The sequence below is a fragment of the Campylobacter lari subsp. lari genome (assembly GCF_013372185.1).
GTDB classification, from domain to species: domain Bacteria; phylum Campylobacterota; class Campylobacteria; order Campylobacterales; family Campylobacteraceae; genus Campylobacter_D; species Campylobacter_D lari.
Genome location: NZ_CP053830.1, coordinates 805,494 through 863,164 on the forward strand (window position 1 = coordinate 805,494; position 57,671 = coordinate 863,164).

Annotated in this window: 53 protein-coding genes, 1 tRNA gene and 1 pseudogene (2 of these 55 cut by a window edge); 25 read left to right on the plus strand and 30 right to left on the minus strand. The window is 29.3% G+C overall.

Annotated features, from left to right (window positions below; translation table 11 throughout):
* Positions 1-126, minus strand: the beginning of a protein-coding gene (pstC, locus tag CLLT_RS04320; RefSeq protein WP_039668424.1) for a phosphate ABC transporter permease subunit PstC. The gene continues 789 nt to the left of window position 1, outside the view; the window shows 126 of its 915 coding nt (coding positions 1-126); it begins with the start codon at positions 124-126; the stop codon falls past the left edge of the window.
* A gap of 14 nt (positions 127-140) precedes the next feature.
* The gene (locus CLLT_RS04325; RefSeq protein ID WP_074692116.1) at positions 141-1,124 is read right to left on the minus strand and encodes a substrate-binding domain-containing protein; all 984 of its coding nucleotides are present in this window, start codon (positions 1,122-1,124) and stop codon (positions 141-143) included.
* An 84-nt stretch (positions 1,125-1,208) separates the two neighbouring features.
* Between CLLT_RS04325 and CLLT_RS04330 the strand changes: the two genes are divergently transcribed.
* From CLLT_RS04330 to CLLT_RS04365, 8 genes are all read left to right on the plus strand, one after another.
* Positions 1,209-1,868, plus strand: coding sequence for a response regulator transcription factor (locus CLLT_RS04330; RefSeq protein ID WP_012661512.1), 660 nt, complete (start codon positions 1,209-1,211; stop codon positions 1,866-1,868).
* Entirely contained in the window at positions 1,862-3,151 is a 1,290-nt protein-coding gene (locus CLLT_RS04335) for a sensor histidine kinase (protein ID WP_234944977.1), read from the plus strand. The genes CLLT_RS04330 and CLLT_RS04335 overlap by 7 nt, the downstream gene beginning before the upstream one ends.
* Before the next feature lie 78 nt (positions 3,152-3,229).
* On the plus strand, positions 3,230-3,724 hold the full coding sequence (gene ftnA, locus CLLT_RS04340; protein WP_012661514.1) for a non-heme ferritin: 495 nt from the start codon (positions 3,230-3,232) through the stop codon (positions 3,722-3,724).
* A gap of 108 nt (positions 3,725-3,832) precedes the next feature.
* Entirely contained in the window at positions 3,833-4,468 is a 636-nt protein-coding gene (locus CLLT_RS04345) for a S24 family peptidase (protein ID WP_012661515.1), read from the plus strand.
* Between the two features lie 182 nt (positions 4,469-4,650).
* Positions 4,651-6,588 (plus strand): multiheme c-type cytochrome, encoded by a 1,938-nt coding sequence (locus CLLT_RS04350; protein ID WP_081351998.1) that lies wholly within the window; start codon positions 4,651-4,653, stop codon positions 6,586-6,588.
* A gap of 95 nt (positions 6,589-6,683) precedes the next feature.
* Positions 6,684-8,702: a rhodanese-like domain-containing protein gene (locus CLLT_RS04355; RefSeq protein WP_172461676.1), complete on the plus strand. Its 2,019-nt coding sequence runs from the start codon at positions 6,684-6,686 to the stop codon at positions 8,700-8,702.
* Between the two features lie 56 nt (positions 8,703-8,758).
* Entirely contained in the window at positions 8,759-9,358 is a 600-nt protein-coding gene (locus tag CLLT_RS04360; RefSeq protein WP_074692122.1) for a SoxW family protein, read from the plus strand.
* Positions 9,359-9,367: 9 nt separating this feature from the next.
* Entirely contained in the window at positions 9,368-12,067 is a 2,700-nt protein-coding gene (locus CLLT_RS04365) for a cytochrome c biogenesis protein (protein WP_074692125.1), read from the plus strand.
* Position 12,068: 1 nt separating this feature from the next.
* Here the strand turns inward: CLLT_RS04365 and CLLT_RS04370 are convergent, their stop codons facing one another.
* The 10 genes from CLLT_RS04370 to CLLT_RS04415 form a co-directional block, all read right to left on the minus strand.
* Positions 12,069-12,293: a hypothetical protein gene (locus CLLT_RS04370; protein ID WP_012661520.1), complete on the minus strand. Its 225-nt coding sequence runs from the start codon at positions 12,291-12,293 to the stop codon at positions 12,069-12,071.
* Positions 12,286-13,245, minus strand: a complete 960-nt coding sequence (lpxD, locus tag CLLT_RS04375) for a UDP-3-O-(3-hydroxymyristoyl)glucosamine N-acyltransferase (protein ID WP_012661521.1) — start codon at positions 13,243-13,245, stop codon at positions 12,286-12,288. Before lpxD ends, CLLT_RS04370 begins: the two co-directional genes overlap by 8 nt.
* The gene (gene ilvN / locus CLLT_RS04380; RefSeq protein ID WP_012661522.1) at positions 13,242-13,709 is read right to left on the minus strand and encodes an acetolactate synthase small subunit; all 468 of its coding nucleotides are present in this window, start codon (positions 13,707-13,709) and stop codon (positions 13,242-13,244) included. Before ilvN ends, lpxD begins: the two co-directional genes overlap by 4 nt.
* Positions 13,706-15,415, minus strand: coding sequence for an acetolactate synthase large subunit (locus CLLT_RS04385; protein ID WP_012661523.1), 1,710 nt, complete (start codon positions 15,413-15,415; stop codon positions 13,706-13,708). The genes ilvN and CLLT_RS04385 overlap by 4 nt, the downstream gene beginning before the upstream one ends.
* Positions 15,416-15,498: 83 nt before the next feature.
* Positions 15,499-16,056, minus strand: coding sequence for a 2-oxoglutarate:acceptor oxidoreductase subunit OorC (locus CLLT_RS04390; protein WP_012661524.1), 558 nt, complete (start codon positions 16,054-16,056; stop codon positions 15,499-15,501).
* On the minus strand, positions 16,053-16,898 hold the full coding sequence (locus CLLT_RS04395; protein WP_012661525.1) for a 2-oxoglutarate ferredoxin oxidoreductase subunit beta: 846 nt from the start codon (positions 16,896-16,898) through the stop codon (positions 16,053-16,055). The genes CLLT_RS04390 and CLLT_RS04395 overlap by 4 nt, the downstream gene beginning before the upstream one ends.
* A gap of 1 nt (position 16,899) precedes the next feature.
* On the minus strand, positions 16,900-18,024 hold the full coding sequence (locus CLLT_RS04400) for a 2-oxoglutarate synthase subunit alpha (protein WP_070256892.1): 1,125 nt from the start codon (positions 18,022-18,024) through the stop codon (positions 16,900-16,902).
* 8 nt (positions 18,025-18,032) lie between these two features.
* Positions 18,033-18,347 carry a 2-oxoglutarate:acceptor oxidoreductase, delta subunit gene (locus CLLT_RS04405; protein WP_039668439.1) on the minus strand — a complete coding sequence of 105 codons (315 nt, stop codon included), beginning with the start codon at positions 18,345-18,347 and terminating at the stop codon, positions 18,033-18,035.
* Positions 18,348-18,517: 170 nt separating this feature from the next.
* Positions 18,518-19,414, minus strand: a complete 897-nt coding sequence (locus tag CLLT_RS04410) for a malate dehydrogenase (RefSeq protein ID WP_074692127.1) — start codon at positions 19,412-19,414, stop codon at positions 18,518-18,520.
* 18 nt (positions 19,415-19,432) lie between these two features.
* Positions 19,433-21,934, minus strand: coding sequence for a YhdP family protein (locus tag CLLT_RS04415; RefSeq protein ID WP_070262605.1), 2,502 nt, complete (start codon positions 21,932-21,934; stop codon positions 19,433-19,435).
* On the opposite strand from CLLT_RS04415, the gene mltG reads away from it, so the two are divergent.
* A complete protein-coding gene (mltG, locus tag CLLT_RS04420) occupies positions 21,921-22,874 on the plus strand; it encodes an endolytic transglycosylase MltG (protein ID WP_070256886.1) in 954 nt (317 codons plus the stop codon). The two genes, CLLT_RS04415 and mltG, sit on opposite strands and share 14 nt — an antisense overlap.
* Here the strand turns inward: mltG and CLLT_RS04425 are convergent, their stop codons facing one another.
* Both CLLT_RS04425 and flgL read right to left on the minus strand, forming a co-directional pair.
* Positions 22,875-25,619 (minus strand): DNA translocase FtsK, encoded by a 2,745-nt coding sequence (locus CLLT_RS04425; protein WP_070257145.1) that lies wholly within the window; start codon positions 25,617-25,619, stop codon positions 22,875-22,877.
* A 133-nt stretch (positions 25,620-25,752) separates the two neighbouring features.
* Positions 25,753-27,990: a flagellar hook-associated protein FlgL gene (gene flgL, locus CLLT_RS04430; protein WP_074692130.1), complete on the minus strand. Its 2,238-nt coding sequence runs from the start codon at positions 27,988-27,990 to the stop codon at positions 25,753-25,755.
* A 156-nt stretch (positions 27,991-28,146) separates the two neighbouring features.
* On the opposite strand from flgL, the gene CLLT_RS04435 reads away from it, so the two are divergent.
* Positions 28,147-28,233 (plus strand) — tRNA-Leu (locus CLLT_RS04435).
* 174 nt (positions 28,234-28,407) lie between these two features.
* Here CLLT_RS04435 and CLLT_RS04440 read toward each other — a convergent pair.
* The 4 genes and pseudogenes from CLLT_RS04440 to CLLT_RS08045 all read right to left on the minus strand — a co-directional run.
* A complete protein-coding gene (locus CLLT_RS04440) occupies positions 28,408-28,938 on the minus strand; it encodes a hypothetical protein (protein ID WP_234944978.1) in 531 nt (176 codons plus the stop codon).
* A 432-nt stretch (positions 28,939-29,370) separates the two neighbouring features.
* Positions 29,371-29,670 carry a conjugal transfer protein TraN gene (gene traN, locus CLLT_RS07920; protein WP_305954355.1) on the minus strand — a complete coding sequence of 100 codons (300 nt, stop codon included), beginning with the start codon at positions 29,668-29,670 and terminating at the stop codon, positions 29,371-29,373.
* A 116-nt stretch (positions 29,671-29,786) separates the two neighbouring features.
* Positions 29,787-30,038 (minus strand): hypothetical protein, encoded by a 252-nt coding sequence (locus CLLT_RS04450; protein WP_070256882.1) that lies wholly within the window; start codon positions 30,036-30,038, stop codon positions 29,787-29,789.
* Between the two features lie 239 nt (positions 30,039-30,277).
* Positions 30,278-30,421, minus strand: a pseudogene (locus CLLT_RS08045) (DUF5675 family protein); the annotation flags it as partial.
* A gap of 156 nt (positions 30,422-30,577) precedes the next feature.
* On the opposite strand from CLLT_RS08045, the gene CLLT_RS04455 reads away from it, so the two are divergent.
* Positions 30,578-31,498: a helix-turn-helix transcriptional regulator gene (locus CLLT_RS04455; RefSeq protein WP_070256880.1), complete on the plus strand. Its 921-nt coding sequence runs from the start codon at positions 30,578-30,580 to the stop codon at positions 31,496-31,498.
* A 4-nt stretch (positions 31,499-31,502) separates the two neighbouring features.
* Here CLLT_RS04455 and CLLT_RS04460 read toward each other — a convergent pair whose 3' ends face one another.
* The gene (locus CLLT_RS04460; RefSeq protein WP_070256878.1) at positions 31,503-32,897 is read right to left on the minus strand and encodes a PDDEXK-like family protein; all 1,395 of its coding nucleotides are present in this window, start codon (positions 32,895-32,897) and stop codon (positions 31,503-31,505) included.
* A gap of 105 nt (positions 32,898-33,002) precedes the next feature.
* Here CLLT_RS04460 and CLLT_RS04465 point away from each other — a divergent pair, with 105 nt between their 5' ends.
* The 5 genes from CLLT_RS04465 to CLLT_RS04485 all read left to right on the plus strand — a co-directional run bounded on the left by CLLT_RS04465 (position 33,003) and on the right by CLLT_RS04485 (position 37,625).
* On the plus strand, positions 33,003-33,551 hold the full coding sequence (locus CLLT_RS04465; protein WP_070256875.1) for a hypothetical protein: 549 nt from the start codon (positions 33,003-33,005) through the stop codon (positions 33,549-33,551).
* Positions 33,548-33,688 carry an agmatine deiminase family protein gene (locus CLLT_RS04470; protein ID WP_141080128.1) on the plus strand — a complete coding sequence of 47 codons (141 nt, stop codon included), beginning with the start codon at positions 33,548-33,550 and terminating at the stop codon, positions 33,686-33,688. Before CLLT_RS04465 ends, CLLT_RS04470 begins: the two co-directional genes overlap by 4 nt.
* On the plus strand, positions 33,681-33,836 hold the full coding sequence (locus tag CLLT_RS04475; RefSeq protein WP_159427734.1) for a hypothetical protein: 156 nt from the start codon (positions 33,681-33,683) through the stop codon (positions 33,834-33,836). The genes CLLT_RS04470 and CLLT_RS04475 overlap by 8 nt, the downstream gene beginning before the upstream one ends.
* Before the next feature lie 66 nt (positions 33,837-33,902).
* A complete protein-coding gene (locus CLLT_RS04480) occupies positions 33,903-35,825 on the plus strand; it encodes an AAA family ATPase (protein ID WP_074691893.1) in 1,923 nt (640 codons plus the stop codon).
* 138 nt (positions 35,826-35,963) lie between these two features.
* Complete coding sequence (locus CLLT_RS04485) at positions 35,964-37,625, plus strand: DUF262 domain-containing protein (RefSeq protein ID WP_074691890.1); 1,662 nt, start codon at positions 35,964-35,966, stop codon at positions 37,623-37,625.
* A 29-nt stretch (positions 37,626-37,654) separates the two neighbouring features.
* Here CLLT_RS04485 and dnaE read toward each other — a convergent pair whose 3' ends face one another.
* Positions 37,655-41,248, minus strand: coding sequence for a DNA polymerase III subunit alpha (gene dnaE / locus CLLT_RS04490; protein WP_074691887.1), 3,594 nt, complete (start codon positions 41,246-41,248; stop codon positions 37,655-37,657).
* 103 nt (positions 41,249-41,351) lie between these two features.
* Here dnaE and CLLT_RS04495 point away from each other — a divergent pair, with 103 nt between their 5' ends.
* Positions 41,352-41,591: a SelT/SelW/SelH family (seleno)protein gene (locus CLLT_RS04495; RefSeq protein ID WP_264274944.1), complete on the plus strand. Its 240-nt coding sequence runs from the start codon at positions 41,352-41,354 to the stop codon at positions 41,589-41,591.
* 23 nt (positions 41,592-41,614) lie between these two features.
* On the opposite strand, the gene CLLT_RS04500 is transcribed toward CLLT_RS04495, so the two are convergent.
* The 6 genes from CLLT_RS04500 to CLLT_RS04525 are packed head-to-tail and all read right to left on the minus strand — an operon-like array spanning position 41,615 to position 45,859.
* On the minus strand, positions 41,615-42,181 hold the full coding sequence (locus CLLT_RS04500) for a DJ-1 family glyoxalase III (protein WP_074691881.1): 567 nt from the start codon (positions 42,179-42,181) through the stop codon (positions 41,615-41,617).
* 11 nt (positions 42,182-42,192) lie between these two features.
* Positions 42,193-43,065, minus strand: coding sequence for an N-carbamoylputrescine amidohydrolase (locus CLLT_RS04505; RefSeq protein WP_074691878.1), 873 nt, complete (start codon positions 43,063-43,065; stop codon positions 42,193-42,195).
* On the minus strand, positions 43,034-43,948 hold the full coding sequence (locus CLLT_RS04510; RefSeq protein WP_070256849.1) for a cation diffusion facilitator family transporter: 915 nt from the start codon (positions 43,946-43,948) through the stop codon (positions 43,034-43,036). The genes CLLT_RS04505 and CLLT_RS04510 overlap by 32 nt, the downstream gene beginning before the upstream one ends.
* Complete coding sequence (locus tag CLLT_RS04515) at positions 43,945-44,922, minus strand: agmatine deiminase family protein (protein ID WP_070256847.1); 978 nt, start codon at positions 44,920-44,922, stop codon at positions 43,945-43,947. Before CLLT_RS04515 ends, CLLT_RS04510 begins: the two co-directional genes overlap by 4 nt.
* Positions 44,923-44,978: 56 nt before the next feature.
* A complete protein-coding gene (locus CLLT_RS04520) occupies positions 44,979-45,260 on the minus strand; it encodes a hypothetical protein (protein ID WP_012661606.1) in 282 nt (93 codons plus the stop codon).
* A complete protein-coding gene (locus CLLT_RS04525; protein ID WP_074691875.1) occupies positions 45,260-45,859 on the minus strand; it encodes an MBL fold metallo-hydrolase in 600 nt (199 codons plus the stop codon). The genes CLLT_RS04520 and CLLT_RS04525 overlap by 1 nt, the downstream gene beginning before the upstream one ends.
* Before the next feature lie 61 nt (positions 45,860-45,920).
* Here CLLT_RS04525 and CLLT_RS04530 point away from each other — a divergent pair, with 61 nt between their 5' ends.
* From CLLT_RS04530 to CLLT_RS04550, 5 genes are read left to right on the plus strand one after another with little or no spacing between them, the layout of a single operon-like run.
* On the plus strand, positions 45,921-46,661 hold the full coding sequence (locus CLLT_RS04530) for an NAD+ synthase (protein ID WP_074691873.1): 741 nt from the start codon (positions 45,921-45,923) through the stop codon (positions 46,659-46,661).
* Positions 46,648-47,586 (plus strand): tetraacyldisaccharide 4'-kinase, encoded by a 939-nt coding sequence (locus CLLT_RS04535; protein WP_070256841.1) that lies wholly within the window; start codon positions 46,648-46,650, stop codon positions 47,584-47,586. The genes CLLT_RS04530 and CLLT_RS04535 overlap by 14 nt, the downstream gene beginning before the upstream one ends.
* Positions 47,561-48,970, plus strand: coding sequence for a threonine synthase (gene thrC / locus CLLT_RS04540; RefSeq protein WP_070256839.1), 1,410 nt, complete (start codon positions 47,561-47,563; stop codon positions 48,968-48,970). The genes CLLT_RS04535 and thrC overlap by 26 nt, the downstream gene beginning before the upstream one ends.
* Complete coding sequence (gene kdsB / locus CLLT_RS04545; RefSeq protein WP_070256837.1) at positions 48,967-49,692, plus strand: 3-deoxy-manno-octulosonate cytidylyltransferase; 726 nt, start codon at positions 48,967-48,969, stop codon at positions 49,690-49,692. The genes thrC and kdsB overlap by 4 nt, the downstream gene beginning before the upstream one ends.
* Positions 49,689-50,453 (plus strand): transporter substrate-binding domain-containing protein, encoded by a 765-nt coding sequence (locus CLLT_RS04550; RefSeq protein WP_012661612.1) that lies wholly within the window; start codon positions 49,689-49,691, stop codon positions 50,451-50,453. The genes kdsB and CLLT_RS04550 overlap by 4 nt, the downstream gene beginning before the upstream one ends.
* Here CLLT_RS04550 and CLLT_RS04555 read toward each other — a convergent pair.
* Complete coding sequence (locus tag CLLT_RS04555; protein ID WP_081336355.1) at positions 50,450-51,166, minus strand: amino acid ABC transporter permease; 717 nt, start codon at positions 51,164-51,166, stop codon at positions 50,450-50,452. The genes CLLT_RS04550 and CLLT_RS04555 overlap by 4 nt on opposite strands.
* A 247-nt stretch (positions 51,167-51,413) precedes the next feature.
* Here CLLT_RS04555 and dsbD point away from each other — a divergent pair, with 247 nt between their 5' ends.
* Together dsbD and CLLT_RS04565 are read left to right on the plus strand one after the other, a co-directional pair.
* Positions 51,414-53,105 (plus strand): protein-disulfide reductase DsbD, encoded by a 1,692-nt coding sequence (dsbD, locus tag CLLT_RS04560; RefSeq protein WP_012661614.1) that lies wholly within the window; start codon positions 51,414-51,416, stop codon positions 53,103-53,105.
* A complete protein-coding gene (locus CLLT_RS04565; RefSeq protein ID WP_070256836.1) occupies positions 53,105-53,758 on the plus strand; it encodes an MOSC domain-containing protein in 654 nt (217 codons plus the stop codon). Before dsbD ends, CLLT_RS04565 begins: the two co-directional genes overlap by 1 nt.
* On the opposite strand, the gene CLLT_RS04570 is transcribed toward CLLT_RS04565, so the two are convergent.
* The gene (locus tag CLLT_RS04570) at positions 53,751-54,926 is read right to left on the minus strand and encodes an NAD(P)/FAD-dependent oxidoreductase (protein WP_070257143.1); all 1,176 of its coding nucleotides are present in this window, start codon (positions 54,924-54,926) and stop codon (positions 53,751-53,753) included. The genes CLLT_RS04565 and CLLT_RS04570 overlap by 8 nt on opposite strands.
* 102 nt (positions 54,927-55,028) lie before the next feature.
* Here CLLT_RS04570 and CLLT_RS04575 point away from each other — a divergent pair, with 102 nt between their 5' ends.
* The gene (locus CLLT_RS04575; protein WP_070256834.1) at positions 55,029-56,393 is read left to right on the plus strand and encodes a sodium-dependent transporter; all 1,365 of its coding nucleotides are present in this window, start codon (positions 55,029-55,031) and stop codon (positions 56,391-56,393) included.
* Here the strand turns inward: CLLT_RS04575 and CLLT_RS04580 are convergent.
* Positions 56,364-57,248 carry a 1-aminocyclopropane-1-carboxylate deaminase/D-cysteine desulfhydrase gene (locus tag CLLT_RS04580; protein WP_115614014.1) on the minus strand — a complete coding sequence of 295 codons (885 nt, stop codon included), beginning with the start codon at positions 57,246-57,248 and terminating at the stop codon, positions 56,364-56,366. The two genes, CLLT_RS04575 and CLLT_RS04580, sit on opposite strands and share 30 nt — an antisense overlap.
* Positions 57,235-57,671: the final stretch of an OmpA family protein gene (locus tag CLLT_RS04585; RefSeq protein WP_070256830.1), read on the minus strand. The gene runs 514 nt beyond the window's last position; the window shows 437 of its 951 coding nt (coding positions 515-951); its start codon lies beyond the right edge, outside the window — the gene reads right to left on this strand; its stop codon occupies positions 57,235-57,237. Before CLLT_RS04585 ends, CLLT_RS04580 begins: the two co-directional genes overlap by 14 nt.

Here is a 57,671-nt window from a genome sequence, read left to right on the forward strand (position 1 = left end):
TACGCTTTCTTTTTGAAAAAATTTTAAAGCCTCGATTAAAATTGTTAGCATAATAGCAAAGCTTACTACTACGCTAACAAAAGCACAAAGAAAAAGCGTTAATTTTATTATTTTTTCTTTTATCAATTTTTCATCCTAAATCAAAAAACTTTCCCTGCTTTAACAAGCTCATCAGTTAATAAACCTTTTTCTTCTATATGTTTTTGGGTTTGTTTTAAAGTTTTTTCATCTAAAGGAACTAATCCTATTTTTTCTAATTCTGCTCCGCTTTTAGCTAAATCATCACTCATATAAATTTTTGCAAATTCAAATACTTCTGGATTTTTCTTAGCATTCATGTATATAAACAAAGAACGAGCTAGTTTATATTTTCCCTCAGATATATTTTTTTCATCAGCTTTTACACCATCAATGTAGGCAGCATTAATCTTATCATCATTACTAGCTAAAAATCCGTATCCAAAAAGCCCAAAAGATTCTTTATCAACAGAAAGTTTTGAAACGATTAAATTATCATTTTCTCCGCTTGGTATAAATGCTCCATCTTGGCGTATAGTTTTATACACACCTTTATATTCAGGAATTTTTTTAGAAATATCTACCATTACAAGCTCTTCTATGCTATCTCTTGTTCCTGAACTCGATGGTGGTCCATAGATTGTAATTTTTCTATTTGGTAGATTTTTATTGATTTGTTGCCAATTTGTATAAGGATTTGGAATTAATTTTCCATCTTGTGGAATTTCTTTAGCCAAAGCCAAAAATAACTCTTGCATGCTTATATTTAACGGGGCATTGATTTTATTTTGTGCTAAAACTATACCATCATAACCTATCATAATCCCGACTATATCACTCACGCCTGATTTTTTACAAGTTTCAAATTCACTTGGCTTGATAGCTCTTGAAGCATTTGAAATATCAGTAATTCCCTCGCAAAAAACTTTAAAACCACCACCTGTGCCAAGACTTTCAACTATAGGTGTTTTTGTATTTTTTATAGAAGCATACTCTTCAGCAACAAAAGAAGTAAAAGGATACACCGTTGATGAACCTGCTATTTTTAATTCTGCTGCGTTTAAACTAACAAAGCAAGCCACACTTAAAGCCAAAAGTTTTTTCATTTTTTCTCCTTAGTTAAAAAGTAATGAAAATTTAAAAAAACTTGGAAACATTTTGGATACATATATTTTTTGATATAATTTTATATGCTAAATGTTATTTTGATAGAAGATGATAAAGACTTAAATGAATTAATCACACTAAGACTTAGCCAAGAAAATATAAAAATTTATAGTTATTTTGATTCTTTTGACTTAGAAAATTTTCTAGATACCAACGAAATAGATTTAATCATCATGGATAGAAATTTGCCAAGTGGCGATAGTGTTGAGATGATAAAACAATTAAGAAAAAAAGGCTATATGGAGCCTGTGATTTTTCTTAGTGCAAAGACTTTACAAAAAGATATTTTAGAAGGTTTTAAACAAGGCTGTGATGATTATATATGCAAACCTTTTGATTTTAATGAGCTTTTATTTAGAATTAAAGCTGTAACTAAAAGAAATAAAACTCCAAAAGAACAAATTTCTTATCAAGATTTTACCTTATACTTAGAAGAGAGAAAACTAACCTATAAAACAAATACTTTTGAAAATTTATCAACCTTAGATGTAGAACTACTCAAGTGTTTTTTTAATCACAAAAATCAACTTCTAAGTCGTCAATTTTTAAGTGAGCAAGTATGGAAAAATGACACAACAAGCGACAAGACAATCAATACGGCTATTTTAAGATTAAAACAAAAAATTCCACAAATTAAAGAAAATATCATTTCAGTGCGCTCGGTGGGTTATAAATTGTGCTAAAAATAAAAACATTTTTCCTTTTTATGCTTGGATTTTTTTGTATTGTTTTTTTTGTATTGTTTTATTTTTTCAATGAAAGCTATATCAATACTACAGTAAAAAACACTTATGAGCAAAAATTAAAAACACTCAATGATGTTTTACAATTTCAGTTATTAGATACACTAAATTCTAACAATATCAAGCAATTTGCTCAAAACACCAGAGCAGATTATATCATCAAACAAGATGATGAAATTTTTTCATCGTTAAAAGATTATTCTTATTTTTTAAATCATTTTAAGTCTAATTTTACCCATGATTTTTATAAGCAAAAAGAAATTTACTTTAAAGCTTATACTTATAAAAACTATCAATACATCATCATTGTATATCCTAAAATACACTCTTTGGTGCAAAATTTTTGGATTAAAAATATCATTATTTTTTCTTTCTTTTTGCTTATACTTGTTGTGTTTTATTTTATTGTATTTAATTTTTTTAAAATTTATTTTCAAGAATTATTATTGTTTGTTAAAAACATCAAATCAAATTCTAATTTCACCACAAGTTATAATTTTTTTTATGAATTAAAAAATTTAAATTTACGCTTATTAAAAATTAAAAAATTACTCATCAAGCAAGAATTAAAAAACAAAAAACAAGCTAAAAAAATTCAAACCAAAAATACTCAACTAAGCAATATAATCAGCGCTATATCGCATGAAATTAAAAACCCTATAAGCGTTATAGATTTGAGCTTACAATCTTTAAAAGAAACTAATGATGAAAATATGAAATTATTTTTACTTGAAAAAATTCACAAACAAAGCATAAAAATCAACCAACTAACACACAAACTCAATTTTGTTTTTAATCTTAATTTTAATTCTTTAAATTTAGAAAAATTTGACTTATATGCTTTGAGTGAAAATTTATTAGAAAGCTTTAGAGAAGATAGGTTGAAAATTCAAGGTCAAACAAGCTTTGTCAAGGCGGATAAATTTCTCATAGAACAAGTCATCATTAATCTAATAGACAATGCCTTAAAATACAGCAAAAAAGAAGTATTAATCATTGTAAAAAATCAAAATTTTACTATCATAGATCAAGGTATAGGCATAGAAGAAAAACACCTTAAATTTATAACAAAAAAATTCTACAAAGCAAACTCAACACAAAATAACTCTTTTGGACTAGGATTGTTTTTAGTTAAAAAAATACTTTCTTTACACAAAAGCTCTTTAAAAATCCAATCCACCCCACAAAAAGGTAGCACTTTTTCTTTTGGTATTAATTTATAATTTTTATGAATACACTTATTAATGTATTTTTAATATAGTTCTAACTAATATAACAAAAATATTCCATAAGGAGAGAAAATGCTTTCAAAAGAAGTAGTAGCTTTACTAAACGAGCAAATCAATAAAGAAATGTATGCAGCAAATTTGTATTTGAGTATGAGTTCATGGTGCTATGAGCATAGTTTTGATGGTGCGGGGGCGTTTTTGTTCGAGCATGCAAGAGAAGAAAGTGATCATGCTAGAAAACTCATCACTTATTTAAATGAAACTGATTCTAAAGTGGAATTAAAAGAAGTCAAAAAACCTGATAGTGATTTTAAATCATTGCTTGATGTATTTGAAAAAACTTTTGAGCATGAGCAAAGTATCACAGCTTCTATAAATAATCTTGTTGATTTTATGCTTTCAAGCAAAGATTATTCAACTTTTAATTTCTTGCAATGGTATGTAAGCGAACAACACGAAGAAGAAGCACTTTTTAGAGGTATAGTAGATAAAATCAAACTCATAAGCGATAATGGCAATGGCTTATACATGGTAGATCAATACATCAAAAGCTTAATTAATAAATAATTTTTTAGCCTCCACAAAAATTTGGAGGCTAAATATCTTTTAATTTAAAAGAATTCTTGCAAAATAAAAGTAAATTTGCTAAAATACTTTTTATTTAAAAGGATTTTTATGCAAATGAATGAAATTACCGATAAACTTAAATTTATACTCCAAAAAGAAGGCATAAAAAACGCTAAAGATTCTGATGTGGCTAAAATGCTAAATATCAATCCTGATACATTTTATAGTATGAAATTTAGAAATTCCATACCTTATAAACAAATACTTCATTTTTTAAATGAAAGAAATATCAATATCAATGCGTTTTTTTACGAAGATTCTCTTGAGAGCAATACTCCAGCGCTTGATCTAAATTATAATGTCTTAAAATATTATGATGTTAATGCTTCTATGGGTGGTGGTGCTTTAAATGATAATGTGAGTTTTTCAGAAGTGATAGTAGATGAAAAATTAAGTGATTTTTTTGGCTCTAAAGATTGTGATATCATCCCTTGTATAGGCGATAGTATGGAGCCTGAAATCAAAGATGAATCTTTGTGTTTGATAGATAAAAATAAAAGCTTTAAAGAAGGTGGGGTTTTTGCGGTAAATACTCGAGACGGTTTGTTTATCAAACAAATTTTTAAAAGCAATAAAGGCGGAGTTTATCTACACTCTTTTAATCTAAGTTATGCAGATGTTCATTATCAAAATGGTGATTTTTTAATCGTGGGTAAGGTAGTAGGAACTATAAGTAGAATTTAGTATTTAGTAAATAACTTCTTTTTCTATATAATAATTTTTATTATTTAAATTAACAAAAAATAAATATAAATATATTTTTAAGTTATTTTTTATTAAAAAATAGTCACAATTATACTTTAATAGTTAATAGATAATAAATAAGAGTATTTCTATCTTTTAACAAAACGCGCGAAAGGGAAGTTATGAAACACAAATTAGCTAAGGTTGCTACCTACGCCTGTTTAGCCTTAGGTATAAGTTTAAGTTCACAAGCTTTTGCTTCTTCAGAGCCTAGAACTCTTGATGGTTATGTAGCTCAAGAGGATGCATTTTTTGACTATCTTTACAAACATCACCCTATTTTTAAATATGAAAAAGAAGGGCGTTTGGTGGGTAAATTTACTCATAGCGATAGAACAGAAAACTGGGTTTTAAATCAAAATGGGGCCAAATTTGCCGCTGAGCATGATTTAAAACAAGCTTCTATTACTTATCGTTTGCCTTATGAGTCTTTTTTGGATTTTCCAAACAAATTCGTAGGCCCAAAAAAATGTGGTGAGTGTCACCCTGCTCAATATGCTTCTTGGGAGCGCTCTCGCCATGCAAAAACTGTGCGTTTTCCACATGAAATGGAAGAAGTTGGCGGAGCTGAAGGTTTGAAAAAACCTATGTATAATTCTCAAGCTACTATTTTGCCTGATGGAATTTATCCAAATGATGTTTATGCTCTCATTGGAACACCAAGGACAAAATATGGGTTTATAGATAAATGGCTTGTGCGTGGAACTTACCATGTTGAAGATGGAAATTTGAGTGATTTAAGTGGTAAATTAACCGCTGGAGGTAATCAATTCTCAAGACTTTGGAGTGAGTTTTTAACTCCTGAAATGGCACAAAAGATAGCTGCTTTTGCACCTGGTTTTCCTACTAAAATGGAAGATTTTGGAGGAAATGGTTCTCAAGTGTGGGGAACAAACTCTTATGCTGCAAGCTATAAAGAAAAAGCAGTTTTCCAACCTGCTACTGCATATTGTGAAACCTGTCATACTTTTAAATTTGATTTTAAGAGCAAGGAAGAATTTTACAAAGCACTAGGTAATCCAAAAGAACTTCAAAAACATACCATTTCAAAAGGTATTACTTGCGAAGAATGCCACGGGGCTGGAGCGCATCTTTATGGAGCAAGAGGTGCGGGTATGCCATCAAATTGTGAAAGATGTCATCAAAGATTTTCATATAATGAAACCGATGCTAAAATCAATCCTAGAAAACCTTTCAACGCATATTTTAAATCAAGTTGTCCTGCGTGTGGAACAGAAGGTGCTCAAATGTATTCTTCAGCTCACTATGATAAGGGTATGAGATGTAATACTTGTCATGATCCACATGAAGTAACTTTTAATGATTGGAAAAGTGGTTACACTAAAACAAAACTTAAAAAAACTTGCAAAGATTGTCATGAAACCCAAGCAAGCTTTTTCAAAAAAGGTGGAATTCACGCAAAAGATAACTGCACAGCTTGTCACATGCCAAATATGATGAGTTGTGAAAATTTTGGAGCAGTTCAAAACCCTGATAAAGGTGGATTTGATAATGTTAGAGCCTCTCATATATGGAATATCAAAGTAGACAAAACTGCAAAAACACTTAATCCGCCAGAAGGCAAAGAAAGATCGCCTAAAGTTGGTGGCTGGACTATAGCTAGAGATGATGAAGGTAGATTTTTCCTTGATTTAATGTGGAGTTGTGGTAGAACTAGTTTTAGCGATATTAATTTAATGGGGCCTGGTGCAAGTGGTTGTCATAGTCCTGTGCAATCAACCTTACCTGAAAAACTTCACTTTAGCAATCAAGAAATGATTTATGATAAGGTAATGGAGTGGCAAAACCCTGTTAAAGAAGGCTATGAGAAAATCAGAAAAGGCATAGCAAATATTGATAAAACTTTTGCTGAAAAAACCAAACTTTCAGTAGAGCAAAAATCAAAAGTGTTAAGCCTAACTAATCAAGCTCAAGCCATAGCTGATAGACTAGAAAAAGATGGTTCTTGGGGTGTTCATGGACCTGCTTATTCTAAGAAAATCATAGAAGAAGCTTTAATTTATATCCAAGAAGCACAAAATATCCTAAATGGTAAATAAAAACAAAGGAAGAATGAAAAATTCTTCCTTCAAATAAGGAGCTAGTCTTGAAAAATTTAATCACTCGACTTTTTATCATCCTTTTTACTCTTTTTATGCCATCAGGATTTATTTTTGCTGAGGCTAATGGGGAAATAGGATCAATAGAAGGTGTAAAAAGCATTAGCTTAGCACAAGCTCAAGAAATGCTAGATCAAAATAATACTTATTTTTTTGATGTCAACTCAGAGCAAGATAGACAAGCTAATGGTTATATACCTAATTCCATATCAACCTATGTGGAAAATTGGCAAAATTTATTGCCACAAGATAAAAATGCAAATTTAGTATTTTATGGTTTAAATCGTTTTAGATTTGAAGCTTCTCAAGCTGCTGCAGTTGCTATAGAACTCGGCTATAAGAACTCTGTTGTAATGCTTGATGGTATTGAATCATGGATAACTTCGGGTAGAAAAGTTGAAAAAATAGACACCGTTAAATGGGAAAAAGCTAAAGAAATTATCGAGTTTAAAGATACTATTCACTCAAGATTTAAATTTAGCAACACTCCATCTTGTCGTGATTGTCATGCTCAAAAAGGTAAAGGCATTAGAGCTGATATTGCAGCAAGTAAAAACTTAATCAATCAAAAGTGTGCAACTTGCCATGAAAAAGCAAGTAATGCTTTAGCAAAAAGTGCTCATGGGATACAAGAGTTCTTGCCTGCTCAAGATATGCAAAAGAAAAAAGAAAAACCATCATGTGCGACTTGTCACTCTATTCATGTTACCCCAAAACATTCAGGAATTTATTCACAAAAACAATTGGTCGATCAAAAATGCGCACAATGCCATAAACAAAAAAGTGCAACTTTCCATATGACTTTCCATGGTAAAGGTATGTTTTTAAGCACTCCAGGTGAAACTCCAAGTGTTGCTACTTGTTCTGATTGTCATGGTAAACACAATATTTTAAAATCAAGTGAAAGAAGTTCAACTCTCTCGCCAATTAACCGTGTTCAAACTTGTAAATCATGTCATCCAAATGCAAATGAAAATTTCGCAAATTGGATGGCACATGCTGATCATAGCGATGGCGAAAAATATCCTGGATTACATGGTGCTTATATATTTATGACTATTTTAGTAATTTCTGTATTTGTTTTCTTTGGAGCTCATACTATACTTTGGTGCTTGCGTTTGATTGCTATGCGTATAAAATATCCTAAAGAATGGAAAGAAGCAAGAAAAGCAGCACATGAAGATAAAGTAAGAATAAGAAGATTTAGCACTTTCCATAGAATTCAACATTTCTTTATGGCAGCTAGCTTTTTAGGTCTTGCATTCTCAGGCTTACCGCAAAAATTCTATGATTCAGCGTGGGCTAAACCTATGATTGATTTAATGGGTGGAGATATTATTAACGCAGCAACCATACATCATATTTCAGCCATAGTAATGTTTGCAGTATTTTTCTCTCACATTGGAGAAATCATCATCGTAAATTGGAAACGCCGTGATATAGCAAGGGATCCAATCACTGGTAAAATAAGCTTTATGAAAGTTTTAAAAGCTACTTTTGGACCTGATTCTTTAATGCCAAACTGGCAAGATTTTAAAGATATGAAAGATCATTTTAAATGGTTCTTTGGTTTTGGATCAAGACCGCAATTTGACCGCTGGACTTATTGGGAAAAATTTGACTATCTAGCAGTATTTTGGGGTATGTTTATCATTGGTATTTCAGGGCTTATTTTATGGTTTCCTGCTTTCTTTGGTAAATTTTTACCAGGCGAAGCAATCAACCTAGCAACCCTACTTCACTCTGATGAAGCCTTACTTGCTACAGGATTTATTTTTGCAATTCATTTCTTTAATACGCATTTTAGAGCAGATCGCTTCCCTATGGATATGGTGATTTTCTCAGGAAGCGTTAGTGAAGAAGAGATTAAACAAGAAAGAAGCGTATGGTATAAACGCTTGAAAGAAAGTGGAAAATTAAGCACTTTATATGAAAATAAAAGTAATTTCAAAGCATATCAATGGCTAGCTAAACTTGCAGGATTTGCAATGCTAATCACTGGCTTAGTATTTTTATTTTTAATGCTTTATACTTTCTTTAACACTATCTTATAACCTTATTCGCTATAATAGCGAATAAGGACTTTTCCTAACTTTTTCAAGGATTTTAAATGTTTAAAACAATACTCACACTTAGTTTTTTAAGTATTTTTTTTACAGCTTGTTCTAATGAAGAAAAACTTGATGCTAATTTAATCTCAAGCGGCACGCAATTTTCTAAAGAAAATTTACAAAAAGCAAATGATTTAGATAAAAAATCTTATGAAGAAATAGCTCATTTATTTAAAGACAATACAAATATAAAAAGTGATGATAAAAACATTTTAATTATTTTTAGCGCAAACCACTGCTTATATTGTGATAAATTAAAAGAAGAAATTAAAAATGATAAAAAAATACAAGATTTTATAAAAGAAAAATACAGCTCATATTATATAAATATAAGCTATAAAAAAATTCATACATTTTATAAAAACCACAAAAGCGACTTAAGTACAGCTGAACTTTCTAGTATTTATGATATAGTAGCCACCCCTACTATTGTAATTTTAAACAAAAACAGCCAAACTTTGTTAAATTATCCTGGTTTTATTAGCGCAAAAAGATTAGGCGCTACAATGGAGTTTTTAAACCAAAAAGAAAATCAAAATTTAGACGAGGCAGCCATAGCGCAAAAACTTATACATTTTTATAAAGAAAATAATATTTAAGGGTTAAAAATGCAGTATTTTTTTTCTTTTGCGATGAGTTTTTTGCTAATGAGTATATACACCATAGCTTGTGCTGTGGCAACCTTTATAGAAAATGATTTTGGTATTAGTGCAGCCAAAGCTTTAATTTATAATAATGCTTGGTTTGATATGTTGCATTTATTACTAGGTTTAAATTTAATCGGAGTGATATTTTACAACAAGCTTTTTCAAAAGAAAAAATACTCTATCTTACTTTTGCACTTATCCTTTATAGTGATTTTAATCGGTGCTGGACTTACTAGATATTTTGGTTTAGAAGGTGGAATACATATAAGAGAAAATGAAAGCTCTAGCACCATAGTCACTAGAGAAGAATTTATAAAAATTACTGATTTTGATACTAATGCTAGTTTTGAATTTCCTATTAGCTTTACCCCACTAACCCAAAAACATTTTGAAAAAACTATAGACTTAAATGGCGAAAAATTAACCATAAGCTCTATCAAATACACTTCACAAAAAGACTCTGTCACACCTGCTAGCTTAAAATTAAACATTAATTATCAAAAAGCAAATACACAAATAATCTTAAATCCAAATTTTACAAATAAACAAGTGGTGTATTTTAACTTACAGGGAAAAAATTTTACTATCAATTGGGGGCCAAGAGAAATTAAGCTTCCTTTTGCATTACACTTAAAAGATTTTATACTAGAGCGTTATTTAGGTTCTATGAGCCCATCTTCTTATACTTCAAAAATTCAAATCATAGATGAGCAAAATAATATTAACTTAGATTATGATATTTTTATGAATAATGTTCTTGATTATGGTGGATATAGATTTTTTCAAAGTTCTTATGATCAAGATGAACAAGGTACTATACTTTCAGTTAATAAAGATCCTGGTAAAATCCCTACATATATAGGTTATACTTTGTTGATTTTAGGATTTTTATGGGTTTTATTTGACAAAAACTCAAGATTTCATCGTTTAAGTGTTTATTTAAAAAAAAGCCAAAGCTTTGTGTTGTTCATTTTACTTTTTGCAAATTTACAAACTCCACTTTTTGCACAAGAAAATAAAAATGAAATTTTAAATTTAATCTCAAATTTGCAAAAAAATTCCTATGATCATTCTTTAAATTTTGCAAAACTACTCGTGCAAGATCATAATGGTAGAATCAAGCCTTTAGATACTTTGGCAATGGAATTTGTTTATAAAATCACTCAAAAAGAAAAATTTTTAAATCTTCACTATGATCAAATTTTTCTAGCAATGATGATTTATCCTAAAGAATTTAGAAAAATCAAAATGATAGCTACAAAAACAAGCAAGCTAAGAGAATTAATAGGCGCAGATATAAATGAAAAATACATAGCATTTGATGATGTGTTTGATAATGGGGTATATAAACTGAGTAATTATGTTGAGGAAGCTAACCGCAAAAAGCCCTCACTAAGAACTAGCTTTGATAAAGATTTACTAGCCTTAGATGAAAAAATAAATCACGCATATTATATTTATAGCGGTCAAGCTTTAACTATTTTTCCTGATATTAACGAACAAAGTTTAAAGTGGTATTCTCCAGTACAAATTTTACCCTTTGCAAAAGAAGATGTAGAGCGTTTACAAATGCTTTTAGTCAGCTATTTTTTACAAGTTCGCAATGGTGTTGAAAACAATCAATGGCAAGATGCAAATGAAATTTTACAATCTCTAAAAGATTTTCAAAATCACTATGGAAGTAATGTTTTACCGCCAAAGGAAAGATTAGACCTTGAAATACTGCTTAATCATTATAATATCTTTGATAATCTAACTTTTGTTTATATTAGCTTTGCGTTAGTGTTTTTCTTTTTAAGTTTTTATACTATATTAAAAAATATTTCTTTATCTACCTTTGTATATAGATTTTTTTACATCATTTTAAGTATGTGTGTAATCATACATGCATTAGCTTTAATCATTCGTTGGTATGTAGGCGAGCATGCTCCTTGGAGTAATGCTTATGAAAGTATGATTTATATAGCTTTTGCTTGTGCGATAAGCGCTGTGATATTTTTTAAAAAATCACTCTTAGCCTTATGCGGTGCGAGTTTTTTAGCAGGTATTTCACTTTTTGTAGCTCATCTTGGCTTTATGGATCCTCAAATTGGAAATTTAATACCTGTTTTAAAATCTTATTGGCTTAATATTCATGTATCGATTATAACAGCAAGCTATGGATTTTTAGCACTTTGTTTTATTGTAGGAATTTTGAGTTTAATTCTTTTTACCTTAAGAGGTAAGAATAAAAATATAGATTTAAACATCACCAAACTACACTGCGTTAATGAAATGTCTATGATAATAGGACTTGCAATGCTTACGATAGGAAATTTTTTAGGCGGAGTTTGGGCCAATGAAAGCTGGGGAAGATATTGGGGTTGGGATCCAAAAGAAACTTGGGCTTTGATTTCTATTGTAGTTTATACCATGGTATTACATTTAAGATTTATTTTCAAAACTTATTTTATTTTTGTTTTTGCAAGTGCTAGTGTTTTAGCTTTTTATAGTATATTAATGACTTATTTTGGAGTAAATTTTTACCTTTCTGGGCTTCATTCTTATGCAAATGGCGATGCTTTTCCTATACCAACTTTTGTGTATATTTTAATCGCGCTTAATTTTATTTTAATTATTAGTGCAGGAAGAAAACGGGATTTAAATACGCCTAGTTTTTAAACTAGGCTTTGCTTTTTTCTATTTCTTGAAGTGCTAGGATAAGATCTTTTAAATTTTCATAAGGAATATGAACTTTCCAATCTATTCCATTTTCCTTTTTTAAAGCCACACCTATACTTAAGATATCATTACTTCCTACACCATAAGGATTAGAAAGATTACAAAGGCTTATTTCTCCACTTTTACTACCATGTAATTCTATAGTTTTAAATATTTTTTTACTCATGTTTATCCCTAAATGCTGTGATAATTTTTGCTTGAAATTTTAACCAATCTTTTTGAAGCATGATAGGAAAACCACCATAAACCCTAGCACCTTCTAAATTTTTAGTGACCCCACCTCTTGCGGCTATGGTAGCAAAATCCCCTATTTCCAAATGCCCGCTTGTAGCACTTTGTCCACCCATAGTGACATTTTTACCTAAAATGCTTGAGCCTGAAATTCCACTTTGAGCTACTATAAGGCAGTTCTCCCCTATTTCACAATTATGTCCTACTTGAACCAAATTATCAATCTTTGTGCCTTGCTTTATGATAGTACTTTCAAAAACTGCTCTATCTATAGTAGTACAAGCTCCAACTTCTACAAAATCTTCTAAAATAACATTTCCATTGTGATAAATCTTATAATGCTCGCCATTTTTTGTATGTGCATAACCAAAACCATCACTACCTATAACACAATTTGCCAGCAAATGACATTTTTTACCTATTTTAGTGTCATTATAAATCACAGCATTTGGATGAATTATAGTATATTCACCTATACTTACATTATCGCCTATATAAGCGCCTGCCATTATCACTACATGATCAGCTATTTGGACATTTTCACCTATATAAACATTTGGCATAATCTTAGCACTTTTGGCAATATTAGATTGTTTTTTTTCACTAGAGATCAAAGGTTTAGCAAAAAGCTTACTTAAAAGCGCAAAAGATAAATGTGGATTATCAACAACTAGCTTAACGCAATCTTTTGAAACTAAATTTTCAAATTCTTTTGAGATTAATATAGCCCCAGCTCCACTACTTGCGATTTTTTTAGAGTTTTTTTCTCCATCGCAATAACTAAGTTCACTAAAACTTGCGTTATTTAATGAATTTAAAGCTGTAATTTCTATATCATCTCCATAATATTCTATACCTAAAAATTTAGCAATTTCACTAATTTTCATTTTACCTCCATTAAAATAGAACCACTTCTAACTACACTAATAGGATTATACTTTTTCATAGTTTTTAAAAAGTTATCGATATTTTTCGCATCATCACTTGCCATTACTACAATAAACTCATCATCACTATAAGTTACACTGCCATTATAAGCTTTTAATATAGCATCTAAGCCTGCAAAATTTTCATTTAAAGCAATCTTTACCAAAGCTGTTTCTTTTTCTATAAAATCACTAGAATCAATCACCTTATAAGTAGGTATGAGTTTATGAAGTTGTTTTATGATTTGCTCAAAAACTTTTTCATCACCTAAAGTAACGATGTTTATCCTTGAGAATTCTTTATCATCAAGTGGTGCAACAGTAAGTGATTCTATATTATAACCACGCCCTGAAAAAAGCCCAACAACGCGTGATAATACCCCATGCTCATTTAATACAATGACAGAAATTACTCTTCTTTTCATTTTTTATCCTTGTTTTTATAGCTAGGTAAAATCATATTATAAATAGCTCCCCCTGCAGGTACCATAGGTAATACATCTTCATAACGATCTATAGCCACATTTAAAACACAAGTTTTTTTAGATTCTAAGGCTGCTTTGAAAGCTTTTTGAAATTCTTCTTTATTGCAAACATTATAACCCTCACAATGAAAACCTTTAGCAATAGTAATAAAATCAGGTTGACTTGTTAAATCTGTATTAGAAAATCTTTCTTTATAAAACATACTTTGCCATTGTCTTACCATGCCTAAAAAAGAATTATTTAAAATGATATTAATCACTTTGATTTTATAAGCACTTGCAGTCATTAACTCTTGTATATTCATTAAAAAAGAACCATCACCTACAAAATTTACCACCACTTCTTCACCTACAGCTAATTTAGCTCCAAGTGCAGCCGGTAAAGAATAACCCATAGTTCCTTGTCCACCACTTGTTGCAAGTTGTCTTGCATAATTAAAAGGATAAAATTGCGCTACCCACATTTGATGCTGTCCTACATCAGTAATTATCCTTGCATCAGGAGCTAATCTAGCGCATTCTTCTATAACCCATTGAGGTTTTAAAACTTCATCACTATCTTCATAGATTAAAGGATATAATTGCTGATATCTTTGTAAAGTTTTAAACCATTCTTGGTATTTTGTATTATCAAAGCTTTCTTTTTTTAATTCTTCTAAGGTATCTAAAATAACACTTTTAATATCCCCAACTATAGGAAAATGCGCTTCAATGATTTTAGAAATAGAACTTGGATCTATATCAATATGAACGATTTTTGCACCCTTAGCAAACTCACTTGTTTTACCAGTAATCCTATCATCAAACCTAGCACCCACAGCAATGAGCAAATCACACTCACTTAAAGCAATATTTGCACAATAGCTCCCATGCATACCTGCCATTTTTAAATTAAGCTCATCATCACTTCTTAAAGTCCCTAGAGCCATCAAGGTTTCAACTGCAGGAATTTGACAAAAATGAATTAATTCTCTTAATTCATCACTAGCATTAGAAGCTACACAACCTCCACCTAGATAAAATAAAGGTTTTTGAGCATTTTTAATCAAACTTACTAATTTTTTAATTTGCTTGATATTTCCTTTATAGGTTGGCTTGTAAGTTTTCATAGAAATTTCTTTAGGATAGTGCCATTTACCTATAGCAGCAGTAATATCCTTAGGTATATCAATATGCACAGGCCCTTTTCTACCTGTTGTAGCAATATAAAAAGCTTCTTTTAAAATTTTAGGTAATTCTTCAATATTTTTTACTAAATAATTATGTTTTACACAAGGTCTTGAAATACCTATAGCATCGATTTCTTGAAAGGCATCGGTTCCTATTAAAGAATTTGCAACTTGAGCTGAAATTAAAACCAAAGGTATAGAATCACTATAAGCAGTAGCTAAACCTGTAACTGTATTGGTAAAACCAGGTCCACTTGTAACTACCGCCACGCCAACCTCACCACTCATTCTAGCATAAGCATCAGCACTATGTAAGGCTGCTTGCTCGTGTCTAACTAGGATATGTTTAAAATGAGTTTGCTTATAAATTTCATCATAAATATTTAAAGCAGCACCACCAGGATAACCAAAAACTACTTTAACATTTTCTTCTTTTAATGCTTCACAAATCATTTGCGAGCCATTTAGCTCTTTCATTATTTTACCTTTTTGCCTAAAATGGAAAATATTATAACGATAATTTAATAAATATTATTTTATAAGGAGAGTTTCTTGAAAAATCAAGAAACTACTTGTGCTTTTTTAGCGTATTCTATACCTAAATCAAAAGCTTTTGCATTTGCTTCTTTAGTTTTTGCAGGTACCATATCAAGCATAGTTTGTTTTAATGCATCAATATCAATACATTTACTCATATAAGCAGCTATAGCCAAAGCAACAACTGATTGAGTGGCTACATTGCCTACTTCTTCTTTAGCTATAGTAATAATAGGAATTTCAAAAATTTTCCATCTTACATAATCTTCTTTGCTTGGATGAACTAAATTTGGCTCTACAACTATAACACCACCTTCACAAACACCATCTTTAAAACTATGATAACCCTTATCAGCAGTTGAAAGCATAAAACTCACTTCACCTTCTACTGCATAAGGAAAAAAGATTTCACTTTCATCAATGATGATATCAACCTTAGTTGGTCCACCTCTAACTTGAGAAGTATAAGTAGAAGCTTTAAAAGCATTGCGCCCTTCTTTAATGGCAGCTTTAGCTAAAATTTCACCTGCAGTGATAACCCCTTGTCCACCTTCACCGCAAAATCTTAATTGATATTTCATTTTAATGCTCCTAAATCAACCATTCTTTTTTCTTTCAAGGCTCTTCTAACTTCTTCATAAGCTTCGCAATATTCTGCCTTGCTTTCATCTTGATGTAAAATTCCTGTAGGGAATTTATCTGCTCTTTGCTCATAGTCTAATTGTTCAAATTTATTTTTTTCAACACAACGATTTTTAATCCAATCAAGCATGCTTACAGCTTCACCCATTTTATTTTTTCTACCAAGATTAATATGGCAGTTTGAAAATACATCCACAAAGCTATAACCTTTGTGTGACAAAGCTTTAAAAATGATATTTTCAAGTTTATTTGCCTCAATAACATTTGTTCTTGCTACAAAAGAAGCCCCAGCGGCTTTAGTAAGCTCACAAGCATCAAAATTTGGGTCTATATTACCTGCTTGAGCTGTAACAGTGTAAAAGCCTTGTGGGGTAGTTGGAGAAGTTTGAGAATTTGTAAGACCATAAATAAAATTATTGATTAAAATATGAGTTAAATCTATATTTCTTCTGCAACCATGAATAGTGTGATTTCCACCAATTGCCAAAGTATCACCATCCCCGCTTACTACGATTACATGTTTTTTAGGATTTGCTAGTTTAATTCCTGTTGCATAAGCTATAGCTCTACCATGAGTTGTATGAACCGTGTTGCAATTTACATAAGAACTCATTCTACCACTACAACCTATACCAGAAACCAAACAAACATCATCCATATTCCAGCCAAGTTTTTGTATAGCTCTAATAATAGCTTTTAAAACAACACCATCACCACAACCCCAGCACCATTGTGTTGGAAGTTTATCTACTCTTAAATACTCATCATAATTAAAAGCCATTTTACATATTCTCCTTTACTTTAGCAATAATTTCACTTGGGGTTATAGGGCGACCATTTGCACGGTGCAAGCTAATAAAATCATCTCTTTTGCTTACTCTTTGAATTTCTTCTAAATATTGCCCCATATTTAGCTCGCTAACCATAACTTTTTCAAATTTAGATACCACTTGAGCTATTTTTTTCTCAGCTACTGGATATAAAGTAATAGGTCTAAAAAGCCCTACTTTAAAACCTTCTTCTCTAAGTCTTAAAATAGCTTCTTTAGCAGATCTTGCAACACTACCATAAGCAATGATTAAAAACTGCGCATCATCACACATAAACTCTTCATAAGTGCAAATTTCATCAGTATTATTTTTAATCTTACCAAACAATCTTTTTATATTTTTATCTACAATCGCTCCATCTTCAGTTGGAAAACCTATATCTCCATGATGAAGTCCTGTGATATGATAACGATAACCTTCAAAGAAAGGATTTAGCGTAGCAGCTTCATTTTCCCCTGCTGCATAAGGTTTATAATCTTTTTTATCGCCGCTAAATTTTTTACGGTTAATAATTTCTAATTCTTCTAAATCAGGCAATTTTGCCTTACCATTCATATGTCCTATGGTTTCATCTAAAAGTAAAAATACCGGAGTCATATATTTTTCAGCTAGATTAAAAGCTCTAATGGTTTCAGTATAAGCTTCTTCTAATGAAGCAGGAGCTAAAGCTATACTCGCATAATCTCCATGCGTTGGAGCTTTAGCCTGAAACAAATCACCTTGTGCAACCCTTGTAGGAAGACCAGTGGATGGACCACCTCTCATAACATTTACAATCACAAGTGGAATTTCAGCTATAAAACCCAAGCCAATTTGCTCAGCTTTTAAAGAAATCCCAGGCCCGCTACTTGCTGTCATAGACTTAACACCACTCATAGAAGCACCCAAAGCCACACTAATACCTGAAATTTCATCTTCCATCTGTATAAAAGTACCATCATTTTTTGGTAACATATGACTTAGTTCGTGTGCTATTTCAGAACTTGGGGTAATTGGATAACCACCAAAAAATTTACAGCCACAATCAATCGCAGCTTTGGCTACTAAAACATTACCTGTTGATATCACTTCTCTCATTGTTTTTCCTATGCGTTTAATTTTTTATATTTATTTTCTTTAACAGCTTGTGCTCTTTCTTTAGCTTCTGGTGTAAGTTTTGCAAATTTAAATTCATCTCTTTTAGCAACGAAAATTGCAAAATCAGGACAATGGCTTTCGCATTCACTACAGCCTATACAAGAATCAGGATGAACCACTTCTATCATCTGTCCTAAAACTGCACTGATTTCATCTCTCATTGCTAAAACTCCAGCTGGACAATAACTAACACAGATATTGCAAGCTTTACATCTTGCTTCATCAACCCAAACCGGTGTATTTTCTGGGGCTACCATTAAAATTCCTTTCCAATTTATTGTTATTTTTAATGATTTTTTATCAAAAATTATTTTTAAACAAACTTTTTATTATAGCGAATTTATGGCATGAGTAAATATTATTTAAAATATAAGGTAAAACAAATAGGTATTTATAACGCAAAGTAACATTAGGAGTTAAAAACTCCTAAAAATTACTTATAATTATACTGAGAGAGAGAATTTTCTAATGCGATTTGTTCTTGATTGTCTAATTTTAACTCCAAAATTTCAAGCACTCCATCAAGACTAATTCTTGCCATAACACCAAAAGCTTTTTCTTTTATGCCATATTCTCCATCTAAAATCGCACATATTGGTAAAAATTCTCCACTTTTTAAAGCTTCTATCATCCTCACACAAGCACTTGCAGGAGCTAAATATGCTGAAGTTTTTAAATATTTTATGATTTTAGCACCACCTGTTTTAACTTCTTGTTCTATTTGAGTAAGTTCACATTCATTTAAAACTTTATTTAATGCTTTGTTTTGAACTTTACTTTGAGATTTTACTAAAACCATGCTATCATTGTGAAAACCTATAAGTTTAGTATCTATACAAGAAGTTTTTATATCTAATTTTTTACCGACTTCATATTTAAATCTAGCATTATCTAAAACACCTGCCATAGCAATGATTTTCTTTGATGAGAATAATTTACTTTCATAAAGAGCATTGAGTAAAAAATCTACAGGGTTACTTACTATGATAAATAAAGGATCGTTGTTAAATTTTTTAATATTATTAGCACACTCAAGCATAATTTTAGCATTAATAGCAAAAAGCTCATCCCTGCTTTGACCTTCTTTTCTAGCTACTCCCGCACTAAAAATAACTACTTGGGAATCTTTTGAGTGTGCATAATCATCTGTACAAGTTATTTTGATATCAAAATTAAAAGCAGCTATACTCTGACTTAATTCTAATTCTCTAGCAAAAAGTAAATCTTTATTAATATCAATTAAAACAAGTTCATCAACCAACTCTCTTAAAATCAAAGCATAAGCAGTGCTTACTCCAACATTTCCTGCGCCTATGATGGTGATTTTCATTTTTTCTCCTTTTTATGTTTATTTAACTAAATTAGCTGGTAATTCAAAAATATTTTTAATTAAATGATAAGGAAGTTGCAAGCTTTGCGCAATAAGCTGGGTTTTAAATTCAGGTTCATCCACTGTTCCACTTAATTTAATTTGTGTGCTAATTTGTCTATCTTTACCTAATATAATTTGATTGATAATTGGAACTTTGGAAATAACCGAACTAGCTGATTTTAGCGTTCTAAGTTCTAATAAACCATCTACTTGATTACTTCTTAAATTGATTTTAACTTGACCTAGCACATCTGCGCTATCACCATTAAAATTAAGTGCGTCAATTTCAAAAAGATCTTTTTTACGGTTAAAACTTATACCAGCATTTTCAACACTAAATCCTTTTTCATTAAAGGTAGGGGCTTTAAATAAAATTAAACTAGGTATGGTATCAATAAAACTTAAAAGCTGTTGATGAAATTTTAAATCTTTTAAATATGTATCTTTAAATAAGAACTTACCTTTGAAAAAATCAGTGCTATTACCATCTACATAAAGATTAAACTCGCCTTTTTCAAAAACATTTTGACGCATAAAGGTGTTTAAAAAATCATCATCCATTTTTAAAGCCCTAATTTGCATTTGATTTTCTTTAAGCAAAAAGTCAAATTTAGATTCATTTCTATTTGCCCAAGCTTTTACATAATCTTTTTTAATTTTAGCGTCAAATTGATCAAAATCTAAGGTTTTATTAAAATCTTTCAAAATTAAATCTATATTTTTACCACTAATATTATAAGTTGAATTTTCAAGAGTATCCAGGGTGTTTTCCGTATCTTGCTGAGAAATCAATAAATTAATATTATTTAAAGTGATATTTACATCATCATTGTCTTTTTGAGCAAAAACACTACCGCTTGCACTGGTTAAATTAAAATCATCACCTTTTATTTTTATACTAAAACTATCATATTCATAAGGATTGTTGTCTTTATAAAGTAAAAATGATTCAAAAGTAGTATTATTAATATCTACATTAAAATCTTGAAAATTTAGAGTATTTAAAGTTAATTCCCCATCATGTACTTTATTTTTTTGCATTAATTTGGAATAATTTTTATATTTTGCAAGTTTTTCAACATAAACAGACATACCTTGATCAAAATTTAAGGTTGTAGTAAATTCTTTATTATATAAACTAATATTTTTATCAAAATCAAGGCTTAGATCAAGAAATTTATTTTCTATTTTTAAGCTCTCTTGTGGTAGTTTTAAGTTTGTTATAAAGGTTTTAAAATCACCTTTTTTTTGCTTCAAATCAACACTTGCATTAAGATCACCATTAATCATACTACCTTGCACGCTTGCATTTTGTATATCTAGCTTATCTTTTTTTAAAATAAGATTTGCTTGAACTATCTTAAAATCACTTATATTTATATTTGAATTAATGATATTAAAACTTCCATTATAAGCAATTTTCTCAGGATGTTCAAAAGGAATTTTCAATATTAAATCAGTCTTTGTAATACCATTATTTTGTAAAAATGGTAATTTTATATCATATAAAAGCAAAATTTTATTAACCCTATAGTCAGCTCTAGCATTATCACTTTTAATGTGTATATAAATTCCTGCTTTTTCATTTAACATATTATCTATATAAATTTGGCTTTGAGCTAAATCATAATTATTAAAACGCAATTCATCATAAATAAAATCAAGTCTTTGTTTGGCAAATTCAAGCCTCACAAAAGGACTTACGATAGGATCTATTCCTTTATCTAAAACTACTTTTAAATTATTTACATAACCTTTGGCACTGATATCATTTAAGTAATATCTATGTTTTCCAAAGTCTGCAAAACCGGTTAATTTTTCTATAAAATAAAAATCAGCCTTTACCTTGCCACCCACCCAAAGAGGAAGATCAGAAGGCAAGTGCACTCCATTTTCTACTAAAACATCAAAGATTTTTGAAATATTATTTGAGCTTATATTTTCTAATTCATAAGCAATCTCTTCTCTTTTAAGTGAGAATTTGATATCACTTTTTAAAAAATTACTATCAATTTCTCCTTTAAAAGTATAAAATTTTGTCTTAGGATTAATAAGCAAAGATCCGACTATACTAAGATTATGATCTTTTAAAATAAAATTATCAATATTAGCTTGTATATTTTTATCACTAATTTTTAAATTTACTTTCACTAAAAGATTTTTACTATTCACAAAAAATAAATTATTTTTATAAATTAACTCCACGGGATAGTTATTGACAAACATTTCATCAATATTGATTTCTTGAAAAAACCAATAAATATATTTTACATCTTTAATAAGCTGCACAGCTTTACTTGCACTAGTTTCATTTTGAGTACTTTGACTTTGAGAATTTACTATAACTTTTTTAGCATTTAAAATGAGTTTTTTATCTAATTTAATATATAATTTCTCTAAATTAATAGAAGAAAATTCTAATTTTTCTATGTAAATTCCATTTTTGAGGTAAATAAACAAAGCAATGAAAAGTATCATAGGTAATGCTAAAAATTTAAGAATTTTTTTAATATGTTGTGATTTAATTTTAATTTTTCTTTTATCCATTTTTTATTATCTACTTTTACCTATAAAAACAAACTCTGTAGTTTTTATACCACAAGGTTCTGTTAGCAAGATTATAACGCAATTAGATAAAAATAACTATAAAATGAGCAGTATTGATAAATATACTTTATATTTCTTAGGTCATCCACAATCTGGCTGGATAAATATAGGTACAAAAGAATTAAATAGAGCTGAATTTTTACATAAACTTACCGTTGCTAAAGCAGCACTTGAAACTATTACTTTAATTCCCGGAGAAACGACTGAAATTTTCTTTGAAGAATTAGCGCCAAAGTTAAATTTAAATACCAAAACCTTAATGCAAGAATTTTACAAACAAAGCCCTTTTAAAGAAGGTATGCTTTTTCCTGAAACTTATAAAATTCCAAAAGGTATCACAGAAGAACTTTTAGTGAAATATCTTTTGGCTTATTCTGCAAGTGAATTTAAAAAACTTTCTTATAAAATTTTTAGAGAATATAATGAAAAAAAATGGCATGAGTATATCATCATAGCTTCCATTATACAAAAAGAAGCAGCAAGTAATGAAGAAATGCCTATAGTTTCATCTGTAATTAGAAATCGCTTAAGAAAAGGCATGAAGCTTCAAATGGATGGGACGCTAAATTATGGAAAATACTCTCATGAAAAAATCACTCCACAAAGAATAAGATCAGATAATAGTTCTTATAATACTTATAAATTTAGTGGAATTCCAAAAGAAGCTGTCTGTAATGTTTCATTTGAAGCTATCAAGGCAGCTATTTTTCCTGCAAAGACAGATTATTTATACTTTGTAAGAGATAAAAAAACTAATAAGCATATTTTTACCTCTACTTTAAAAGATCACAACAAGGCAATAAGAAATTAATTATAAAATTTCTCTTTGGCCTTTTGCATCAGGTTCGCTTAAAACTCCCATTTGCGTGAGCTGCTCTACTATATTTGCAGCGCGGTTATAGCCTATTTTTAAGCGTCTTTGTATATAAGAAATACTTGTTTTTCTATCCTCTAAAACTATAGCTTTAGCCTCTTCATATAACTCATCTAAATCACCATCGCTAAAGTCATTTCTTCTTGCATTAAAATCAGAATTTTCATCCTTTAAAAAACTCTCATCATATTCTACAACTTGTTGTTCTTTTAAAAACTCAACTATATTTTCTATTTCATTTTCACTTGCAAATGGGGCATGCAAACGCACTAAAGAACTCATACCAGGGGGAGTAAATAAACAATCTCCTCTTCCTAACAAACTCTCAGCCCCCATAGCATCTAAAATTACCTTAGAGTCTATTTTTTGTCCTACTTTATAAGAAATTCTACTTGGTAAATTTGCCTTTACAACTCCCGTTACAACATCAACCGAAGGTCTTTGGGTGGCAACTATAAGGTGTATTCCACTTGCTCTTGCCATTTGAGCTAAGCGACCTATGTAAAATTCCACATCTTTTCCCGCTGTCATCATTAAATCCGCAAGTTCATCGATAATCACAACTATAAAAGGTAAGATTTCTCCGCCTTGATCTTTGATTTTTTCATTGTAATTTTCTATATTTTTAGTCTTTGCTTCAGCCATTAAGCGGTATCTTCGCTCCATTTCAGCAACCATATTTGATAAAGCATTAACAGCCTTTTTAGGATCAGTAATCACCGGAGTTAATAAATGAGGTATGTCATTATAAATACTAAATTCAAGCATTTTTGGATCTATCATCATAAGTCTTAGTGTTTTTGGCGAATTTCTATAAAGCAAAGATAAAAGCATGGAATTTATCCCCACACTTTTACCGCTTCCTGTAGTTCCTGCTATTAAAAGATGAGGAAGTTTTTTAAGATCTGTTATGAAAGGATCCCCTACTATATCTTTACCTAAAGCTATAGTTAAAGGTGAACTTGAGTTTTTAAATACATCACTTTCTAAAATTTCTCTTAAATATATAGTATCAATTTTTTCATTTGGTACTTCAATACCTACTACATCTTTGCCTGGTATTGGAGCTTGAATTCTTATAGTTTGAGCTTTTAATGCCATAGCTAAATCATCTTGTAAAGATAAAATCTTACTCACTTTCACATCTGCAGCTGGACGAAATTCAAATGTAGTCACTACAGGACCTGTGTAAGTTCTAACTACATCTCCACCTATTTTAAAGCGTCTTAATTTTTCCAATAAATCATATATTTTTCTATCGATTTCTTCTTCATTGATCTCATTTTTTCCCTCTTTTGGCATAGATAAAAAATCTAGTGGTGGCAAGATAAAATCTTTTGGTTTTTCAAAATTTCCAAAGTCAAGATCTTTCAATAAAGCTTTATTTTCACTAACTTCACTAGTGATAGAATGATGAGTTTTATTTTCTAATTCTTCATTTTTAATCTCTTTTATTTCAAAGGCATTGTTTTCTTCTTTAACTTCATTTTGAATTTCCTCTACTATAAAAGGATTTTGAAGTTCTTTTTTACTTCTTAATTCTTCTATACTAAGAGGCTTTGTGAAATCATCTTCACTAAAATCTAGTTCTTTCACTTCATTTTGCGGGATAAAATCCTCATCTTTAAAATCTTTCACCCCTAAAAAACTAGTTTTGTTTTGAATTTTTTTAAACTCGGCTTCTTTTTGTGCTTCTATAGCGTTTAATTCTTCAATTTTTTTAAAATCCTCATTAAGCTCTTCTAAAATTTTTTCTTTTTGTAAGGCTTTATACTCTTCTAGTAATTTAGCTTTTTGTAACATTTGCTCACGCTCTTTAAGCTCTTTAGCAAACAAAGAATTTTCTTCTATTATTTCTTCTTTATTTTCATTTAAATCCATATTGCGTCTTTTATAGCTTGGCTCATCTAAATTTTTACTTTTTAAAGTTTGAGTATAAATATCTTCACTATTGTTTTTATATTTTGACAAATACTCTTCAGGGGTCATCTCATCTTCCTTTATATTTATTTGACTGGCTTTTTGAGCAAAACTTGCGATAGGCTCTGAAAGTTCATGAATATAACTTGAGCTTAATTTTTTATCCTCTTCACTAATTATCACTTCTTCTAATTCTTGATTTTTTAAATCTTCAAGATTGAATTTTTTATTTTCTTGAGTCTCTTGTTTTGGTAGTTCTTCATTTTTAATAGGTTCTTCTTTTTTCTCTTTGATTAAAAGCTCTTGCTTAAGCTTTTCTTGCTCTTCTTTGGTTTCATTTTCATACTTATCACCACCAAAAAATCCAAAAATTTTATTTTTTATCAAAGTTTCAAGTTTTAAATAAAAATCAAAATCAAGCTCTACTTTAAACACTTCTTTGATAAATTTTGGAAAAGAAATACTAAAAGCAAAAGCTAAAAGCAAAATTATCAAAATCAAGCTACCTATTTTTCCAAAAAGCCCATCTAAAATTACAAACATAGCAGAAGCTATATAACCTTTATCTTGTAAAAACGCTGAAGCAAAAATAAGCGAAGTAAGAATGCAAGTAAAAATAGCTACACTAAATCTACGCTCAATAAGTTCTAAATTATAATCATTTTTATACAAAAGATAATTAAACCAAAAAAAGACAAAAGGATAAAATTTAGTCAATGAACCAAATAAAAAATAACTAAGTTTTGCTAAAGAGTATCCTATAATACTCACCAAAGTTTGATCAGGTATCAAAGCACTTAAACAAAAATAAAAAATAAAAATATTAGAAATAATAAAAATAGCTTCTTTTTTTATAATATATCCTTTATAAAGAAAAAAGCTATTATATCAAAAATTACATGTAGTTTAACAAACTCATTTGAGAAATTTTAGAAGTGGCTGAAAGCATAGCTTGATAAGAAACCATAGTTTGCATAAACTGCATATATGTTTGCCCATAATCAGCATCAGTCACACCGCTTTTTATAGAAGCAACATTAACATTTAAAAAAGTCATTCTTTTATTTGTCTCTTCTATGTTATTAGTATAAGCTCCTATGGTTGTATGCATTTTTCTAACATGATCTTGCAAATGATCAATTCTTTCTAAAGCCCCTTGTAAACCTGTATTTCTAGGATCTTTACCTTCAGAATCAGCTCTCATATTTCCATTTAACACAGCATCTATCATTTCATCTAAGTCTTTAATCAAATCCACATTTGGATCATCAATAGTCAAAGAATTATTAGCGCTAAATACAAAATTTGATCCTTGTACTGTTTGGCCACCTACAGTTGGAAAACCAGTATTTGAATTTCCATCTTTTATACTTACACCTATATTTGTATTTGTAGAAAATTTATCAGTTATACTAATACGACCCTTATAGTCCATATTTACTTCAACAAAATCTTTAGAATTATCAATATTTTGTTGAATAGTTTGAAAATCATTATTATTAATAGTTCCGTTTTGATTTGCGTTAATAGTTGCCGTAGGAACATTATCGCTTGCAAACATACCTATAATATCATTTAGCTGACCATAAGTAATATCTTCAGGTCTTGTTTGCATACCCACTGAAGTTCCTGTTGCTTCATTATACTGAGAATGAGTAATAGGAAAACTTATGGTTTGACCTGGATTATTTGGATCAGGATAACTTACTCTTGAATTTTCTAAATCAATGGTAACATTATAAGTTTGACCACTCTTAGAAGTAATGCTCATTTGAAGCTCTTGCCCTGTCATATCTCCATTGGCATTAGCGATTACTTCGCTTAATTTTGTACTATCAGTGGCATACTCGCTAGTTCCTTTTATAATTTGAGAAACATTGCCATATACAGTATTTCCATCTTTTTCAAAAGGCACATCAAATTCTTTTCCGTTTGTTTTATTGCCATTAATATTACTTTTAATAAAGTCTGTTTGGTGTATGTTTAATTGAAAATCTTGATTATTAACACGCACAGTTACAGGACTTGTAACATTATTTAAATTCCCATTGTGAGCTGCTTGCATAATACGATCAGTTAACTGATCCATGGTTATACCCTCTGCTTCAGCTGCTTCTTTTAATGTTGTAATTTGTTCTTTATTTTGTGCTTGTGGGGTCAAAGCAATTGCGTGAAAATCTAAAGAACTATTTCCTTCTTTTAAATTTTTAATTTCGATTTGTCCGCTATCATTCATACTCACTTCAACAACTTTATTTGTATCTGTATTACCATAAAGTTTTCCGATATTTTCTAAAACATCTCCCAGCTTATCTTCAGGACCTATATTTATAGTAGCTTTAAAACTTGTTCCATCAGGTTTTACACCTTGTATATACATAGATGATTTTGGAAAATCAAGTTTTGAATCTTCATAGTCAAAATCCTTATCCGTATCAAGCCCACCACCTTGAACATAATTTTGTCCTATAAGATAAGAAAATTTAGACTCTTCATCTAAAAATTTCTTTTGATCAGGGTTTTTATTAACATCAAATCTATTATCTATCATAGAAACATTTGTTGATATTAATTTATGCTCATTGGTATCGGGTTTAAAAAATAAATCCCAACCAGGAACATTATAAGGAATTTGTGTACCAGCACCACTTACTACAAAAATATTATCTTTATTACCAGTATAATTTCCAAATTTATCAAAAGGTTTTGTGGCCGTATTAGAACCTGCAAATAAATACTGACCATTAATGCTAGTATTAGCAATATTTACTATAGAATCTCTTATAAGTTTAAGCTCTTTTGCTATAGCCTCCCTTGAGGTTTGAGAATTTCCATCACTTGCTGCTTTTGTTAAAAGCGTTTTAAATTTTTCTAAAAGCTCAGTTATGTTTTTTATCGCTGTATCAGTATTTTTAGCCATTTCCATAGCAGATTGAGTACCTTGGATAACCTGTCCTATGTTAGCCAATTCATACTCTAACCTTGAGCCGTTTATGTAGATATTTGCATTTTCAAAGGAATGTTGGATGATTTGCCCAGTTTGCAATTGCAAATTATATTTATTAAGTAAAGACTGTCCGTCTGTGTAATTTTGTATAGAAGTGTAGTAATTATACTGATTGCTAATTCTCATTATTTTGCTCCGCAAGTAGATTTTTACAAATATTACAAGCAAAAAAAGTTCCAATTTTTAAAGATATTTTAATTTTCTATATAAATATTTTTATATTGTTTTAATTTTTTTTTAGTATAATCTCAACTCTTAAATAAAATTAAATTCTTGATAAAAGCCCAAGTGGTGAAACTGGTAGACGCGCCAGACTCAAAATCTGGTAAGGGCAACCTTGTGTCGGTTCAAGTCCGACCTTGGGCACCATTTGTTTTTTACTCCCAAATGTTATTTTTTGGCAAATTATATTCAAAATATTAAAAAAGAGTTTTTATTTTCATTAACAAATCACACCTGCTAAATCTATCATTTACCTACTTCAATCTCACATTCATAATCATATTAGATAAAAAGATATTATCTTTATCAAAGCTTTTTAAGTTATATTCTAGTTTTAAATATCTTTTTTGTATATCTTGCATTAAAGTTGAAAGATTGTATAAACTTAAACTTTCTAATATATTTTATAAGTTCTATCTTGCTTAAAGTATTAAAATCATTTAACAAGCTAAGATAATTACTTATAATAGAAGAAGAATTGATATTATTAAATACAATTTTATTTTTTATATCTTCTTTAATAAAAAATTGATTATTTTTTATATAAAAATAATCTTTAAGATGATTATTACTTAATATTTGATTATAAAAACTTAAAAGGCTTTCTTTATTGTTTAAGTCTATAAAATTTAAAAATATATTTTCTTTTAATAATACTTCTTGTAATTGTTTTAAGTTTTTAAAAGCTTGATTTATACTAGAAGTATTTTTTAAAGCATAAATGATATTGTCATCTTTAGAAATTTTTCTATTAATATTATATTGCAATAAAGGATTTTTATAAAGTGTATCACTATTGATTAAGATATTGATATGAAAAGATTCTTTACTTTTATTAGTTAATTGAAGCAAAGATATAACATCTTTTATAACTTGTAAAATATCATTTGCTACTTCACCATAACCCCAAGTAAAGATAATAGATTATCATCTATATTTGTAGCACCAAATAATGAAGAAGGTGCAAAAATTAAAGCACTAAGGAATAAAATGTAAAATCTTTTCATCAATTGTATTAAAGAAGTTAAAGAGTTTGTTTGGTATAATTGTATTAAGGGTGCAACGCCAAAGGGGCGCAACCCTTTAGCGTTAATTTACCACCCAGAAGGGAGGTGAAGCTTAATGCTAACAAAAATTATCCTTATAATTATACTCTTAACGCTTTGCTATGTCAAGGCTTATTGAGTATCCCCTGCTTTTGCAGGGTTTAGGATAATCCCTTTGGCTTTTACCAAACAAATTTTAGCTAAACTCTATATCCTTTCTATAAATTTATTTTTCTTTTTAATTAGTAGGTTTTCTTGTTAAATTCTCAAGATTGCTTTCAATCTTTTCTTGTATTTTTATAGAATCAGCTTGTATTTTATCTACATCAATACTTCCAACAATATCAGCAATAAACTCACTTAAATCTATTTCGCTAAAATCTAACTTTTGAAATTCTTCCGGAATAAATCCTCTACAATCAGGACTCTTTGGAGAACCCCAACCTCTTTTAATTTGTGGGCGTCCTTGTTCATTAAATATTCTTGCTAATTTTGAATTAAAACAACAATGTGTTTTTTTATGCTGAATACAAGCTATGAATTTATTTTTTTAGAGCAATATTCACCAAGCTCTACACATACCAATAAATCCAAAAGAAAGTAGTATGTTATAATGTGACATAACACTATTTAAAAAATTTATAACTACATTTTTTATACTTCAATTTGATTTTTTTGAGTATTTGTATGAAAGAGTGCTTTTAGCTCTTGTTCGTGTCTTATTTTAAGCTCCTGAGTAATCCTTGTTAGTTCATTATTTACACCCAAAGCTAATTTTAAATCACTTTGACTTTTTTCTAATTTTGCGTTTGCGCTATCTAGCTTAAGATATAAAAATACATTAAGCATAAGCATTAGAGCTAAAGCAATATAAAGCTTTGTGTTTTTAAATAAAAGATTTATCATTTCTTATTTTAGAAGTTTAAGTAAGATTTGAATATAATCTAAAAGGGTGGAACACCAAAGGTGGCCGCCTTTGGTGTTAATCAACACTCAGTTAGGTGGTGATTAAATTGAACCATAAAATTCTAGTAATAATTATACTACTTTGCATAATTATAGTCAAGGCTTATTAGCTTTGATTTCCCCTTTAAAAAGGGGAGCTAGAATACCACCTTTGGCCTACTTAAACTTTTATCTCCTTTCTAAAATTCGTTTGTGATTTCTAATTTTATATTTGATAAATCTTGCTGATATAACAAGTCATATAATTCTTTACAAGCTTGTCTGCTTTGTCCTATACTTTCATCACTCTTAGTTAAACCTAGTAAAATACAACCTTTTGTATTCTAATAATTATATACTTATCATCTTTTACTCTCAAATATTGTTTTATAAACAAATTTTCATTTCCAAACTATAAGCTTTATAGCATTCATAAACTAGACTTTATTTGTTTATAAAGCAATTGTTGTTAATATTTTTAAAAAATTTAGAGAAAAACCATGAAAGATCTTAAAAAATACATTGCAAATTCCAAACTAACACGCCTTGAAGTTTTATATGAAAAATTAGTAAAGTCTGAAAATGGCATAACCATAAAAGAACTAGCCCAAGAACTCAATGTAAGCGCTAAAACCATAAAAAGAGACATGCAAGGGGTTTTTGAGCCTATGGGACTTATTAAAAATGGAAGAAAATGGCGTATCGATACAAGCAAAGACACTCAAGAGCAAGATGATGAAAAAATAATCCTTGAAGTGCTTGATACCATGGCAAAAAGCGCTGGAAACAGTTTTTATGCTAAGGCTCATCCCCTACTTTCTAAACTTTCTCAAAACATTTCTAATCCCATCCATACTAGCCTAGATGCAGAAAAACTAGAAGAAAAAGATTTAAACAATTTTCAAATTCTTGAACAAGCTATTAACACTAAAACACAAATTGTCTTTAAATATGAAAATAAACTTTTCCAAGCAAAACCTTTAAAACTAGCTTTTTTTAGTGGATTTTGGTATTTACTTGCTTTTGATATGAAAAAACGAGATATTTTCAAAAAATTTTATTTAAAAAATATCCAAAACATCACCCTAACCCAAGAACATTTTCAAACCGATGAAAGTTTAGAAATAAAACTTCAAAGAGTAAATTCTATATGGTTTAGTCTTGATAAGCCTTTTACAGTAAGGCTTTTAGTAGAAGAACCAATACGAAAATACTTTGAAAGAAAGCCTCTAAATTCACAAATCATCACCGGTAAAGATAAAGATGGTTCCATAGAAATAGAGCTTGAGATAACTCATGAAATGGAAATTTTACCTTTGGTGTATTATTACATACCTTATGTAAAGGTTTTAGAACCTGATTTTATAGCAAATAAAGTCAAAGAAGTAGTTAAGCAATACCTTGATCACATAAGCAAATGATTGCTTATTTGTTTGGTTTTAATTTATTGTTAATCTTTTTTAAAGTGTTTTTTATGGTTTCTTTGTTTAAAAACTCTTCTAAAATTTTAGAAAATTCTACCATCCAATTGCCATGATTATTTATTAACCAATACACAAAAGCATATTTTTCTTTAAAGTTAAAATTGTCAAATTCATTATAGTAATAATGATTGCCACTTCTGCGAATATTGTCATTTCTTATATTTGAGTTTTGAAAGAATTCTTTATATTTATCATTCTTTTTATTATGATTTATTTTAAAAGTCAATCCAAAATTACTATAATCACTTTTTCCAAAATAAACACCCACACTAGGCCACACATCATTACCATCATCTTCATAAATTTTTGGATAAAAATCAAACCAATCACAATTAAATCTTTTCTCATTAAGCTTATATCCAAACCATTTTATACCACATATAGTTCGTTCTTTTTCAAATTCTTTTTCAAGTTCATTAAAAAAATCACTTACTAATTCTTCACAAATTTCATCCCATTTCTCTTCTACTATTTCTTTTGCTTTTTTATATTTTATATCTTTAGAATCACTTTCGTCTTTTAATTTTATAGAATTGTTTAAATTTTCTTTACTTGATTTCAAAAATTCCAAGACATAATCTTTAACCACATAATCATCTATAGCTACATACCAAGTTAAAATAGTTTTATATTGATTTAAAGTAAAAATCACATTTTGCATATCATTTTTAAATTTTTTATCAATTTCATTGTTTTTAACTTTATTCTCACACACACCTATACAAGCATTAACCCACTCTTTTATCCATTTATAATCCATTTTTAGATAATAACTCATTTTTTTATTAGAGTTATTATAGATAAGATCATCATTTATTTTAAATCCATTTCTTGTGCCTAAGCTATACTTGCTAGGCTCGGTATCTTCATTTTTATGCAGATAAATAGTAAGTATATTTTCATGAAAATCATCCATGTTTTCAACTTTTTCTTTTATGTATTTTACATAATCTTTGAGTTGATTTGGCTGATCTCTTGCGTTAAGTTTATTTTCGATAATGATATATCTTTTATCTTTTAAACTTATGAGTATATCGATCCTCCTATTATCTTTCGCACGAGCTTCTGTTTCTACTCTTTCTATATCATAAGCTGTAAGATTTTTAAATTTCTTAGCCTTTGTGTATCTTCCAAGCTTTTTTAAAAACTCATTTGCAAAAAGCTCTTGATAATGATCATCATGTGGATCTATCAAATAAGCTATAAATTTAGAATGATAATTTTCACTTTCTTGCACATTTAAAGCTTCGAAAATATTTATATCACTCATACCTTTTTTGGTATTTTCTTCAAATTTATTATTAACCCTTAATAATTCTTCAATAAAAACTTTCATTTTTTTCCTTGAAATATTTTCACAATTATACTACAAAAATATAGACTACCATTGTCTTCTTTTTTTAGCTATGATTTTTCAAATCATTCAAAAAAAGGATTAAAAATGCTTCAAACCATGAAACACATCCTAACTCACACTGATGAGACTTTACTTGCAAAGAAATTTGGCTATAACAATGTAGAAAAATTTATCAAAACAAAAACTTTGTTTTTAGAATGTGAAAGCATACAAGAATGGCTTTTAAAAGGACATTATGATATGGTAAATTCCTCTTTGGAATTTATACAAAAATTTGATTTTATCTTAGATAAAGAAATTTTAAATTCAACCTTAGAACAAAGCATTTTATTAAAAGATAAACACATAAAATTACAAGAAGCAAAAGCCATCATAAAAACAAATTTTAAACGCAAAAGCGAACCTTTACATGTTTTGATGTTTTTATCTCATTTGCGTGTGCTTAAATTTCCTATTAGTAATGATTTACTCTATCTTAATAAAACACAAATCATGCAAAAATTCAAAGAACTTACCATAAAACATTATAAAAATTCGCAAGGTAAATTAAAACTTTGGGGAGATATCTTACAATATGACATTATTTATGATGATGATCTATTGGTTTTAAGCATGCTAAAGAGCGATGAATGATAGCCATTTCTACACTTTTATCATCAAAACATAAAAGAATTTATCAAAATCTTGTGCAAAATTTTGCTAAATTAAACATCACTTTTAAAGAAATACCAAGCAATGATATATGGTTAAGAGATTTCATGTATGTGTAAGAAAATTTTTAGCCAAAATCCAACACTTAGCAAGGAAAGCATTATCCATACTTTAAAACAAAGTCTAAATTTAAAACACATAATCTTTTTACCAAAACTAGCTTATGATAGATACACACATAATGATGATATTAATGATTTTTCATAACTAGACAATAAAAGTCTAGTTATTTTGTTTATAATTGCATTATATATCTTAGTTTAAAGGTTTATAATGCAAACAAATACTTCTACTCTTACTCATATTGTGGATTTGGATTATTATACACATAATATAAGGGTTATCTCGCTTCATGCACAAATGTTCTCACATAATAAGCAAATAAAAAAAGATTTTTATAGCGAATTTGAAGATATATTAAATAAAGATAGTAAAATTCCTAGTTTTATTTATAAACAATATTCTAAATTTATTCTTCCTGATTTTTTAAAGAAAAACTTAAATTATCTAAAAAAATATTTAAATTTTAGCCAAGCAGAATGTGATGTGTTTGTGTTTTTTTACTATGCGAACAAAGGTCGTTTTGCCTTACATCAAGGATATAGCGCTGCTTTGGGTAAAAAAATTATAGAGAAAATTTTCAACCTTACCCCAAAAGATATCAACAAAGCTTTAAGTAATGATTCTATGCTTTTTAAGCTTGATGCTTTGTGTTATTATGATAGCGATGCATTTGGTATAGATATAAAAAATTTTGAAAATATTTTTACACAAGATATTAGCAAAACCACACTTATGAGTGAATTTTCGTATTTTTTACCAAAAACTAGACTAAATTTGAGTGATTTTGACTATATACAAGAGGAATTTAATACCATCACTACTTTTTTAAAAAAATCCCAAAAGGGAAATATTTTTATATATGGAAAAGCAGGTGTAGGTAAAAATGAGCTTAGCGCGCTCATAGCTAAAGAGCTTGGAAAAGAAGCATTGTGCGTTAAAGATTGTGAAGATGTAAAAAAATCAAATAGAATTTCAAATTTTTATGCACTAAAAAAGATCATTAATCCAAAAAAGCAAATGATAATATTTGATGAGTGTGAAGATAGTCTTTGCTATGATTCTTTAAAAGAAAAAATTAGAATTAATAAAATCTTAGATGAAGAAAATGGCATATGTGTGTTTTTATCAAATTCTAATGAGATGGATGAGGCGTATTTAAGACGCTTTGATATGATTTTAGAGCTTGAATGCATGCCAAAAGAAAAGAAAATTCAAAATATAAAAAATTTATTTGCCAAAAAAAGATTAAAAATAGATGAGGCGATTATAGAAAGCATAGCTTCTCACCCTGAACTTTCTCAAGGCGTGATATTAAAATGTGCAAACAATGCTAAGATCTTTAAAAACAAAAGCCAAGAAGTGTTTGTAAGGTTGATCAATGAGAATTTAAAAGCAAGATCACTTCGCACAATTTCAATGCCAAAAAAAGATAAAAAATATAATTTAAATTTAATAGAATGTGATTTAAATTTACAAGAGCTGATAAATAACATCAATGAAAACTCAAATTTGAGAATTTTAAGCTATGGTATAGCAGGTAGTGGAAAAAGCGAGTTTGGCAAAGAATTAGCTAATGTTTTAAACAAAACTTTACATTCTTATAAGCTTAGTGATATTTTAGATCCTTTTGTGGGAAATAATGAAAAAAATATCGCAAACATTTTCAAAAAAGCTTCTAATGATAATGCTATCTTACAGCTTGATGAAATCGATGCGTTAATTTATAGTAGAGACGAAGCAAATAAAAGCTGGGAAAAAAGCTTAGTCAATGAAATGCTTATGCAAATGGAAAATTTTGAAGGTATTTTCATAGCTTCTACAAACTACCTACAAAACCTTGATAAAGCTAGCATAAGAAGATTTGATCTAAAGATAGAATTTCAGGCACTAAAACAAGAAAAGCTTTTAAAGGCTTTTGAATTTTTTGCTAAAGAATTAAATTTAAGCTTTGATAAAAAGCAAATTGCAAAAAGACTCTTAAGACTTCAAAACATTTGTTTGGGCGATTTTGCGCTAATCCTTAGACAAAATAAAATTTTTAAAATCAAAAACGCCGATGAGTTTTTAGAAAAATTAGAAAAAGAATCAAAACTCAAATCAGATGATGAAAAAATCAACATGGGATTTTTATGAAAAGAATTTACGCTTATATAAAAAATAATTTATTTGATATAATCCTTATATTAGTAGTAATAATAACAGGAATTTTATTTTAAGCAAATAAAAATTAAATTTTAACTATAATAAATAAATTTTTTAAAAGGAGTAAAAATGGAAATAAAAGCTAGCATAAGTAGTTTGGAGGATATATTAGCTGATAATAGAAAATTCTATCAAATACCAGACTATCAAAGACCATATTCTTGGGATAAAGAAAATCTATCGGATTTAATTGACGATTTATTTAATGCATATATTGACAATAAAGACGAAAATTATTTTTGCGGTTCTTTAGTTTTAGTAAATAATGAAAAAGACCAAAGATTTGATATTATAGATGGGCAACAAAGAATGACCACTTTTATAATTTTATCTTGTGTTTTCAAAGCTTTATATTGGGAACAAATAAATGATAAAGCAAAAGATTTTATATTAAAATCTATTCAAGATAGATATGAAGAAACAAAAAGAAAGTTAAGATTTCTAACAAATGAATATAATCAAAATAGTTTTGAGCAAAATGTTTTACAAGGTATAAATTTTAAAGAATTTAAAAATATCAGAGAAATGGAAAATGATTTAAAAAATAATAAATATATTATAAATGCTTATTATTTTAAAAATCTTTTACAAAATAAATTAAATGAATATAAAGAAATAAATATAAATGATTTTATAGTTTGGATATATGAAAAAGTAGTATTAACAGTTATAATTTGTCCATCTCAAGATAGTGCTATTAAAATATTTAATGTTTTAAATGATAGAGGTATGCCACTAAGTCCTGTTGATATTTTAAAATCATCATTGATGTATAATTTAGATGATGAAGATAGAAAAATATTTAAAGCTACTTGGAATTCCATAAATGATAATGTTGAAAATAATGGTTTAGAGTTATTTTCTTTATTAAATGTATATTTATATTACACCATAACTTCAAATCCTAAAACTAGACTAGATAAAGAATTATTAGATAATTTTAAAAAAAATAATAAAAATTCACTAGAAATAATTAATGATATACAAAATTTTTCAAAATCATATATAGATTTATTAAAAATGGAAGATAAGTATATTTATTTATTAAAATATTTAAGACATGAAATATATTGGACTAGCATATTAACAACAGCTTTATTTAATAATTATGAGTATTTTAATGAACTTAAAAAATTACTATTATCTTATTATTATAAAAATTGGGTTGCTGGAAATACAGTTGCTACAATAAAACAAACAAGTTTTAGAATTTTAAAATTAGTAAAAGAAAAATCCGATATTCAGGAAATAAGAAGCGAAATATTAGAAAATATAAAAAATAATAACACAGAAGAAAATTATATGGAAAACCTAAAATATCATTATGTTTATGGTAAAAAATGGGATAAACCTATCTTACTAATGCTTGAATATTTTGCCACAGATAATAATCATCATAAATTTATACCTTTAAATGCAGATATACAAATAGAACATGTATTACCTATAAAATACAAAGAATATAACTGGGATAAAATATTTACAGAAGATGAAAGAGAAGATTGGACTAATGCGTTAGCAAATTTAACATTAATATCTATGAGAAAAAATGTTCAAGCGTTAAATTATGATTTTACTAGAAAAAAAGAAATTTATGCAAACAAAGAGGTTTTAACTTGCTATACAATAACTCAAGATATAATACATAATTATGCTGAGTGGAATGTAAAGTCTCTTGAAAAAAGAGAGAAAGATTTAATAGAAAAAATTTCAAACATATTATCAATTTAAGCTATGATTATCATAGCTTAAATTAATATTTAACCTTTACATTTTTGAGCTATCACATCCATAGCTTCTTGTGAGAGAACAAAATTTGTATGATAAAGCAAGCAACTACCCATATCAAGTACTTTTAGTACAAGCTTTTTATTATTAGTATCTTTTGGATTGTGCCTTGTATTAGCTAGATCATAAATTTCATACACCATATCTTTACTAAGCTTGTTAATATCAAGTTCTATGATATTTTCTTCAAATTTCATAGGCTCTTGCGTGAATTCTTCTTTGTTTTCTTTTTTTACAAAGCTTTTTTTCTTACTAAAAGATTTTAGCTCATTTTCCTTTGCTTCTTCTAGGGTGTAAATTTCATTTAAACTAAAGCTTAAGTCATTGTCATTGTTTTTATATCTTAGTAAAAAAGCAAAGGCTTCATCTTTGCTTTCTTTAAAAAGTGCTTCAACTTTTTCTACTTGAGCTTCAAAAATAATCATATCAAAAGTAGAATAAAAGTCTAAAACCACGGCCTTAGCATACCTTTTACCACTTTTACTCATCATCGATTTAAAATCTTCAATCTTTCCTACAACCAAAAGCTCGCCTTCGCCTTTGAGTGTTTCAAAATCCATACTTTTAAAATACTCTATGCCTTCTATTTGACTTGCAAATTTATCTAAAGGGTGGCCTGATACATAAATTCCTAAGATTTCCTTTTCATAGCCTAGTTTTTCCATTAGTTCAAATTCTACCTTGCTATCATGAAGCCCTACTTTGATATCTGCAGCTATTTCCTCTTCTCCAAAAAGTGAAGCAGTAGAGTTTCTTTTAACTTCAGCGATTTTTCTACTTGTTTCTGAAATAAGCTCAAGATTATCTACCAAACATTTTCTAGTATAGCCAAACTCATCAAAAGCACCTGATTTAGCTAAATTTTCTATGGTTTTTTTATTAATCTTAGTTGGGTCAATCGAGCTTATAAAATCATCAAAATCACTAAAGCCCTCTTCTTTGCGAATAGCCATGATATTTTCTATCGCAGGAATTCCCACACTTTTAATCGCTCCAAGCCCATAAATAATAGCTTCAGAACCATCTTCAAGCTTAGTTGCACTAAATTCTCTTTGGGCTTTATTGATACTTGGTGGCAAAAGCTTGATATTCATTCTTTTCATCTCTTCAATGTATTTTGCAACCTTGTCTACATTGCTTTCTTCACTTGTTAAAAGCGCAGCCATAAACTCACTTGGATAATAAGTCTTTAAATACGCTGTTTGAAAAGTTATAAGTGCATATGCTGCAGAGTGGGATTTGTTAAAGCCATATTCAGCAAATTTTAAAATAAGCTCAAATAAATCATCAGCCTTTTTCTCATCATAGCCTTGTTTTTTAGCTCCTTCTAAATACTCTGCTTTAAGATTGTCCAAAATTTCTCTTTTTTTCTTACCCATAGCACGACGCACATTATCAGCTCCACCCAAAGAAAAACCACCAATTTTTTGCACTATTTGCATAACCTGCTCTTGATAAACTATAACCCCATAAGTGTTTTCAAGTATAGGTTTTAAATCTTCAAATGCATAAGTAGCAGCTTTTCTACCATGCTTGATATCGATAAAATCATCCACCATCCCACTATCAAGTGGCCCTGGTCTATATAAAGCTAAAACCGCGATTAAATCTTCAAATCTTTCAGGCTTTAACCTAGCATTTAAACTTTGCATACCGCCTGATTCTATTTGGAAAATGCCCAAGGTATTACCACTTTGTATGGTTTTATAAACCTTAGGATCATTCATATCAATCTTTTCCCAAATCACATCTTTACCATAACGCTTTTTTACTAGCTTAATCGCATTATCAATCACCGTAAGAGTTTTTAAACCCAAAAAGTCAAATTTGATTAAATCCACATCTTCAAGATATTCTTTAGAATACTGCGTAACTAAATGACGCTCATCGTTTTTGCTTTGTCTAAAAAGTGGAGCTTTATTCCACAAAGCTTCATTAGATATCACAACTCCGGCTGCGTGCATACCTGCGTTTCTATTTAAACCCTCTAATGCCTTAGCAAAGTCCCAAACTTGACGTCCTTTTGGATGAGAATTTACAAATTCAGCTATTTTTGGTTCTTGCTCATAGGCTTTTTCTAAAGTAATTTTTAGCTCTTCAGGAACTAATTTTGCCAAAGCATCTGCATCAGGTATGCTCATATCACAAACCCTAGCTACATCACGGATTACTCCCTTTGCTAAAAGCTTACCAAAGGTAATGACTTGTGCAACCTTTTCAGCTCCGTATTTATCAATAACATAATCAATCACTTCCCCTCTTCTATCTTGGCAAAAATCCACGTCAATATCGGGCATTGATACACGCTCAGGATTTAAAAATCTCTCAAAAAGAAGATTATAAGGTATAGGATCTAAATCTGTAATTTTCAAACAATACGAAACCAAACTCCCTGCAGCACTCCCACGCCCTGGGCCAACTGGTATATCTTTTTCCTTAGCTGCAGCAATAAAATCATGAACAATTAACATATAACCTGAAAATTTCATATTTTTAATAATACTAATTTCTAAATCAAGTCTATCTTTATACTCTTGGTGTTTACTCTCATCGATAAATTGAAGTCTTTCTTCTAAGCCCTTTTTACAAAGATACTCAAAGACTATATCATCATTATCAAAGCTAAATTCTTGATCTTCTTGACTTAAACTTAAGCCATATTTTTTCGCATATTCACGGGTAAATTTAAAATTTGGTGGGGTAGGATCGCCTAGTTTTAATTCAAGATTGCATTTATTAGCTATTTCTTGGGTATTTTCAATAGCTTCAGGAATATCAGCAAAAAGCTCACTCATTTGCTCTGGTGTTTTTACATAAAACTCATGCACTTCATGTCTTAAACGCCCAGGATCATCAAGCTTAACCCCCATAGCTATACACATAAATACTTCATGTGCAGCTGCTCTTTCTTTAAAAGTATAATGCGTATCATTAGTAGCTATGATTTTTATATCAAGTTCTTTAGCAAGTTTTATAATAGACTCATCAATAAATTTTTGATCCTCAATACCATGACGCATAATTTCAAGGTAAAAATCATCTCCAAAAACCTTTTTATACCAAAGCGCAGCTTCCTTTGCACCCTCATAACCCTTTGCGCCAAATTTTAAATTTCTTTCACTTTTGGTATTTAAATGCCAATTAACCTCTCCTTGCAAACACGCAGAAGAGCAAATCAAACCCTCACTATGTTTTTGCAAAAGCTTTTTGTTAATCCTTGGGTAATAATACAAACCATGTATATAACTTTGCGAGCTTAAATACATTAAATTTTTATAGCCAATTTCATTTTTAGCAAATAAACAAACATGAAAGCGTTGTCTTGAGCTTTTATCACTTATATCATCGTGATTGTGCAAATATGCTTCAAGCCCTATGATAGGCTTTATCCCCTCAGCTCTCATCGTTTTATAAAAATCAATCGCGCCAAACATATTTCCATGATCTGTCATAGCAACACTACTTGCACCTTGAGCTTTTAGCGTTTTAGCAAGCTCTTTGAGTTTGTTTGCTCCATCAAGTAAAGAATATTCTGTGTGTAAATGTAAATGTGTAAATTGGCTCATATTTTCCCTTGTATTTTTTTATTATTATAAAAAAAAACCTTAAATTTAAAACTTACAAGCATAAAAAATGTATAATAGCTTACTTTCAAAAAAGGAGTAAAAAATGGAAGTAAAAATTTATTATTGTAATCTTTGAAATTACAAACCACAAGCTGCAAGGGTTGCAGAAGAAATACAAAATGAATTCAAAGATGTGCAAATTTCTACCATAGAAAAAGGTGGTGGGCATTTTATAGTAGAAGTAAATGGTAAGATTATTTACTCTAAAAAAGACTTATTTAACTGCGAAGTAGATAGATTTCCTCATGAGGGTGAAATCACCAAGCTTATGAAACAAATGTAAGCTAAACCCTCATTAATGGGGGTTTATTTTGTTAAAGGAACAAGCATACCTTCATAAAGTTTTTGATAAATTTCTTCTGAGCATAAATGCTTAACAAGTTCTAAACCAAACAAAATAGCCGTAGCAGGTCCAGCTGCAGTGATGACATTTTCATTTACTATGACTGCTTTATTTATTCTTGTGCCCTCAATGCCTACTTCACAACCAGGATAGCAAGAAAACTCACCCTTAATCACCCCTGCTTTTGCTAACACCATAGGTGAAGCACAAATAGCAGCTACGATTTTTTGTTTTGCGTGTAAATCTTGTATGATTTTTATGATGGTTGGATTGTTTTTAAGATTCATCATACCTTCAAATCCACCTGCTAAAGCGATTGCATCTAAATTTTCTTGATCAATACTAGCTAAGCTCACATCAGCCTTTATGCAAATTCCATTAGCACCTTGTACTAAAAGCTCATCATCAAGCGAAGCTATAATCACTTCTAAATTCCCACTAGCTTCCCCTGCTCTTTTTAAAACATCAGCTATACCTATAAATTCAGCCTCTTCAAAACCCTTTGCCAAAGGCACTAAAACTTTTTTCATTTTTTCTCCTTTTAGTCGATAAATCTTTTATTTAATTCATGAAAATACTCTATGCGTCTATCGCGTAAAAATGGCCACCATCTACGCACATTTTCACATCTTTGCATGTCAATTTCAACGATTTTACAAAGCTCTTGTTTATCATCAGCCCTAAAAAGCTCTTCGCCTTGAGCCCCAAAAACAAAAGAATTCCCCCAAAATCTTATGCCATCTTCCACGCCGCTTTCATCTTTTTCAAAACCCACTCTATTTATACTCACAACAGGTAAGCCATTAGCTATAGCATGACCTCTTTGCACGCCTATCCAAGCTTCAAGCTGTCTTTGTTTTTCTTCTTTGCTATCTTTATCAAACCAACCTATAGCAGTAGGATAAATCAAAATTTGAGCTCCTTTTAAAGCCATTAACCTAGCAGCCTCAGGGTACCATTGATCCCAGCATATTAAAACTCCAAGCTTTCCAACGCTTGTTTGTATAGGTTCAAAACCTAAATCACCTGGGGTAAAATAAAATTTTTCATAAAAACAAGGATCATCAGGAATATGCATTTTACGGTATTTGCCTGCTATAGAGCCATCTTTTTCAAATACCACACTAGTATTATGATAAAGCCCTGCGCTTCTTTTTTCAAATAAAGAAGTTACCAAAACAACTTTATTTTCTTTGGCTACATTTGACCAAAAATTGATATCTTTTTCATAATCATTTGCTAAATCAAAAAAGTCTGTGTTTTCACTTTGACAAAAATACTGCGTTTGATGAAGCTCTTGTAAGCATACAAGCTCAGCCTTTTCCTTTGCTGCTTGTTTGATAAGTTCGCATGTTTTTTCTATAGTTTTTTCTTTATTTTGTTTAAATTCTTGCTGTATGAGTGCTAATTTCATTTTTACTCCTTTCTTCTTCTGAATCATCATAAGGGTCTAAGTGTATATGGATATTCCAAAAATCATCTTTAAAATGCTCTCTTATGCTATCTTCAATCTCATCACCGATTTTATGAGCTTTTAAAAGTGATATTGTAGGTTCAAAAACTAAATGCACACTAACATAAAGTATATCAGGACTTGTTCTAGTTTTTAAATGATGAAAGCTTTTGACTTCTTTATTTGCACTTATAATTTGTTTAATCACTTCAACTTGTTCTTTATCAATTGCCACATCTAATAAAATTTTAGAACTTTCTTTTATGATTTTAAAAGCTGAAAAAATCGTATATAAGCTTATAGCTATACCAAATAAACCATCAATAAAATGATAATTTGTAAAAGCTATAATCACAAGCGCTAAAAGCGTTAGAGCATTAGTTAAAAAGTCTATTTTATAGTGCAAGCTATCGGCTTTTATAATCAAGCTTTTTGTTTTTTTAGCAACATAATTTAAAAAAATCACCAAACACAAAGTCACAGCCATAGCAAAAGCCATGACAAAAATTCCAAGATCAAGTTTTTCTACACTTTCTTGATTGTGAATTTTCAAAACACTCTCATAAAAAATATAAACCCCAACCCCACTAATAACAAGACCTTCAAAAAGCCCCATTAAAGCTTCAATTTTACTAAGGCCAAAATTATATTCTTTACTAGATCCTTGAGAACTTTTTTTCAAAGCTAAAAAATTTAAACCCGAAATCACACAATCAAGTAAAGAATCAATCGCACTAGAAAGCACCGCAACAGAACCTGAAGCTAAACCTACTATAAATTTAACAATAGCTAAAAAAATAGCACATACACTTGCGATGATGGTTGCGCTTTTTTGCAAATTCATCTTTGACCTTCATAGCGGTTTTGACAAGAACAATGCAAAGAACCATTCTCTCTTAAAAACACTCTTGCATCAACCCCTACTACTTTTCTATCTTTGCATGCTTTTTGTAAATTTTCTAATACCAAAGCATCATTTTCATCATTATAAGTTGGCACTATCAAGCCACCATTGACAAAAACAAAATTTGCATAAGTAGCACCAAGCCTTTTACCTTCAAAATACAAAGGCTTAGGTAAAGGGAGCTCTAATAAATCAAATCCTGTTTTTTTAAGCTCCTCTTCCATAGCTTTTAAAGGTGCATAATGCTCATCATTTTCATCTTTACACACACAATAAGCAATGGTTTTTTCATTGATAAATCTTGCTAAAGTATCCACATGAGAATCAGTATCATCACCCTTTATAAAGCCATTTTCAAGCCATATGATCTCTTTTAAACCAAAAATCTCTTTTAACTTAGCTTCAATTTGCTCTTTATTTAAATGTGAATTTCTATTTTCATTTAACAAACAAGCACTCGTTGTAAGCATTACTCCTTGCCCATTAAAATCAATACTCCCACCTTCTAAGATAAAATCAATTTTTTCTAATTTTCCAGATAATTTTTGTGAAAAAAGCTTTGAATTGACTGCATTATCTAATGTGCTTTGAAATTTATCTCCCCAAGCATTAAAAGTAAAATCAAGCCCTATGAGTTTATCATCTTCACATACATCAATTGCACCAAAATCTCTTATCCAAGTATCATTTGTATCGCATTTAAAAAAATCTACATTTTTTATATGCTTAAATCTTTGAAAATCTTTTTCACTTGGCGCTATGAATAAAACTTTTTGAAAATTTGCCACAGCTTTAACAAATTCTTCATAGCTTTGCAAAATCTCTTCTAAATAAGGCTTCCAATCGCTATTTTCATGAGGCAAGGAAAGTAAAAGTAGCTCTTGTTTTTGCCATTCTGCTATGCTTTTTCTCATTTTGATACCCTTTTTGATAATTAAAAAAGTATTTTAACATTTTTAATGATAGTTTTTTACTCTTTTTTTAAAACCCAAGCAAAATACCATATCGCAAAAGATAAAAGCAAAATCATAAAAAGCTTTTTATCATACACTCCAAAACCAATATAAAGCACAGAATACATAAAACCAAAACTTCCTGCATAAATGCAAATTCTACTCATTAAACCATTTTCCACCGCTCTAAAACATGGGCATTTGTGAAAAAATTTCTTTTTTGCTTCTTTGGGTTTAAAAAAACTCAAAACCGCACTTAAAATCAGCAAAAAACTTAAAAAATATAAAACCTTATCCATTAGTGAAAATACCTTAACCAAGCAGGAATTGCTTTTTGCTCTTCATTTAAAGTGCTTTCTTCTCCATGCCCTGGAAGTAATCTAAAATCTTTTTCATAAGCTAAAACTTTAAGCAAACTCTCTTTCATCTTAGTTGCATCTGAGTAAGGAAAATCCCATCTACCAATACTACGATAAAATAAAAAATCCCCACTAAAAAGCACATCTTCACCCACAAGTTCTATCATGCAACACCCTGGAGTATGACCTGGAAAATGATGAAATTTAAACTTAAACTCATCTATACTAAATTCATTTTCATTTTCTATTAACACATCAGCATTTGAATGCTCAAAACCATAATTAAAAGGATCTTTTAGCATAAAAGCATCATCTTTATGGATAAAAAGTGGAATTTCATAAGCCATTTTAACTTTAGTATTATCATAAACATGATCATAATGACCATGAGTATTTAAAATAGCCAAAGGTTTGCCTGCATTTTCTTCGATAAACTCATAAGAATTTTCACCTGGATCGATGATAATTTGCTTATTATTGTGATCTATAATATAACAATTTGTTTCATACATTCCGCATGGTTGTTTTAAAATACGCATATAAACTTCCTTTTAACTAAATCAAATATAATTTTAAAAAATTAATATTTAAAGATTTTTTATGAATTATACAAAATTACAAGAATTATTGATCAATTTTATAAAAGAACAAGCAGGAGATAAAAATCTCATCTTAGGTTTAAGCGGTGGGATAGACTCAGCTTTAGTAGCTCATCTTTGCAAAAAAGCAGTAGGTGAAAAACTTTTTGTACTTTTAATGCCTACAAAACATTCTAAAAAAGAAAATTTAGATGATGCATTAATACTTTGTGAAGATTTGCAAATTCACCATAAAATCATTTATATTGATAAAGTGCTTTGTGCTTATGAAAAAATTTGTCAAGATCTAAACCCTTTACGCTTTGGCAACTTAGCCGCAAGAGTGCGTATGAGTTTGCTTTATGATTATTCAGCTTTTCATAATGCATTGGTAGTAGGTACTTCTAATAAAAGTGAGCTTATGCTTGGTTATGGGACTATTTATGGGGATTTAGCTTGTGCTTTTAATCCTTTGGCTACGCTTTATAAAAGTGAAGTTTTTAAACTTGCTAAATTTATGGGTGTACATGAAAATTTCATACAAAAAGCTCCTAGTGCTGATCTTTGGCCAAATCAAAGCGATGAGAGCGATCTTGGCTATAAATATGAAGTTTTAGATGAAGTTTTAAAAGCTTTAGAAAATAATCAAAGTTTGGAAAATTTTGATGAGAATTTAAAAAATTTAGTCTTAGAGCGTGTGCAAAATAATGCTTTTAAAAGAAAACTTCCAACAACATTAAAGAATACATATGACTTGGCTTGATCGCTATTTTTTTAAACCTAATTTTTTACAAAAAACTCTCGCTTTTTTACTTTTGCCTTTCAGTTTTTTATATATGATCATAGCGATTTTAAATACTAAATTTAAAAAAGAACTTGATTTTAATTTACCCATTATAAGCATAGGTAATCTAACCCTAGGAGGTAATGGAAAAACTCCTATTTGTAAAGCCATAGCAACTGAATTTGAAAATTGTTTTATCATCTTAAGAGGCTATAAAAGACAAAGCAAAGGCTTAATCATCGTTAAGCATAAAGATGAAATTTTATGCGATATTAAAGAAAGTGGTGATGAAGCTATGGAGTATGCACTTACAAAGCACATTAGTGGAGTGATAGTAAGTGAAGATAGAATAAAAGGCATTCAAAAAGCTATCGAGCTTGGAGCAAAGATTATACTTTTAGATGATGCTTTTTCTAAATTTCACATTAAAAAACTTAATATTTTATTGCAAAGTAAAGATGAGCCATTTTTTGATTTTACCCTACCTAGCGGGGCTTATCGTTTGCCAAAATCTTTTACTAAAAGGGCTGATTTTATAGCTAAAGAAAATGAAGATTTTGTGCGTTATTCTCATGTAAAAGAAAATCAAAAAGCCATTTTAATAAGCTCTATTGCAAAGCCTTTTAGATTATATGAGCATTTTATCAAAGCTAGGGCTTGTTATTTTTTTGCTGATCATTATACTTTCAAAAAAGAAGAATTAGAAAAACTTTTAAAAAAACACAATTGCGACACCTTAATGCTTACCTTTAAAGACTATGTAAAAGTAAAAGATTTTGGCTTTAAAACTGAACTTATTCATCTTGATATTGTTTTAAAAGATAGCTTTAAGCAAGTTTTGCAAGATTATATTTATAAATTTAACAAAAAGGAAGAAAATGTTACTACACTCAACCCAAGATAAAAATCACCAAGTAAGCTTTTCAAAAGCCTTACTTAGCCCTAGCGCACCTAATAATGCTTTATATGCGCCACTTAATCTACCAAAACTTGATAATGAAGCTTTAAAAAATTTAAACTACAAAGAATTAGCTTTAAAAATCATCGCGGCTTTTGATTTTGATTTAGAACTTGAAGTTTTTGAAAAAGCTTTGAAAACTTATGAGGATTTTGATGATAAAACCTGCCCTATTAATTTAAGAAAAATTAATGATAAGCTTTACATTAATGAATTATTCCATGGGCCAACAAGGGCTTTTAAAGATATGGCTTTACAGCCTTTTGGCGTGCTTTTAGAATACTTAAAAAAAGATGATGATTTTTTAATCATGTGCGCTACAAGTGGTGATACAGGGCCTGCTACACTAAAAAGCTTTGAAAATAAAAAAGGTATAAAAGTAGTTTGTATTTACCCAAATGAAGGTACAAGTAAAACTCAAGCCTTACAAATGACGCATTCAAATGCAAGCAATTTAAAATCCATAGCCATTGAAGGTAATTTTGATGATGCACAAAATGCCTTAAAAACACTTTTAAATGATGAGGATTTTAAAAATACTTTAAAAGAAGAAAAGTTAAGTCTAAGTGCCGCAAATTCGGTTAATTTTGGAAGAATACTTTTTCAAATCATCTATCATTACTATGCTAGTTTAAAAATCGATAGAACAATAGATATCATCATTCCAAGTGGAAATTTTGGCGATGCTTTGGGAGCTTATTATGCTAAAAAAATGGGAGCAAATATAGGTAAAATTAAAATTGCCTCAAATTCTAATAACATCTTAAGTGAGTTTTTTAATACAGGCAAATATGATTTAAGAAATAAAAGCTTGCAAAAGACTATTTCTCCTGCTATGGATATACTTATATCATCAAATATAGAACGCTTGCTTTTTGATAAATTTAAAGATGAGCGCACCAAAGAACTTATGCAAGCTTTAAAAAACGAAAAATATTATGAGCTTAGCCAAGAAGAACTAGAACTTTTACAAGAAGACTTTGAAGCTGATTTTTGCAATGATGATGAGTGTATGCAATATATCAAACAATACAGCCACTTAGGACTTTTAGACCCTCACACTTGCACTTGCTTTAAAATGCTTGATTCTAACACTACTACGCTTATTACTTCCACAGCACAATGGAGTAAATTTACCCCAAGCATGTATCAAGCAATTTATAATAAAGAATGCCAAGATGAACAAGCTTGTATGCAAGAACTTGCAAAAGAATTTAAGCAAGAAATTCATCCAAATATCGCAAGCTTATTTACAAGCACACAAAAGCAAGATCAAGTTTGCAAACTCAAAAATCTAAAACAAACTATTATAGAATGGATAAAACAATGATTATTATACCTGCAAGATTAAAATCAAGTCGTTTTGAAAATAAAATTTTATGTGAAATTGATAATTTGCCTATGTTTGTTTATACAGCTAAAAAAATGCAAGAAGTTGATGAAGTTTGCGTGGCACTTGATGATGAAGAGGTTTTAAAAATAGCACAAAAACACAATATAAAAGCTATCTTAACAAGTAAAAATCACGAAAGTGGCACAGATAGGATTAATGAAGCTTGTCAAATTTTAAAACTAAATGACAATGAGCTAATCATCAATGTTCAAGCTGATGAGCCTTTTATAGAAATTCAAAATATCAAAAAATTTAAAGAATTTAGTCAAATTGCCTTTGAAGATGAGTTTTGTTTTATGAGTAGTTGTTATAAAGAAGTAGATGCGAAAACTTGCGAGGATCCAAATTTAGTTAAAGTAGTTACTGATAGTAATGATTATGCTTTATATTTTTCAAGATCTAAAATTCCTTATGAAAGAGCAAATTACAAGCAAAATTTCAAAGCTCATCTTGGAATTTATGCATATAAAGTGAAAAATTTGCAAGAATTTTGCACTTTAAAAAACTCAGCTTTAGAAGAATGTGAAAAATTAGAACAATTAAGAGCCTTAGAAAATGGCAAAAAAATCAAAATGTTAAAAATACAAAGCCAAAGCATAGGTATAGATACAAAAGAAGATTACGAGAAAGCTTTGGCTAGATTTGGAGTTAAAAAATGAAAAAAATACTTTTTTTACTAAGCTTATTTTTTACACTTAATGCAAAAGAATTAATTGTAGGTATGGAGTTAGCCTACCCGCCTTTTGAAATGAGTGACACTAAAGGCAATCCAAGCGGCATTAGTGTAGAGTTTTTACAAGCCTTTGCTAAAGAAAAAAACTATGATTTAAAAATTCAAAACATAGCTTGGGATGGACTTATACCTGCTTTAAGAACTCAAAAAATAGATCTCATCATGTCTTCTATGAGTATAAGCGAACAAAGAAAAAAAGTAATAGATTTTACCTCACCTTATGCTAAGGCAAATTTAGCGATATTAAGCGCTAAAAAATCAAATATTAATTCCATAGAAGATTTAAATCAAAAAGGGAAAATCCTTGCTTTAAAAAGAGGTTCAAGTGCGCATTTATATGCTCAAAAAAATCTTAAAAACGCAAAAATTTTAGTATTTGATAAAGAAAATGCAGCTATTTTAGAAGTCATTCAAGCTAAAGCTGATGCTTTTATTTATGATCAAATGAGTATTTATAAAGCTTGGCAAAAACATCCTGAGCAAACAAAAGCTATTTTTACCCCTTTTGAAAAAACACCTGAGCAATGGGCCATAGCTTTAAATAAAAATAATACTAAATTAAAAGAAGAGCTTAATGAGTTTATTTTAAAATCTAAAGAAAATGGTTTTTTTGATAAACTAAGTCAAAAATATCTCAAAGATATGCAAGAAGTTTTCAAAGAACAAAAGCTTGAGTTTTTCTTCTAAGAAAAACTCTTTTCAAGCTTTCTTGAAAACATAGAAATAGGTAAAGTTAAAACCAAATAGCAAAGTGCTAAAGGGATATAAATTTCTAAAGTAGAAAAGGTAAAAGCGTTGATTTCTTGAGCATTTTGGGTAAGTTCTGAAATAGCTATAACACTTAAAAGAGAGCTATCTTTGATCAAATTACTAAGTTGTCCACTTAGTGGTGCTAAGATATTTTTTAAAGCTTGAGGAAAAATCACACTTTTATAAATTTCAAACTCACTCAAACCCAAAGCCTTAGCACTTTCATATTGCATTTTGTCAACACTTAAAATCCCCGCTCTAAATATTTCACAAATATAAGCACTAGCAAATAAAGCTAAAATCAAAACTCCACAAACATAGCGATTGTCAAGCCCCAAATTATCCGCAAAAATATAATAAATCAATAAAATTTGTACTAGCAAAGGTGTGCCTCTAACAAGTTCTATAAAAACTCTTGCAAACATATTAAAAAGCACGATTTTACAAAGACTCATATAGCATAAAATCAAAGCAAAAATCACACCTACAACCAAAGACAAAACACTAATAAAAAAACTCGTAAAAAAACCATGTATCATTTTGTCTTTATACTCATAAATTGCCATAAAATCAAAATTATAACTAGCGCTTAAAAAAGATAAATAAAAAAATAAAAACAATAAAAAAACCAGCAAAAAAGCATTAACCATATATGCTTTTAAAGTAATTTTTTTATGCTCGTTAAATTTATTGTGTACTAAAAAAATATTATTCAAAAAGTTCCTTTATTATGATTTCAAATATAGCAAATAGCAACTAAATTTCACTAAATATAAGATTGTTTAAAATTGAAATTTTAGTTTATAGCAAACTCCTTAATTTAGGATAATTATTAACTTAAATTTACCACAAATAAGTAAAATAAAACAAATTTAACTTCTAGTTTCAAGGAGAAAAATGCGTTTTTTAGCGGTATTTTTTATTTTTTTCAATTTAGCTTTTGCTAATAATGGAGTATTATCACTCAATGAAGCTTTTAAACTCAATACCCACAGCAACAATCAAGGAATTTTTTTAAAAATCAATCTTGCAGATAGAATTTATCTTTACAAAGATCAAATCAAAGTAGAATTAGATTCAAATGATATTACTTCTTTGTTAAATTTCCCACAAACTCAAACTAGAGAAAACAAAGAAGTAATCTTTAGCCAACTTGAACTTTTTATACCTCAATTATTATTAGATGATTTTATTAAAAACAACAAAGCAAAACTTTCCCTAGCTTATCAGGGTTGCTCAGAAGAAGGTTTATGTTATCGTCCTGTATATGTAAATTATGAACTTAATAAACAAAATGGAATTTATACTATAAAATCCACTAAAGATCAATTTAAAAAGCAAAATGAAGATGAGCAAATTGCTAATGATTTAAGCACACAAAGTATATTTATCACGCTTTTAACTTTCTTTGGATATGGTTTATTATTAGCACTTACTCCTTGTATTTTACCAATGATACCTATTCTTTCATCATTAATCGCAATGAAGCTCAAAGATAAACCATCTAAAAAATATAGTTTTTATTTATCTTTTATCTATGTCTTTTTTATGTCTTTAGCTTATGCTATAGCAGGTGCTTTAGTAGGCCTTGCAGGGGCTAATGTGCAAGGTTTATTACAACAACCTTGGATTATCATTGCTTTTGCGGGTATTTTTGTATTGCTCTCACTTTCTATGTTTGGCCTTTATGAATTACAACTACCACTTAAATTTCAAAATTTTATTAATAAAAAAATAGAAGGTAAAAGTGGAATTTTTGGCGTAGCTATTATGGGCTTTTTATCAGCTTTAATTGTAGGACCTTGCGTGGCTGCACCTTTAGCAGGAGCTTTGCTTTACATTACTAATAGTGGTGATGTATTTTTAGGAGGACTTTCTTTATTTGTGATGAGTTTTGGTATGGGCATGCCTTTGCTTTTAATAGGACTTGGAGGAAGTTTTTTAAAAAGCGGGGCTTGGATGCTTAAAGTAAAGATTTTTTTTGGTTTTATCATGCTTATCATGGCAGTTTGGATGCTAGAAAGAATACTTAGTGCAAATATCATTTTAATGCTTTATGGAATTATAGGGGTATTTTTTACTAGCTTTATGGGTTTATTTGATGAAGTAAAAACTAATTTTGATAAGTTTAAAAAAGCAAGTATGATTTTGATTTTAGTATATAGCATAAGTTTAATTTTAGGCGGCTCAATGGGTTCAAAAAGCATGCTAAAGCCTCTTGAGTTTAACCTTGCTTTTAAAGAAAATAGCTCTAGTTTAAGTTTTAAAACCATTAAAAACTTAAAAGAACTTAAGCAAGAATTGCAAAATTCAACCAAACCCATTATGCTTGAATTTACAGCTACTTGGTGTGAAAACTGCAAACTTTTAGAAGAATATACTTTTACAGATACGAAAGTGCAAAATTTGCTTGCTAACTACACGCTTTTAAAAGCAGATGTGACACACAATAGCCAAGAAGATTTAGCTCTTATGAAAGAATTTGGAGTTTTTGGACCTCCTGTGATGATATTTTTTGATAAAAATGAAGAAAAAGGACGCATTATAGGCTATGTAGATGCAAATGATTTTTTAAGTAAAGTTCCTTGATGAGTTCTATTAAATCTTTGCAAATTGGTAAAATCAAAAACTATAATAAATTTCATTCAGCATTTATCAAGGATATTTATTTAAATTCTTTGCAAATTTATACAGATTATATTCTTGATAATGAAATAGCTGATAAAATTCATCATGGAAATTTAGAAAAAGTTGTTTTTGCAAATAGTGTACAAAACTATACTTTATGGAATAATTATTTAAATAAGTACTTAAATTTTGGAGAAATGGGAGAGAATTTAAGTATTGATGGTTTAAATGAAAATAATGTTTGTTGTGGAGATATACATGAGATAGGTACTTGTATTTTACAAGTAAGTCAACCGCGCAAGCCTTGTTTTAAAATTTCTAGCATACACAATCACTTAAATTTCACTCAAGAAATTTTCAAAAGCGGAAGGACTGGATGGTATTATAGAGTCTTAAAAGAAGGCATAATAAATAAAAATGACAAAATCAAAATCTTACAAAAAGATGAAGCTAATTTAAGTATTATGGAGTTAAATCAATTATTCTTCAATCCTTTTAAAAATTCAAGTTCTTTAGAAAAATTAGAAAAAATTTCCACCCTGGCAAAAGGATGGAAAGAGAGTATTCAGGCTAGATTAAATCATACTTATGACAATTCTTATATGTTTATTTAAAAAATCCCTTTATCCCTATAAGCTGATATTGCCATAGTTTTTCTATAAAAATTTTAAGTTTTATTGCTAAAAGACCACTAATTGGCTTATGCAAAACTGTGCCAACTGCATAATCATTTCCGATTGAACAAACGGTATTTCCACTCACAAAAGAAAATTCTTGCTTAAATTCTTTCTCATCAATCATAGCCATTAAAGCTTTGGCTACATATGCTCCTTCTCTTAATGCAAGCTGGGCTGTTGGAGGATAAGGGGTATTGGTTTTAGGATTTTTAAATAAACTATTATCACCTATAAAAAAGTATTTTGACGCATTTTCAACATTTAATGGATGCATAAAAGCATCAACTTCTATACGCGATCTTGTACTTGGAAAATCTGAGCTATTTTCTATAACGCTATTACCCCTAACCCCTGCAGTCCAAATGATAGTATTAGCTTTAACAAATTCTCCCCCATCAAGTCTTATACCATTTTTTTCACATTCTATGATTTTAGATTTTTCATATACTTTCACACCAAGTGCTTCTAGCCTTTGCCTTGCTTTTAAAGCCAAACTTTTATCAAACATAGGTAAAATCTGATCCATAGCTTCAATAATAGAAAGTTCTAATTTCTCGTAAGCAATTTGCTCTTTTTGGCAAAAGGTTTTAAGCTCTTTAGCTAAAGAAGCTACAAATTCAACCCCGCTTAAGCCCCCACCACAAACTGTGATTTTTAAATCATCTTTATTTTGACTTATTTTGTAATTTTTTATTTTCTCATATATTATTTCATTAATTTTTAAAGCATTTTCATAATTATCTATGCTCAAAGCATATTCTTGCATACCTTTAATTCCAAAAGTTTCTTTAGCAAAACCAAGTCCACATACTAAAATATCAAAATCAAATTCATTATTTTTAGTAAAAACTTTGTCTTTAGAAATTTTTAAAACTTCATCTTGGATAAAGTTGATTTTTGGATTTAATAAAGGCAAAAGATTATATTTTGAACTATAAATATCTTCATTTGAAGCTACTTTGTGTAGTAAAATCGTATGATAATGATAAGAATTGTTATTAATCAAGCTCACCTGTGCTTTTTCAAAAAACTCATCAGGTAAGGCTTTTATAGCCGATAAAGTAGCATATCCTGCACCTAAAAACAAAATTTTCTTTTTTTGCATGGATTTTCCTTTGATTTGATAAAAAAATAAATAAAAATTTGGCATAATGGTATTATTTTTTATCTTAAAATATTTTTTATTTAAATTTAGCAAGGAAAAAGCATGCAAAGACAAACATGGAGTAATACGCTAACTTATATCCTTACAGTAGCTGGCGCAACTATTGGCTTTGGGGCCACTTGGCGTTTTCCATACTTAGTAGGTGAAAATGGAGGCGGTGCTTATGTTTTAGCCTTTTGTATAGCTATGATTTTTATAGGAATTCCTGTGATTTTGGTTGAAAATGTCATAGGAAGACGCAAAATGTCAAATTCAGTCGATGCTTTTGGCGGAAAAACAAGTGATGGAGTTAAAATATCGAATTCTTGGCAAGGTGTTGGCTACATGGGGCTTTTAGGTAGTTTTGGAATTATGGCTTATTATATGGTAATAGGTGGATGGGTTTTAGCCTATATTTTTAAAATCATCATAGGTGATTTTAACCTTTCAAGCCCCATTAACGCTCAATATACAAGCGAATTTTATAACTCTACTATAGAAAATAATCCTTTATTAATAGGAATTTTTACTACTATATTTGTGATAATTAACTGGATTATCTTAAAAAAAGGTGTGATTGATGGTATAGAAAAGTCAGTAAAATACCTTATGCCATTTTTGTTTATCTGTCTTTTGGTTGTTGTTGGGCGCAATCTAACACTTGATGGGGCAAGTGAGGGTGTGAAATTTTACCTTACTCCTGATCTTTCAAAAATTACTCCTAAATTATTCATAGATGTCTTAGGACAAGTGTTTTTTGCTCTATCTTTGGGCTTTGGCGTGATGATAACCTTATCATCTCATCTTAAGAAAAATGAGAATTTAATCAAAACTTCTATTTATACAGGTATTTTAAATACCCTCATAGCAGTGCTTGCTGGATTTATGATTTTTCCTGCTTTATTTAGCGTAGGTTTAACCCCTGATAGCGGGCCATCTTTGGTTTTTAAAACCTTACCTGTTGCGTTTTCACATATACCTTTTGGAAGTATAATTTGTGTGTTTTTCTTTTTACTTTTAATCATCGCTGCACTTACTACAAGTTTGCCAATTTATCAAGTAATCATTAGTGTTTTGGAGGAAAAATTTAAACTAGCCAAAAATACTGCTATCAATCTAACACTTGGAAGTATTTTTGTTTTGGGAAATTTACCATGTATACTTACTTATGGCCCTTTAAAAGACATAACCATCATTAAAGGGAAAAATATTTTTGATAGTTTTGATTTTATTAGTGGAAATATATTCTTTGTTTTAACCGCATTTTTTTGTTGTATTTATGTAGGTTGGGTACTTAAAAAAGATGCCATTTATGAACTTTCCAATCAAAATACTCTAAAAGGAAGTATTTTTAAATTATGGTATTATTATGTTAAATTTATCATACCTTTGATTATCTTAGTGATTTTTTATTTTGGTATTTTTTAATTTATACCCATAGCGCTTTAACATGCTTATATTTCCTTCAAGGCCTCCTTGGTGGATATATAAGATTTTTCCATCAAGTTGCTTTTTATGAGCTAATAAAGTTTTAAAACCCACCATATCATAAAGCAAGTCAAACTCCACTCCACATTCTTTTTTTAAATCCTTATAAAGCTCATAAAATTCTAAATAAGGCTTAGCAAAATGATATTTTTTAGGTGAATTTAATATGGTTAAATTACCAAAATCATAATTTGGCTCTAAGCTTAAAATTTGCTCTTTTAAATATGCACTATCGCCCACACAAGCACATGTAAAAACTTTAAATTTACTATGTTTAGCCAAAAAAGCCGCAGAGGTTCCTGTACCTGATGGTAAAAAAATACTTACATTTTCATTTAGTTGCTCACTAAGCTCTAAAGCCAGTTGTTGATATCCAAACTCAGCTTCTTTTATAGCCACACCCTCTTCAATAAAAATATCATCATCTTTTTTTAAAGCCAAAGCTTGCAATCTTCTTGTAGGATAATTTATATTTTCTATCAACTTCACATTATATTTTAATGCAAATTCTAAATTTCCATGAGGATTTTCTTTTAAAAAAGAACTCATTTTTTCACAAACAAAAATGAGCAAAAAATCATTTTCATGACAAAATTTGGCTAAAGCAACCAAGGCATTACTTTGAGAAGAACCAAAGGAAATAAATCTTTGTCCTTTTTTAAATAAATGTTTGTTTTTTTCAAATAAGGCTAGTTTTCTAGCCTTATTTCCATTAATATAGCCAAGTAAATCATCTCTTTTGAGTAAAAATTCAAAATCTTTGTATTTTAAAACATCAATTTTACTTGCTATCAAGGTATTTTTCAACCTTTTCCAAGGCATTATTTGTATTGATATTAAATTTAATCTCTATCCTACGGCTTGCTTCTTTATCTTCTTTACCATCTTTCGTAATTACATCAGAATAAGACCTACCACTTGCCATTAAAAGTTTTTGCAATCTTGGATCTTTATAAAATGAATGTATAAAACTCATCACCGCATAAGCTCTTTTTTGTGATAAATCAAGATTGTATATGTAAGAACCAGCACTATCTGTATGCCCTTCTATGACTATATTTTCTATGCTGTTTAAGATATTTTCATCTTTTAAAATATTATCAAAATACTGCGTTAAAATCGTTTTCAAATTCTCTTTTGCTTGAGCTTTTAGCGTAAAAGAATTTGTATCAAAAAGTACTTCAGAAGGTAAAACTATCGCCCCTGTATTAGAATCTA

Bases quoted from the DNA above. Each gene is read 5' to 3' on its own strand.
- CLLT_RS04325 (WP_074692116.1), bottom strand. From the start codon at position 1,124: ATGAAAAAACTTTTGGCTTTAAGTGTGGCTTGCTTTGTTAGTTTAAAC.
- CLLT_RS04330 (WP_012661512.1), top strand. From the start codon at position 1,209: ATGCTAAATGTTATTTTGATAGAAGATGATAAAGACTTAAATGAATTA.
- ftnA (WP_012661514.1), top strand. From the start codon at position 3,230: ATGCTTTCAAAAGAAGTAGTAGCTTTACTAAACGAGCAAATCAATAAA.
- CLLT_RS04345 (WP_012661515.1), top strand. From the start codon at position 3,833: ATGCAAATGAATGAAATTACCGATAAACTTAAATTTATACTCCAAAAA.
- CLLT_RS04350 (WP_081351998.1), top strand. From the start codon at position 4,651: ATGAAACACAAATTAGCTAAGGTTGCTACCTACGCCTGTTTAGCCTTA.
- CLLT_RS04355 (WP_172461676.1), top strand. From the start codon at position 6,684: ATGCCATCAGGATTTATTTTTGCTGAGGCTAATGGGGAAATAGGATCA.
- CLLT_RS04360 (WP_074692122.1), top strand. From the start codon at position 8,759: ATGTTTAAAACAATACTCACACTTAGTTTTTTAAGTATTTTTTTTACA.
- CLLT_RS04365 (WP_074692125.1), top strand. From the start codon at position 9,368: ATGCAGTATTTTTTTTCTTTTGCGATGAGTTTTTTGCTAATGAGTATA.
- CLLT_RS04370 (WP_012661520.1), bottom strand. From the start codon at position 12,293: ATGAGTAAAAAAATATTTAAAACTATAGAATTACATGGTAGTAAAAGT.
- lpxD (WP_012661521.1), bottom strand. From the start codon at position 13,245: ATGAAAATTAGTGAAATTGCTAAATTTTTAGGTATAGAATATTATGGA.
- ilvN (WP_012661522.1), bottom strand. From the start codon at position 13,709: ATGAAAAGAAGAGTAATTTCTGTCATTGTATTAAATGAGCATGGGGTA.
- CLLT_RS04385 (WP_012661523.1), bottom strand. From the start codon at position 15,415: ATGAAAGAGCTAAATGGCTCGCAAATGATTTGTGAAGCATTAAAAGAA.
- CLLT_RS04390 (WP_012661524.1), bottom strand. From the start codon at position 16,056: ATGAAATATCAATTAAGATTTTGCGGTGAAGGTGGACAAGGGGTTATC.
- CLLT_RS04395 (WP_012661525.1), bottom strand. From the start codon at position 16,898: ATGGCTTTTAATTATGATGAGTATTTAAGAGTAGATAAACTTCCAACA.
- CLLT_RS04400 (WP_070256892.1), bottom strand. From the start codon at position 18,024: ATGAGAGAAGTGATATCAACAGGTAATGTTTTAGTAGCCAAAGCTGCG.
- CLLT_RS04410 (WP_074692127.1), bottom strand. From the start codon at position 19,414: ATGAAAATCACCATCATAGGCGCAGGAAATGTTGGAGTAAGCACTGCT.
- mltG (WP_070256886.1), top strand. From the start codon at position 21,921: ATGAAAAGTATCATAGGTAATGCTAAAAATTTAAGAATTTTTTTAATA.
- CLLT_RS04415 (WP_070262605.1), bottom strand. From the start codon at position 21,934: ATGATACTTTTCATTGCTTTGTTTATTTACCTCAAAAATGGAATTTAC.
- flgL (WP_074692130.1), bottom strand. From the start codon at position 27,990: ATGAGAATTAGCAATCAGTATAATTACTACACTTCTATACAAAATTAC.
- CLLT_RS04450 (WP_070256882.1), bottom strand. From the start codon at position 30,038: ATGATAAATCTTTTATTTAAAAACACAAAGCTTTATATTGCTTTAGCT.
- CLLT_RS04455 (WP_070256880.1), top strand. From the start codon at position 30,578: ATGAAAGATCTTAAAAAATACATTGCAAATTCCAAACTAACACGCCTT.
- CLLT_RS04460 (WP_070256878.1), bottom strand. From the start codon at position 32,897: ATGAAAGTTTTTATTGAAGAATTATTAAGGGTTAATAATAAATTTGAA.
- CLLT_RS04465 (WP_070256875.1), top strand. From the start codon at position 33,003: ATGCTTCAAACCATGAAACACATCCTAACTCACACTGATGAGACTTTA.
- CLLT_RS04470 (WP_141080128.1), top strand. From the start codon at position 33,548: ATGATAGCCATTTCTACACTTTTATCATCAAAACATAAAAGAATTTAT.
- CLLT_RS04475 (WP_159427734.1), top strand. From the start codon at position 33,681: ATGTGTAAGAAAATTTTTAGCCAAAATCCAACACTTAGCAAGGAAAGC.
- CLLT_RS04480 (WP_074691893.1), top strand. From the start codon at position 33,903: ATGCAAACAAATACTTCTACTCTTACTCATATTGTGGATTTGGATTAT.
- CLLT_RS04485 (WP_074691890.1), top strand. From the start codon at position 35,964: ATGGAAATAAAAGCTAGCATAAGTAGTTTGGAGGATATATTAGCTGAT.
- dnaE (WP_074691887.1), bottom strand. From the start codon at position 41,248: ATGAGCCAATTTACACATTTACATTTACACACAGAATATTCTTTACTT.
- CLLT_RS04500 (WP_074691881.1), bottom strand. From the start codon at position 42,181: ATGAAAAAAGTTTTAGTGCCTTTGGCAAAGGGTTTTGAAGAGGCTGAA.
- CLLT_RS04505 (WP_074691878.1), bottom strand. From the start codon at position 43,065: ATGAAATTAGCACTCATACAGCAAGAATTTAAACAAAATAAAGAAAAA.
- CLLT_RS04510 (WP_070256849.1), bottom strand. From the start codon at position 43,948: ATGAATTTGCAAAAAAGCGCAACCATCATCGCAAGTGTATGTGCTATT.
- CLLT_RS04515 (WP_070256847.1), bottom strand. From the start codon at position 44,922: ATGAGAAAAAGCATAGCAGAATGGCAAAAACAAGAGCTACTTTTACTT.
- CLLT_RS04520 (WP_012661606.1), bottom strand. From the start codon at position 45,260: ATGGATAAGGTTTTATATTTTTTAAGTTTTTTGCTGATTTTAAGTGCG.
- CLLT_RS04525 (WP_074691875.1), bottom strand. From the start codon at position 45,859: ATGCGTATTTTAAAACAACCATGCGGAATGTATGAAACAAATTGTTAT.
- CLLT_RS04530 (WP_074691873.1), top strand. From the start codon at position 45,921: ATGAATTATACAAAATTACAAGAATTATTGATCAATTTTATAAAAGAA.
- CLLT_RS04535 (WP_070256841.1), top strand. From the start codon at position 46,648: ATGACTTGGCTTGATCGCTATTTTTTTAAACCTAATTTTTTACAAAAA.
- thrC (WP_070256839.1), top strand. From the start codon at position 47,561: ATGTTACTACACTCAACCCAAGATAAAAATCACCAAGTAAGCTTTTCA.
- kdsB (WP_070256837.1), top strand. From the start codon at position 48,967: ATGATTATTATACCTGCAAGATTAAAATCAAGTCGTTTTGAAAATAAA.
- CLLT_RS04550 (WP_012661612.1), top strand. From the start codon at position 49,689: ATGAAAAAAATACTTTTTTTACTAAGCTTATTTTTTACACTTAATGCA.
- CLLT_RS04555 (WP_081336355.1), bottom strand. From the start codon at position 51,166: ATGGTTAATGCTTTTTTGCTGGTTTTTTTATTGTTTTTATTTTTTTAT.
- dsbD (WP_012661614.1), top strand. From the start codon at position 51,414: ATGCGTTTTTTAGCGGTATTTTTTATTTTTTTCAATTTAGCTTTTGCT.
- CLLT_RS04565 (WP_070256836.1), top strand. From the start codon at position 53,105: ATGAGTTCTATTAAATCTTTGCAAATTGGTAAAATCAAAAACTATAAT.
- CLLT_RS04570 (WP_070257143.1), bottom strand. From the start codon at position 54,926: ATGCAAAAAAAGAAAATTTTGTTTTTAGGTGCAGGATATGCTACTTTA.
- CLLT_RS04575 (WP_070256834.1), top strand. From the start codon at position 55,029: ATGCAAAGACAAACATGGAGTAATACGCTAACTTATATCCTTACAGTA.